This is a genomic window from Wenzhouxiangella sp. XN79A (assembly GCF_012272825.1).
Taxonomy (GTDB): domain Bacteria; phylum Pseudomonadota; class Gammaproteobacteria; order Xanthomonadales; family Wenzhouxiangellaceae.
Window position 1 is genome coordinate 1 of the sequence record NZ_JAAWWS010000162.1, and the last position, 56921, is coordinate 56921.

Below are 56921 nucleotides of genomic sequence, written 5' to 3' on the forward strand. Positions count from 1 at the left end.
TAGGCGCTCAGATCATCCAGCGGCGTGGCGAAGACGAAGCTGCCGTTGGCGTTGATCTGGAGATCGTCGCTGCCGTTGTTCTGCAGCACCAGGCCGCTGCCGGCCAGGCCGGAGACCGTGCCGCCGACGGTGAACGTGTCGGTCACGCAGTCGACCGTCACGTTGGTGACGTTGGCGCCGGCCAGGTTGCCGCTGCCGTTGCTCACCGAGCAGGTCTGGCTGGGGCCCGTGGGCGGGGTCAGCACGGTCACCGCGTAGGCGCTCAGATCATCCAGCGGCGTGGCGAAGACGAAGCTGCCGTTGGCGCTGATCTGGAGATCGTCGCTGCCGTTGTTCTGCAGCACCAGGCCGCTGCCGGCCAGGCCGGAGACCGTGCCGCCGACGGTGAAGACGGAATCGAATACGTAGGCCGCGCCGGCAAAGCTCGCCGCGTTGCTGGCCGGATCGCCATCGACGCCGGTGGCATCGCTGTCCTCGCCTGGCGCACCGACCACCACGGTGTCGCCGGAGACCGCGACCGATTCACCGAACAGATCCCCGGCATCGGTATTGGAGGCCTTGAGGTAGGCCTGCTGCGACCAGCCGGTGCCCGCGCGCACGAACACGTAGGCCGCGCCGGCCTCGGGCGCCGCGTTGCTGGCTTGATCGCCGTCGACGCCGGTGGCATCGCTGTCCTCGAATAGCGCACCGACCACCACGGTGTCGCCGGAGACCGCGACCGATTCACCGAACCGATCCCCGGCATCGGTATTGGAGGCCTTGAGGTAGGCCTGCTGCGACCAGCCGGTGCCCGTGCGCACGAACACGTAGGCCGCGCCGGCACTGATCGCCGCGTTGCTGGCTTGATCGCCATCGACGCCGGTGGCATCGCTGTCCTCGTCTGGCGCACCGACCACCACGGTGTCGCCGGAGATCGCGACCGAGAAGCCGAACTGATCGAAGGCATCGGTGCTGGAGGCCTTGAGGTAGGCCTGCTGCGACCAGCCGGTGCCGGCGCGCACGAACACGTAGGCCGCGCCGGCCTCGGGCGCCGCGTTGCTGGCTTGATCGCCGTCGACGCCGGTGGCATCGCTGTCCTCGTTTCGCGCACCGACCACCACGGTGTCGCCGGAGACCGCGACCGATTCGCCGAACCGATCCCCGGCCCCGGTATTGGAGGCCTTGAGGTAGGCCTGCTGCGACCAGCTGGTGCCGGCGCGCACGAACACGTAGGCCGCGCCGGCCTCGAGCGCCGCGTTGCTGGCTTGATCGCCATCGACGCCGGTGGCACTGCTGTCCTCCCGGAATGCACCGACCACCACGGTGTCGCCGGAGACCGCGACCGATTCGCCGAACTCATCTTCGGCACCGGTATTGGAGGCCTTGAGGTAGGCCTGCTGCGACCAGCCGGTGCCGGCGCGCACGAACACGTAGGCCGCGCCGGCCCGGGTCGCCGCGTTGCTGGCTTGATCGCCGTCGACGCCGGTGGCATTGCTGGACTCGCCCGGCGCACCGACCACCACGGTGTCGCCGGAGACCGCGACCGATCGGCCGAACCGATCCACGACCCCGGTATTGGAGGCCTTGAGGTAGGCCTGCTGCGACCAGCCGGTGCCCGCGCGCACGAACACGTAGGCCGCGCCGGCATTGTCCGCCGCGTTGCTGGCTTGATCGCCGTCGACGCCGGTGGCATCGCTGTCCTCGCCCGGCGCTCCGACCACCACGGTGTCGCCGGAGACCGCGACCGAGAAGCCGAACTCATCCCCGGCCTCGGTATTGGAGGCCTTGAGGTAGGCCTGCTGGGCCAGCGGATCGATGGTGATCGGGTAGCGCGCGGTGTCTGCCTGCACGCGCAGTTCCAGTCGATCGCCGCCGGCCAGGAAGCGCGCCGGCAGCACAACGCCGTCGGCATCCCAGACCTTCAGTCCGGCGTAGGTCAGTCGGGTCTGGCCGTGGCCGTCGACAAAGGCGACGTCGCGGCCGCTGGCCTCGATGCGCGCGCGCAGATCGCCGATCACGTCCAGCGCGAACGCCAGTTCGTCGGTGCCGTCGGAGCTTGCACCGGGCGGCGGCGCATGCACCGTGAAGCCATGCTCCAGGCCGCGCCGGTCGTTGATGAACCATTCTTCCAGGCCGTCACCATAGCGGTAGACGGCGCGAGTGCCCTCGGCGCGCACCTGCTCGGGTGTGGCCACCGGCGCCAGTGCCCCGGCACGGCCCCAGCCGGCCAGGGCCAGTCCCCAGCGCCACTGGCCGTGGTCGGGCTCGACCACGAAGCCCTCGCCCTCGAAGCGGCTGTGCCATTGCTGGCCCGGATTGCGGGCGCGCAGGCGCCCCGGACGATCCTCGACCATCGCGTGCCGGCCGGCCTCGTAGGCGGCGCGAATGCCCTGCCAGTCGGAGGCACTCAGGCCCTCGGGCAGATGCTCGGCGCTGCCGCGACCCGGGGCCGGATCCAGCGAGCCCGGCGGCCCGGTCCACGCCGGATCGGACGACACCGCCGCGGCCGCCAGCGGCAGCAGGGCCGCGAGCAGGAAGGCGGCGCCGGAGCGGACGGAACGGCGCGCTCGCGCCTCGGAATGGATTCTCTGCATGGGGTTCCCCTGACCTTGGTGTCGACAACCCGATCGGTTGCGGTTGACGCGCCTCGACGTCGCCGGCAAACGAACCGACCTCCCTTCAAGCCTTCGATGAGCTTGCTGTCGATCTGCTCTGCTCCGCTGGCAGGCCGCGGTGCACGAAGCCCGCGGCGGCACCGGGAACATAAGCTCGACTCGTTCCAGCATCGGCGCGACCAGGGACCTTGCCCTGCCGATCAGCGCGATGAGGTGCGGGCTGGACGCGGATCGACAGGAAGTATAAGCAGCGCATTTCCCGGATTCCATAGGAATCGGCCATCGGTATCGGACGCTGCGCCGAGCCGGGATTCACCGGTGCGGGCCAGGCGGGGAGCGCAGACACCGCCCGCATCAGGATCGTGAACCGGCGACGCAGGGCGGGGAAGGCATCGATGGCTTCTCCTTTTCTTCGGCCGTGTCTCGTTGGATGAACGGGGCGAACCCATCGTCTCGGCACGAGCGCTCGATTCGGCGGAGGACGGCATGCTCATGACTCGAATCCGCGAGATGCGCTTTGCCCGTGCCACAGCCGGTACGCCGCCGGCAGCACCACCAGCGCCGATAGCCAGACCGCGAACACGCCGCCGATCATCGGCGCGGCGATCCGCTGCATGACTTCCGAGCCGATGCCGGTGGTCAGCATGACCGGCAGCAGGCCGAGGAAAACCGTGGCCTGGGTCATGGTGATCGGACGGACGCGCCGCACGGCGCCCTCGATGATGGCCTGGTCCAGCCCGTTGCCGTCGAGTGCGACGCCAGTGCCGCGGTGCTCGTCCACGGCCTGGTTCAGGTAGACCACCATCAGCACGCAGACCTCGGCGGCCAGCCCGGCCAGCGCGATGAAGCCGACCGCCACGCCGACCGACAGGTTGTAGCCCAGCAGCCACATCAGCCACAGCCCGCCGGCGATCGACAGTGGTGCGACCACCAGCACGAGGGCCACGTCGGAGGCGCGGTGGAAGGTCAGCATCAGCAGCACCACGATGATCGCCAGGGTCACCGGGATCATCAGCTGCAGTCGTTCCGAGGCGCGTTCGAGGTACTCGTACTGGCCCTTGATCGCGAACGCGTAACCGGGCGGGAAGTCGACCTCGGCGGTCAGCACCTCGCGGGCCCGATCGACCCAGTCGCCCAGGTCCTGACCGTCGACCTCGACCAGCACCAGGCCGGCCGGCCGGGTGTTCTCGGTGCGGATTCGCGGCGGCCCGTCGTCGATGGCCACTTCGGCAACCTGGCCCAGCGTGATCGTGCCCCCGTTCGGGGTCGTGAACGGCAGATCGACGAGCTTCTGCGGCGAATCGCGCCAGTCGGCCGGCAGCCGGAGCGTGACCGGGAAGCGTTCCAGGCCTTCGACGGTCTCGGTGACCGTCGCGCCACCGAGACCGAAGCGGACCAGCTCGTGGACGTCGGCCACCGACAGCCCGTAGCGAGCCAGCGCGGGGCGGTCCAGCGACAGCGTCACGTAGCGCCCGCCGGCCGGTCGTTCGGCGAACGCGCTGGCCGTGCCGGGCAGCGATTCGACGCGCTCGGCGATGCCGGTGGTCAGCTGCTGGATGGTGGCCAGGTCCGGGCCGGTGACGAGGATTCCGACGTCGGTCTGGATGCCGGTCTGGAGCATGTCGATCCGGGTCTGGATCGGGAACACGAAGGCGTTGGTCAGGCCCGGGATGTCGACCATCTCGTCGAGCTCGCGCTGGATGTCGGCGGTGGTCGTGCCGGGCCTCCATTGATCGCGGGGCTTCAGCGTGATGAAGGTCTCGATCATCGTCAGCGGCGCCGGATCGGTGGCTGTTTCGGCGCGGCCGATCTTGCCCATCACGCGCTCGACCTCCGGGTGCGAAGCGATGATCCGATCGGTCTGCTGCAGCAGCTCGCGGGCCTCGCCGGGGCTCAGGCCGGGCAGCGTGGTCGGCATGTACATCAGGCTGCCTTCGTCCAGCGTGGGCATGAACTCGCTGCCGATCCGCGAGTACGGAAACAGCGCCGAGGCGCCCAGCGCAAGGCCGACCAGCACGACCAGCAGCGGGCGCTTCACGGCCAGCGCGATCACCGGGCGGTAGACGGTCTGCAGGCCGCGCGCGACCGGGTTGGCGCTGCGCCCGCGCAGCCGGCCGCGGATGAAGTACCCGGCCAGCACCGGCACCAGCGTCACCGCCAGCCCGGCCGCGGCCGCCATCGCGTAGGTCTTGGTGAAGGCCAGCGGCGCGAACAGCCGGCCTTCCTGGGCCTGCAGCGCGAACACCGGCAGGAACGACAGCGCGACCAGCAAGAGCGTGAAGAAGATCGGCCGCCCGACCTCGAGCGCGGCGCGCTCGACCACGGCCCAGCGGCGCGACTCGTCGAGATTCTCGCCCTCGCGCTCGAAGTGACGGTGGACGTTCTCGATCAGCACGATCGCCGCATCGACCATCACGCCGATCGAGATCGCGATCCCGCCCAGCGACATGATGTTGGCGTTGATGCCCTGCAGCTGCATGATCACGAACGCCGCCATCACGCCCAGCGGCAGCGACACCAGCACCACCAGCGACGATCGGAAGTGCCACAGGAACAGTCCGATGATCAGCACCACGACGACGAACTCGCCGACGAGCTTGGTCCACAGCGTCGATACCGCCGCATCGATCAGGCCGGAGCGATCGTAGGTCTCGACGATCTCGACGCCCTCGGGCAGGCTGCCGGCCAGCTCATCGAGCCGGGCCTTGACCCGCTCGATCACCGCGCGGGCGTTTTCGCCGTGGCGCATCACGACGATGCCGCCGACCACTTCTCCTTCACCGTCGAGTTCGACCATGCCGCGCCGGGCGACGGGGCCGCGACGGATCTCGGCGACGTCGCCGAGCAGCACCGGCGTGCCGTCGGCAACCAGCCCGGTGGGAACCGCGCGCAGGTCGGCCAGCGACTGCAGGTAGCCGTCGGCCCGGACCATGTACTCGGCCTCGGCCAGTTCGATCAGCGAGCCGCCGGTTTCGGCGTTGTTGGCTTCGATGGCCTGGCGCAGCTGGCGCAGGTCCAGCCCCAGCGCGCGCAGCCGGTTCGGGTCGGGTATGACCTGATAGCCACGCACCTGACCGCCCATCGTGGCCACTTCGGACACGCCCGAAACGGCCTGCAGCTCGAACTTCAGGAACCAGTCCTGCAGCGCGCGCAGTTCGGCCAGGTCGGTGGTGCCGGATCGATCGACGAGCACGTACTTGTAGATCCAGCCGACCCCGGTGGCGTCCGGCCCGAGCTCGGCGCGCACGCCGTCGGGCAGCCGTCCGGATACCTGGCTGAGGTACTCGAGCACGCGTGCGCGGGCCCAGTACGGGTCGGTGCCTTCCTCGAACAGGATGGTGATGAACGCGTCGCCGAACATCGAGAAGCCGCGCACCGTGTGGGCCCCGGGCACGGCCATCAGCGCGGTGGTCAGCGGGTAGGTGACCTGGTTCTCGACCACCTGCGGCGCCTGGCCCGGATACGGGGCGCGGACGATCACCTGGGGGTCGGACAGGTCGGGAATGGCGTCGACCGGCGTTTCCCGCAGCGCGTACAGCCCCGCGCCGAACAGCACCAGGGCCAGCACAACGACCAGGCCCCGGTGGGCGATCGAGGCGCGGATGATGGCATCGATCATGGCCGACCTCCGTGGTGGGCGACGGACTCAGTGGTGCGCATGCCCGCCTCCTTCCATCCGCGCGCCGTCGGCGGCGACATTGGCCTCGGAGTCGAGCAGGAACTGCCCCGAGGTCACGACCGTCTCGCCGGGGCGCAGGCCCGCCAGGATCGCGACGAACTCGCCGGACTCCATGCCCGAGGTCACGTCGCGGACTTCGAACGACTCGGCGTCGGTGCGCACGATCACCCGCTCGTTCTGCCCGGTGCGGATCAGCGCTTCGCGCGGAACGAACAGGTTGCCGTCGACCGGGCCGGCGAAGATCCGGACATCCACCCACATGCCGGGCTTGAGCAGCGGCACCTCGAGGGCCACCGGCAGGCGGACGCGCTGGGTGCGCGTGACCGGGTCCAGTTCCGGATACAGGTAGTCGATGCGCGCACGGAAGGTCGTCCCCGGCCGGTAGTCGGTGGTGATTTCGGCGACCTGGCCCTCGGCCAGCCAGTCGACCTGGCGGCCGGCCACGTCGGCGATCACCCAGATCGACGTTTCGGCCGCGATCTCGAACAGCTCGAGGTCCGGGGTGACCCGCATGCCGTCGCGGGCGCCGAGCATGCTGACCACGCCGGAGCGCTCGGCATACCAGGGCAGATACTCCAGCGCCCGGCCGTCCCGCTCGATCCGCTCGATGACCGCGTCCTGAACGCCGAGCGTGCGCAGTCGGGCGCGGGCCGAAGACAGCAGGCCGGCGCCGCCGTTGCGCGCGCGCAGCAGCTCGTCCTGGGCGTTGGCGAGCTCGGGCGAGTACAGGGTGTAGAGCAGCGAGCCGGCTTCGATCCGGTCGCCGACGGCGTCGACGGCCAGTTCACCGATCCAGCCCGACACGCGCGAATGGACGTGGCTGAGCCGCTCGGCGTCCCAGGTCACCCGTCCGACCGTGTCGATGCGCCGCCACAGCCGGCCCTCGCGGACGCGCGCGGTGCGCAGGTTCATCTGTTGCTGCACCGCCTCGCCGACCCGCACGGTGCCCGGCGGCGCGAGTTCATCGACGTAGACCGGCACCAGGTCCATGCCCATCGGTGATTTCCCGGGCCGGTCGCGACGGAAGTTCGGATCCATCGGCGCGACCCAGTAGGCGATCTCGCGCTCGCCGGCAGCGGCGGGCTGCGGGTCGGCGTCCGGAGCCATGGCCGACTGATCCATCGAGGAATGGTCCATCGAGGAATGGTCCATCGAGGAATGATCCATCGAGGAATGGTCCATCGAGGAATGGTCCATCGAGGAATGGTCCATCGAGGAATGGTCCATCGAGGAATGGTCCATCGAGGAATGATCCATCGAGGAATGGTCCATCGAGGCGTGGTCCATCGAGGAGGACTCCGTCCCGGTCGACGGGACATCGTGCCGGTCGTCCTGGGCGGTCAGTGCGCCGGCGGCGGTCAGCGACAGCGCCAGCAGCGCGGCGCTCGGGAATCGTTGCTTGGTCATCAGCGGCCTCCCAGGTAGGCGAGTTCGACGCGGGCCAGGTCATGGTCCAGCTGCGCCTCGGTGCGTTCGTGCTCGACGTCGAGTACTTCGAGCTCGGCGGCCAGCACATCTTCGAGCGGAATCGAGCCGTTGCGGTACTTGTCGCGCGCGGCGTCGGCGGCGGCCTGCGAGGCCGGCAGGACCTGTTCGCCGTACAGCGTGACCAGCTCGCCGAATGCCCCAGCGGCATCCCGGGCGCCGGCCCGGCGGGCTTCGAGCGCGCGGCGGACCTGGACCGGCCCGGTCGCCGCGGCCCGGTGCCGGGCGCGGGCGGCTTCGAGCCGCTTCGACTGCCGTCGCTCGGTGAACAGCGGCAGGTCGATCGCCAGCCGGGCGTTGAGCAGCGTGTCCGACGGTGCGCCCAGCGGCGTATCGCCGACCCGGCGACCGACCCCGACCGACCACGACCAGCCCGGGTCGAAGGCCGCTTCGGCCGCGGCGATCTCGGCCTCGGTGCCGAGCAGGTCGGCCGCGGCGGCACGAACCTCGGGGTGGTCGTCCAGGTCGGTCGCGACGATTTCGGGCAGCGAGGCCGGAGACAGGGGAGCAGGCAGCACCACGCCCGGGACCCGCTCGCCGAGCCGGGCCCGCTGCTCGGCCAGGCGGGTGCGCAACCCGGCCAGCTCGCGCTGCACGCGGATCGCCCGGCTGCGCCCCTCGAGCAGGGTCTGCTGGCTGACCCGGCCGCTCTGCAGGCCGTCGTCGAGCGCTTCTGAATAGCGCTGCAGCAGTGCGGCGCGCTGCTCGGTCAGCTCGATCAGGTCCTGCAGGCGAACGGTGGTCACCCAGGCCGTCCGGACCTCGGCCCGGACCTTCAGCGCACGGGCCCGGGCCTCGAGGGCCAGCCCTTCGGCGTCGGCGGTGGCGCGACGGGCCCGGGCCTCGCGCAGCGAACGGGCCGGCACGCGCTGCTCGATGCCGAGCTGCAGCTGGGTCATCGGCTCATCGATGATGTCGAAGTCCGGCAGCGGCACGCTCTGGGCACCGAGCTGCAGTTTCGGGTCCGGCAGCTGGGCGTCGGCGACCGCGTCGAGGACGCGCGCATCGCCGCGCGCGGCCAGCGCCTGCAGCGTCGGGTCGGCTTCGATCGCGAGGCGTTCGGCCTCGCTCAGTTCGAGGGCGCCGGCCGGTTGAACGGCAAGCGCCAGGAGCACTACAACAACGGTACGCATGGTCGATCTCCAGTCACGACAACAGCACGCACGGGCCGGCGGCCCGTACGAACGACGGTGAATCGGGGATCGACTATTCGTCGAAGCGGACGTGGACCAGGTGCGGTCGGGGCCCGGCGCGGGCCAGCGCCGAGAGCGGCGGCGGGCCGTCGCGCTGGAGTGACCCGCGCGGCACGGCGTCGGCCGAAGCGGACGGCAGCACCATGACGAACTGGCCCGGATCGACGCTGCGCGCGCGATCGGCGGGCTCGGCCTCGTCGCAGTCCGGCGGCCCGGCCTGGTCATGGCAGGGCTGCGGCGGGCAGTGCGGGCAGTCGTGGGTCGCCATCGGCGGCGGCTCGGACTGCATCGCCATCACGCACGGCGTGGCCACCACCGTGGCCCACAGCACGACGAACAGCACCGCATGGAAGCGGGCCAGTCGGGGCAGGAGGCGGCGGATGCGATGCAGGACCATGGCGATAGGATACCGCAGCGCCTGCAGGGTTCCCGATCACACGACGATTCAGGCCGGATGCATCAGCCTGTCAGCGCCGCTATCCGCCGTCGTGCGTCGTCGAGGTAGGCGCCTCCGAACAGCAGTGCGTGGTTCAGTACGTGGTAGAGCTGGTAGAACGCCCGGCGGCGTTGCCAGCCGGGTTCGAGCGGCCAGGTCGCGTCGTAGGCCTGGAAGAACGCCGCGCCGAACCCGCCGAACAGGGCGGCCATGGCCAGGTCGCACTCGCGGTCGCCATGGTGGACGGCCGGGTCGAAGACCACCGGCGTGCCGTCGGCCAGCATCCCGGCGTTGCCGCCCCACAGGTCGCCGTGCAGCAGCGACGGCACGGGGCGGTGGTCGGCGAAGTCGCGCTGCCAGGCCTCGCGCAACCGGTCCGTGGTGCCGGGGTCGAACCCCGTTCCCGCCTCGGCCAGCCGCTCGATCAGCGCACCGATCCGGTGCCGGAACAGGAACTCGGTCCAGTCCTCGGTCGGCGTGTTGACCTGCGGCGTGGCGCCGATCCGGTTGTCGCGCTCCAGGCCGTGCCGTTCGGCGACGGCCGAGCGGTGGTGCTCGGCCAGCGTCCGCCCCAGCGATCGGGCGGCAGCGGTCGTCAGTGGCCGCAGGTCCAGCCATTCGAGGACCAGCCAGGTCTCGCCGCCGGTTTCCAGCAGGTCATGAAAGCGGGGGATGCGAAGGCAGGCGGGCTCGGCAAGGCGCTGAAGACCGTCGGCCTCCGAGACCAGCGGGTCGTCGAACTCCCTGCGGGCACCCTTGACGAAGCGTGCCCCATCGGGGCCGTCGAGCCGGAAGGTGGAGGTGGCTCCGGCGCCGCCGAGCGGGCGGAGTCGAACGGCGTTTGCGGGGAGGCCGAGCGCCCGGGCCAGCGTTTCGGTCTGCTCGGTGCGCATCGGGCCGGATGAACGGAGCCGGTCCGTGGCGGACCGGCTCCGAAAGCAGTCTCGGTTCAGGCGCTCGCGCGCTGCCGCATGACCAGCGTGCCGACCACGGCCATGGTCAGCAGCAGCACCGCAAGCCCTGCCGCAGACAGCGTCGGCACCGTGGTGGCCTGCGGCGCGCCGGCCGGGCGGAAGCTGGTCAGCAGCATGGCTTCGCCTGCGCCGCCGTTGGCGGAGATTTCGAAGAAGAACGTGCCTTCCGGCGGCAGCCCGCCGAAGCCCTGGGGCGCCGGTGGGTTGGCGTAGCGGTCGTCGCTGGCCTCGCCGCCGCCGCCGCCGCCGCCGGTGAAGATGTTGAAGTCGCCGCCGGCTCCGGCGCTCGGCGTGCCCCAGGGGTCGCCGTCGGTCGGCTGGCCGACGAGCTCGGCGTCGAGATCGAGCGCGCCCCCGTTGGTGTCGAAGATGATCGTGCCGTAATCCGCGATGGTAAAGGTGCCGTCGCCGCTGGTCGAGCCGCTGACCGTGATCTCGAAATCGAGCACCGCCGGGTCGGGCAGGTTCCAGACGAAGTCGCCCGGCGTGGCCACGAGATCGCGGTCCAGCACGATGAAGCCGCTGGCCGTGGTGCTGCCGGTGGCGTCGGACCACTCGAGCGTGTACTCGACCGGGGTCTGAGCGCCGGCGTGGGCGGCGGCGAAGGTGGCGACGAGCGCGAGGCTGGCGAGCAGGCGTGATTTCATGATTGAAGTCCTTGAAGTGTCGGGTCAGGGCCGAGAGGATACCTGCTCGGCGGTCGGCTCACGAGCCCCGCGTGCCTGGCCGAGCTGCGAACGTCAACCGGTGACGTAGCGCTCGAGCTGCTCGATCAGGTGATGCTGGTCGTCGATCACTGCGTTGACCAGGTCGCCGATCGAGACCACGCCCTTCAGGTCCTTGCCGTCCATGACCGGCAAGTGACGGATGCGCTTGCGGGTCATCAGGGCCAGGCCGGCATCGGCGGCAGCGCCGGGATCGATGGTGATCAGCGGCGCGGACATGATGTCGGCGACCTTCGTCTCGCGTGAACTGCGGCCTTCCAGGATGACCTTGCGGGCGTAGTCGCGCTCCGACATCATGCCGATCGGCATCCCGTCGTCGGTGACCAGCAGCGCGCCGATGCCGAGTTCGGCCATGCGTCGGACCGCGTCGAACACGCTGCTGCCCGGATCGATCCAGTGGATGTCGTGGCCCTTGCGATCGAGAATCTGCTGAATCGTGTGCACGGCCGCTCTCCTTTGGCTGGACTCGATTCCAGTATAGGCCGTCGATGGCCGATCGGACAATCGCCCGGGCGGCGTGGCCGGGATCAGTCTCCGGTTCCCGGTTGTTCGAGGCTTCGTCCGGCCGCCTGCCAGGCCTCGGCCACCATCGCGCGGACCTCGGCGCGCAGCGCCGCGGCGTCGAACACGATGCCGTCGCGGACCGTCCACTTCACGCCGCCGGCGCGCACCGTGCGGTTGTCCTCGGTGACCCGGATCGCGCCGGTGCCGAGCAGCACCTGCCAGTCGGCCAGCGGGTTGGCGTCGACCACCAGCAGGTCGGCGCGCTTGCCGACCTCGATCGAGCCGGTCTCGTCGTCCAGGCCGAGCGTCTCGGCGCCATGCAGGGTGGCCGCGCGCAGCACTTCCAGCGGGTGGAAGCCGGCTTCCTGCAGCAGCATCAGTTCTTCGATGGTGCCGAAGCCGTAGAGCTTGTAGATGTAGCCGGAGTCCGAGCCCACGGTGACCCGGCCGCCGTGGTTCTTGTAGTCGTTCAGGAAGCTCATCCAGCGGCGGAAGTTGTCCCGCCAGGCGATCTCGTCGGCGGTGGTCCAGGCGAACCAGTAGCTGCCGTGGGCGTTGCGATCGGGGGCGAAGAAGTCCCACAGCGAGGGCAGGGTGTAGTCGGCGTGCCACTCGGCGGTGCGCGCGGCCATGAAGTCGCGATTGGCCTCGTAGATGGTCAGCGTCGGGTTGAGGGTGAAGCCGAGCTCGATCAGCTCGTCGCGCACGGCGTCCCATTCCGGGTCGCCGGGCCCGGCGGCCTGGGCCCAGAGCCGGCCGGCTTCGGCGAAGCGGTGCTGCTCGTCGGCGTAGTTGTAGTCGGCCGGGTAGTGCTGGAGGGTCCTGTCGTGGAACATCGCTTCGGGCAGACCGTACCAGTGCTCCATCGTGGTCAGGCCGGCCCGCGCGGTGTCGAGCACGTCGGCCCGGGCCACGTCCATCTGCGCGTGGTGCATCGCGCTGCCGATGCCCTGCTCGCGGCACTCGTCGATCGCGGCCAGCAGGATGTCGGGCCGGGCGCCGAAGAACTTCACGCCCTTCGCCCCGCGCTCGGCGACCTCGCGGACCCAGCGCCGGGCCTGCTCCGGTGAGGTGATCGGCTCGTCGCGGCCCATGCCGAAGGCCACGTACGGCACCAGCTTCGGCGCGGCGATCTCGCCGGCGGCGCTGCGCTTCGCTTCCGAAAGCGTCCAGTCCAGTCCGTTGAACGAGCCCGGGTCACGCACCGTGGTGATGCCGTGGCCCAGCCACAGCTTGTAGACGTACTCCGCCGGGGTGCCCTGGGCGGCGCCGCCGATGTGGCCGTGCAGGTCGACGAGGCCGGGCAGGATGTAGTGGCCGGACACGTCCAGCTCGCGCCCGCCCTCGCTCAGTTCGGGCCGGTCCGCCGCTGCGATCGGCAGGCCCGGTGCGCCGAGCGTCACGATCCGGCGGATCCGGTCGTTCTCGATGACGATATCGACCGGGCCGACCGGCGGCGCGCCGGTGCCGTCGACCAGGATGCCGCCGCGCAGGATCAGCTGCTCGAACGGACCGTCGCCGGCCTGCCGGTCCGGGGCCGGTTCGATGCGGGCCGTCGCCGGCGTTGTCAGGGCGAGCGCCAGGATCAGCGCGAGGAAGCGGGGCAGGGAGGCGTGCAGGGGCATTCGGGTCTCCAGTCGATGGGCCGGAACGAAACGCGCCCGGCGGGGCCGGGCGCGGAGTGCGGTGCGTTCGGCCGACGCTCAGCGCGCGGCGGAACTGTTCATCACCGAGTTGCGGCTCGCGTCGCGCACCTGCGGCGGATCGCGCATGCCCTCGGTGTGGCACCAGCCGGTCTTGTGGCCCCGATTGTACGCTCCGGACAGCTGGCCTCGGGCGCGCTCGGTGGTGCCGTCCTCGGGGTCGCTCAGCAGCAGGTCGGAACCGATGTTGCAGTAGTCCCATCGCCACCAGGCCGTCGCGAACGAGGTGGTGTAGTAGTTCACCCGCGAGCGGGCCCACGACGGGATGCCGGCCAGCCAGCTCGATGCGCCGGAGTAGGTCAGGTCGGTGTTGGTGCCGCAGCCGACGCCGAACACGTCGCCGATCGCGGCCAGGTTGCCGGCCAGCGAGGTGCCCTGGTAGGGCGTGCCGACCGACTGGATCAGGCGGCTGCCGGAGGCATCGTCGAGGCCCGACCAGTAATAGGTGTACAGGTGGGTGGCGGCCGCACCGCCCTGGCTGTGGGCGACGATGCCGAACGAATCGAACTGGTCACCGAAGGCGCGGATGCGCAGCGCGAAGTCGTTGTGCGAACGGTTCTGGTTGAAGTCCTGGAACTTCACGCTCGACGTGAACTGGCTCTGCACCGGGCCCCAGGCGTCGCCGGAGCAGTAGCCGTGGACCAGCATCAGCCGTGCGCCGGCACGCTGGCCGCTGCTGCGGGCCGGACGCGGACCCATCCGCATGGCCTCGTCGATCTCGTGCGGAAGCTCGCTCGCCGAGCGCGGCAGCTCGCCAAGATCGAGCGGCATCCGGGCGTGCTGGACCAGCGGCACGAAGTGGTCGGCGTTCTCGATCCGTACGTTGCGCAGCTCGAACGGCGCGCTGGCGCCGGACAGGGCGATCCAGCGTGCGTCGAGGTGCAGCCGCGGCTGGCCGGCCGGGACCATGCCGCCGATCCAGGCGACCGGGACGTCGGCCTTGCCGATCGTGCCCCAGACCTCGGCATAGGCCCGGTAGAAGCCGTCGGCGCGGCGCGAGCTGACGCCGAGATCGATCGCCAGCCGGGTGTCGTCGACCGCCTCGGCCACGCCCAGCGGTTCGCGCGTGGCGACCAGGTCGTTGTCGACGACGACCAGTGCATGCTGGGTGCTGCGCACGAACGGTGTGCCTTCGGGCGTGGCGCCACGAACGGTGATCCGGACCGTGTACGGACCGGCCCGATCGGCGGTGAAGGCGCCCGACAGCGTGTTGCCGTCGAAGCGCTGTGCGCTGAGCGCGTCTTCGGCCTGGCCGGCCAGGTTGAACGTGCGGGTCGCGCCGCCGGGGCCGGTCACGGCCATCGAGGCCTCGCGGATGCGGGCGCGGGCGTCGGCGTCGGTGGCATGGCGAAGCTCGGTGACGAAGGCCAGCGTCTCGCCGACCCGGTGATTGCGCGCGGCCGGCCAGCTGGCCTGCGTCCAGGGGCTGTCGCTGCCGACCAGCAGCAGGCCTTCGGTGTGGACCGGGTTGTCGGCCTGCACCCGGACCGACCATTCGCCGGCCGGGGCGCCCTCGAAGCGGAAGCCGGCCCCGGCGTGGCGTTCGTTGTTCAGGCCCAGGGTGCCGTCGGCCAGCTCGCTGGCGGCGACCGAGGCGTCGGCCAGCTGGGCACGGCCGGGTGCGGCGGTCTGCAGGTGCCAGGCGTCGTCACCGCCGGTGAACAGCACCATGCGCGGGTCGGCGCCGTCGATGGCGACCCGGCCCTGCCAGGACCAGCCGTCCCGGCCGGGGGAAAGCTTGACCGGTAGTAGTGCGCTGGTCGAAAGGACCGCGGCGTCTTCCGGTGCCGGCAGCTGCATCTCGCGGAACTCCGACGGCGGACCGGCCAGTTGTTTCGGGACCGGCGCGGAACCCTGCGCGACGGCCAGGCCGCACGAAATCAGCGCGGCCAGCGGCAACGCCGCGATGGACGTGATTCGATTCATTCTTGTGTACTCCCTGTCTACCCGATGCCCGGGAGGCCGGTGACCCGGGCAGGTCGTCGTCCGATCCCCTCAGATCGGACCGGGCTGCGAGGCGTGTCGAGCCCGACCGGCGCAGGGACTATACCGCCGGGACCGCGGCGATGCCAATTCGACCGGCTGTCGGTCAGCGTGCGGGGTCGCTCGGCCCGGTCGGCTCGGTCAGCGAGAAGCGGTCGCCGTCGAGGCTCAGTGCGCCGCGCTCGGCGGCCCGTTCGAACTGCAGCCGCAGTTCGTCGCGCAGCTGCGCCGCGGGTTCGGCGCGGACCAGCCCCAGGATGGGCACCAGCCAGTGCTCCACCGCCGTGATGCGGCCGCCGCCGGTCCACGCCGGCGCGCCGGCAGCCGGTTGCCAGCGGCCCTCGATCCGGGCCTCGCCGTCGAGCGCCAGCGGGTCCACGGTCAGCGACAGGCCGGCCCGGGCCAGCTGTTCCCACGCGCTGGCCACGCCCAGCCAGGCGATCGATGCGCCGGCGCTGCCCGGCCGGGTGGCCAGCGCCGCGGACACGGCCTCGATCACGGCGCCGGCCCGTTCGCGATCGATGCCGTCGGCGGCAACACGCAGTCGACTGGCGGGCTGGCCGGGACGGCGTGCGTCCAGGTCGATCGACAGGCGGCCGGGGTCCGCGCCGTCGTCGGTCACGCGAAGCGACGGGTCACGAACGCTCAGGCGCGCATCGGGCGGGCCGGTCAGCGAAAGTTCCGCAGCGCCGAGTTGAAGGTCCACGGCCCCGTGCCGACGTCGAAACAACGCAAGCGTCGGCCGTTCGGCGGTCCAGCCGACGCCGGTGTCGGCCTGCTGCAATCGTGCGGCTTCGGCGTCGAGACCGAGGTGCAGCGGCCAGTGCAGCGTGGCATCCAGCGCGATCCGGCCCTGCGGCGCGGCCAGCGTCAGGGTGCCGTCGGCGGCCAGCGGGCCGGCCAGGTCGGTCGGCGGATGGGCCAGGCGCAGCACCAGGTGGGTCCGACCGTCGGCGGCCTCGAGCCGGCTCGAGAACCAGCCGCGCTGCCAGCGCACCGTGGCGTCGGGCCAGCTCTCGGCCAGCCAGGCCTCGGTGCGCTGGTGCACCAGCAGGCCGAGCAGACCCGGCGTCAGCAGCGTCAGCGCGACGACCAGCGCGACGGTCAGCGCGAGCAGCAGCCGGGGCCAGCGTCTTCGGCGGTGAGCGGTCATGCCCGGAAGACTACCCGACCGGACGTCCGATGGCGTGTCCGGCACCGGAAACGCGTAACCAGTAACGACAAGACGCATGCCGGTGCGGGTGCGTCATCGAGTCGTCGACACCGTCCAAGCGGCATCCGGCCGCGCGCGGTTCCGGCGGCGGGAGGGAGTGGTCATGGATCATCGAATCAACCGACTGGCGGCCCTGGTGGCCGGCCTCGGCCTGTGCCTTCCGGCGCTGGCCGCGATCGACCCGTTCACCGTTGCCCAGGGTCCGCTGACCGCGGGACCGGGCGAGGAAATCGCCCCGGAACTCGGCGTGATCGACGCGCCGGGCGTGCTCGGCGGGTTCCGCATCATGGCGCCGGCCATGGGCGATGAGGCGCCGGCCGGCTCGTTTTCGACCGTCGCTGCCGGCGGCGGTCAGTGGGATTGCGTGATCGACGTCGCGCAGGTCGATCCGGTAACCGCCAACGGCGGCTGTTCGACCGGCTGGGATCGATCCGAGGGTGCCTTGTTCGATTTTTCGATGGTCGATACCTTCGATCTTGACGTGCTCGAGGTCACCGGTGTCGCGACGCTGGCGCTGCAGGTCGTCGACGGCGACGAGACGCTGGCCTCCGCCTTCGTCGAGAACCTTGCCGCCGGCCCGCTGCAGATCCCGCGCAGCGCGTTCTTCCCGCTGACCTTCGGCGAGATCGACTGGGCCGCCATCGACAGCCTGTCGCTGGTCGTCATCAACGGCGAAGGCGCCGACGCCCGGGTGCGGATCGGTGCGCTGGGCGCGACCGGTGTGATCCCCGGCGCGCAGGACCCGCCGCCGGGGCCCTCCGACGCCGAGCTGAGCGATACCGTGTCCGGCAACTGGTTCAGCCCGTCCCGCTCCGGCGAAGGCTGCCAGTTGACCCGCGAGGCGGACGCTTCGACGTTCATCCTGACCTGCTACGTCTACCGCGCCGGCGGCCAGGTCTGGATGATCGGCACCGGCGCGTTGGTCGACGGCCGCATCGTCAGCGACAACATGGTGATCACCCGGGGCGCGCAGTACGGTGCGCTGTTCGATCCCGACGAGGTCGAGCGTTTGCCGTTCGGCACCGTCAGCATCGATTTCGCCGACTGCAACAGCGGCTCGGTTTCGATGAGCCCGACCATCGATGGCTTCGCGCCGGTGCTGCTGCCGATGCAGCGGATCGTGCCGGTGGCCTGCGACCAGGGCGTGCCGGACCCGGTCAACGCGGTTCGCGCCGGCAACTGGTTCGACCCGCAGCGTTCCGGTGAGGGTTTCCAGCTGGCGCCTGAAGGCAGCAGCGGCCTGCACGTGATCACCTACTACACCTACCTCGACGGTGAACCGGCCTGGCTGATCGGGACCGGCACCATCGCCGGCAATCGGATCGAATTCGCCGATGTCGTGGTCACTTCGGGCACCGGCTTCGGTGCCGACTTCGAGCCCGACGAGGTGGTCCGTACGCCGTTCGGCCGGCTGATTGTCGAGTTCGACGACTGCAACAACGCGTCGATGCTGGTCGACGCCGACCTGCCGGCATTCGCCGATCAGAACCTCGACCTGACCCGGATCGTCCAGGGGACCTGTCCCTGAAGGACAGCGGCGCTGCGGGATCGACCGCGCAGCCCGGCTCTGCCGGTCCCGCTTCTATAATCGGCGCCTGCCCGGAACCGATGCCCGCATGCCGCCCTCATCCCGAACGCCCGCCTTCGACCGCGACGCGGTAGAGGCCCGACTGCAGGACGGGCTCCAGGCACTTGGCCAGGACCTGCCGCCGAGGACCCGTGAGGCCCTGGTCGACTACCTGGCCGAGCTGGCCCGCTGGAACGCGGCCTACAACCTGACCGCCCTGAAGGATCCGCTGGCCATGGTCGACCGCCACCTGGTCGACAGCCTCAGCCTGCGCCCGCATCTCGAAGGCCGGCGGATTCTCGACGCCGGCACCGGTGCCGGGCTGCCCGGCCTGGTGCTGGCGATCTGCGAGCCCGGGCGACGGTTCGTGCTGGTCGACGGCAACGGCAAGAAGGTGCGCTTTCTTCGCCACGTGCAGCGCGTCCTGGGGCTGGACAACATCGAGCCGATCCAGGCCCGGCTGGAAGCGCTGGACCTCGAATCGCCGCCCGATGCGCTGGTCGCACGGGCCCTGGCGCCGCTACCGAGGCTGGTCGACTGGCTGGCCCCGTGGCTCGATCGCGGGGCGCCGCTGCTGGCGATGAAGGCCGGGCTCGAGGCCGACGAGGTCGGCGGCGTGGCGGCCGGGTACTCGGTCGAGGTCCGGTCGCTGGACTGGCCCGGCCAGGAGGCACCGCGTTCGCTGGCGGTGGTCCGCCGCGACGCGGGCTGACGCGCCGGCCCGGCCTGCTTACAATGGTCGGCCCGCATCGTGCGGCGACGGACCGGTCAGGAGAGGCCCCAACGTGACGAAATCGACTCGCATTCTCGCGATCGCCAACCAGAAGGGCGGCGTGGGCAAGACCACGACTGCGCTCAACCTGGCAGTCGGCCTGTCCGCGCTGCAGCGCCGGGTCCTGCTGCTGGACCTCGATCCGCAGGGCAACTGCACGACCGGTCTGGGCGTCGAGCTCGATCCGGACCAGCCGACCATGGGTGACGTGCTGGTCGGTAGCCATTCGCTCGAAGCGGTGATCGTCCGTCCCGCTTCGGCCGAGCTCGACCTGGGCCCGGCCAACGGCGACCTGACCGCCGCCGAAGTCGCCCTGATGGAGCGCGAGGACCGGGCCGGTGCACTGTCGGCGGCGCTGCAAGCGGTCGCCGGGCGGTACCACGACGTGATCATCGACTGCCCGCCGGCGCTCAACGTGTTGACGCTCAACGCGCTTACCGCCGCCCACCGCGTGATGATCCCGATGCAGTGCGAGTACTATGCGCTGGAGGGCCTCAGCGCGCTGGTCGACACCATCGAGCAGATCCAGGCCTCGGTGAATCCGGGGCTGGAAATCGAAGGCCTGGTCCGGACCATGTACGACATCCGCAACAACCTGTCGGGCGCGGTCGCCCGCCAGCTCGCCGACAACTTCGGCGACAAGCTCTACAACACCATCGTGCCGCGCAATGTCCGGGTGGCCGAATCGCCGAGCTACGGCGAATCGGTGCTGACCTACGATCCCGAGTCGCGCGGCGCCCTGGCCTACCGGGGGCTGGCCGGGGAATACGTCCGACGCATGGGAGCCTGATCCGATGGCCACGCGCAAGAAGGCCCCGCTGGGCAAGAACCTCAACGCACTGCTGGGCAAGTCGCGCAGCGGACACGCCGCAGCGACCCGCGACGCTCCGCCCGATGCCGCCGACGGCACGCTGAGAAACCTGCCGATCGAGCAGATCCGACCGGGCGAATACCAGCCGCGCACCGGCATGGACCCCGACCGGCTCGACGAGCTCGCCGAGTCGATCAAGGCCCAGGGCGTGGTCCAGCCGGTCGTCGTGCGTTCGCTCGGCGCCGGCAAGGGCTATGAACTGATCGCCGGCGAGCGCCGCTGGCGGGCCTCGCAGAAGGCGGGCCTCAGCGAGATTCCGGCGGTCATCCGCGACGTGCCGGACGAGGTCACGCTGGCGATGGCGTTGATCGAGAACATCCAGCGCGAGAACCTCAACCCGATCGAGGAGGCCGGTGCGCTGGCCCGCCTGATCGAGGAGTTCGAACTGACCCACGAACAGGCCGCCGCCAATGTCGGCCGGTCGCGCGCCGCGGTCAGCAACCTGCTGCGGCTGCTCGACCTCGAGCCGAAGGTGCGAGCCCTGGTCGATGCGAAGAAGATCGACATGGGGCACGCCCGCGCGCTGCTGGCGCTGAGTGGTCCGGCCCAGCTCGACGCTGCGCGCCAGGTCGTCAACCTGGATCTTTCCGTGCGCCAGACCGAGGCGCTGGTCAAGCGGATCAAGGACGGTGGTGGTGTCGGAACGAAGAAGCCGCCCCGGCCCGATCCCGACATCCAGCGCCTGGAGCAGGAACTGACCGAAACCCTGTGCGCGCCGGTCAGCCTTCGCCACTCGGCATCGGGCAAGGGCCAGGTGACCATCCGCTACACCAGCCTCGACGAACTCGACGGCCTGCTCGAGCGCTTCCGGGGCGGTGGCTGAGCGACCGCCCATCGAGGCCCGGGGGGGTGGGCCGTCCGGCGACGCGGTCGATACCCCGGGCGCCCGGTCCCGCGACCGCGATCACGCCGCCGAGGTCCGGCGTGCGTTGCTGGCCGGTGACGATGCTCCGCGGCGTTCGTTCGACGACGGCGCGACCGTTCGTCCTGCCGGACAGCCGCGCAATGCGGTCTTCGTCATCGAGGCCGGCTGGCTGTATTCGGCGCGCATCCTGCCGGATGGCCGGCGCCAGCTGCTCGAGGTCTGGCTTCCCGGTCAGATCGTCGGGCTCGGTGAGCACGGCCTGCAGCGACCATTGTCGGCGCTGTATGCACTGGGGCCGACCGAGCTGCACGAGATCAGCTGGGAGCGCCTTCGGGAACGGATGTGCGCATCGGGCGAACTCAGCGACCAGGTCGCCATGCTGATTGCGCACGAGCGATTGATGTTCGAAGAGCGCCTCACCTCGCTGGGTCGACGCGATGCCGCCGAGCGGCTGGGCCATTTCCTGCTCGAGATGCACCATCGTCTGCGGCCGTCGGCAAACCGATTTCGTCTGCCGGTCACCCAGGCCTTTCTGGCTGACATGCTCGGCCTGACCTCGGTCCACGTCAGCCGGATGCTCAGCCAGCTTCGCGATGAAGGCCTGGTCGACATGAACGATCAGGGCGTGCACCTGCTCGATATCGACACGCTGAGACGGGCCTGCGATTTCGATCCGGGGTATCTCGCAGTGGACCCGGTCTGCAACGACGCGGATTGACCGCACCGTTGCCGCATTTTTTCCGGCGACTGTGCAGAGCCACTGACTCCTTAGCCGTTCGGGGGCGTGCCTGATGCGACTTGCGAGGCCGGACGACCGGGCCAACGGCAGGGGTTGTGTTCGAGAACCGCAGTGTTACTTCATCGATTCCGAATCGTCGATTCCCACGCGCTCTGTACGTCACACAAGGAGTGGCGGGCTAGTGGGCCATGCGGCAAATCAGGTGACACTCGGCCGTCGCACCCGCTTCGTATGCAAGGCGCGCAAGTGCAGGCGTCCTTGCCGGGCCGTCAAGCGAGCGGAACGCAGCATACGGTGCGGGTGCGACGGCCCTTCGGGAGTCACTGTGCCGACACGACCCGGCGTTGCGTTTCCTGGCAAGGGAGAGGCAATCCCCTGCGAAACGCGCCTTGATTCGCGCCGGCACAGTGGCTCTGAGCGTTACCTGATCTGTCGCATGGCCCACTAGACCCGAGGTCTGCGCCCGACGACCGCGAAGATGATCGCCAGCACGATACCGACGACGAACAGGATCCAGGCAATCTGCGTGGCAGCACCGGCGATGCCGCTGAAACCGAGAACGCCGGCGATCAGGCCGACGACGAGAAAGACAAGCGCCCAACCCAGCATGGTGAGCTCCTTTCGGTTCGAATGAAGTTGTAGCCTAGGCGTCGGACCGTCCCGGCTCGTTAATCTGAATCAAGGCACTGCACGCTGCAGCCGCCTAGCGTGAAGCTCACATCGACGAAACCGGAGGAAAACACCGATGAAGGAGCTTCAGAAATCGATACGAGGCCTTTTGCCTGCGATCGGCATTGCCATGGCGCTGGCCGGGACGGCGCTGCTGACGAGTGGTTGCGTCGTCGATGACGACGGTCCGGCCGAAGAAGCCGAAGACGCGGTCGAAGAAAGCGTCGACGCCACCGAGGACGCGATCGAGGATGCGGCCGACGACACCGAAGATGCCGTCGACGAGATCGAGGACGACATCGACGGCGGCATGCGCGGCGCCTGAGGCGCGGTCCGGACGCGGCCGGCGACGTCAACGGCGACGGCATCGACGATCTCATCGTCGGGGCGTTCGGCGCCGACCCCGACGGCAACGGGAGCGCCGGCCGCAGCTACGTCATCTTCGGCCGGGCCGCCCGCGACCTGGCCGTGACCAAGACCAACGGCTCGGCCTTCGTCGACACCGGCCTGCCGACGACCTGGTTCATCGAGGTTTCCAACTCCAGCCCGGTCGCCATCTCGGGCGCGACCTTGAGCGATCCCGAGCCTGTGGGCGTGACCGGGGCGAGCTGGACCTGCTCCGGCTTCGGCGGTGCGGTCTGCGCCAACGCCGGCGGCAGCGGCGGCATCGACGAGCCGGTCGACCTGCCGGCCGGCGCCGGCCTGCTCTACGAACTCACCGCCACGGTCACGGCCACCGAAGGCCAGATCGTGACCAACACCGCCACGGTCACCCTGGCCGCCGGCCAGACCGACATCGATCCGGGCAACAACAGCGCGACCGATGCCGATCCGGTCGGCCTGTTCGCCGACGGGTTCGAAATCGAATAGTCCGGCCGCGCCGTTCCGACCTCGATGGCCGTCGCGCTGGTCGACCGGGGCGCCTGTTCAGCAGCCCGGAGGCCCCGATGACCGACACCGCACCCGCCCCGCCGAGCGCCGGAACGTTCATGCTCGACGTCTCGCGCCAGTTCGAGTCCTGGCTGGACGGCTCCAACGCAAGCATCGCGTTTTCGACCGACCAGGCCGGCAAGGTGGTCTTCATTGGTCACGGCGCGCAGGTCAACAGCATTGCCGAGCGCACCTTCGCCGGCTGCATGGGCCTGGCCGCGCGCGACCAGCGCAGGTACCTGGCCAGCCTCCACGCGCTGTGGCGGTTCAACAACGTGTTCGATCCGGTCGCTTTAGAAGCTCACGTTCCGCCGATTCCAGGACGATCTTCGGGGCCACACGCATGATTTATCCCGAGGTTGGAAGAGGCCTCATATTTTTCAGGATTTGCGGCGGGGCGCACTAGGGCGTCTCGAAGCCGTCGGCGAAGGGCACATCGCTGCGGCCGCGCAAGCTTGTGATCGTCGGACCGCCCGGCGCGTTGCTTTCCAGGCGTAGGCTGGCGTTGCGCAGCCCCGGTGCAGTGGGCTCGAAGCCGATCGCGATGGTGCAGGTTTCGCCGCTGGCGAGCGGCACGCCGGAGCAGGCGTTCAGCTCGATGCTGAAGTCGGCTGCCTGTGGTCCGGTGATCGAAACGGCTCCCGGCTGCAGCGAGCTGCCGCCGATGTTTTCGACTGTCAGCAGCTCGATCGCCTGCATTCCGGCATCGACCTCACCGAAGTCCAGCGGATCGGGCGCCAGCGCCGGCACCGGCGCCGGCAGGCCGGTGCCCTGGAGGTCGAGGTTGTCCGGGCTGGTCGTGGAGCTGCCGCTGAAGCTGATCGATGCCTGGACCGGGCCCTCCGCGGTCGGCGCGAAGGCCAGCTCGACGATGCAGGTGGCACCGACCGCAATCCGGATCGGCAGCGCGCCGCAGCTGCCGTTGCCGGCCAGCAGGAACGGTGCCTGCACGTCGATGGCGTCGATCTGCACCAGGCCGGTGCCCGGATTGCGCACGGTGAGCGGCTGCGGAGCGGTCGATGCCCCGACAAATGCCGAGCCCAGGTCGAACAGGGCGAGGCCGTTGAAGTCGAGCGCCGGCGTGCCGGTGATCCGGCCGAACAGCACGTGGCTGCGGCCGGCACTCAGGATGCCTCCCGGACCCGCGCGCGGCGCGCCTACGACCAGGTCGGCGACCCCGTCGCCGTCGAGATCGCCGGCCGAAGCCACGGCCTGGCCGGCATTGTCTCCGGCGGTCTGGCCGGTCAGCGCGAAGCCGTCGCTGCCGTCCAGTCCGGACAGCGGCAGCGGCGAGCTGAAGGCGCCCTGGCTGGCCGCGTCGCGACCGAACACCACGTAGCTGCGGCCGGAGTCGCTGCCGTTGGCGTCGGCGAACACCGCACCGATGATCAGATCGTCGACGCCGTCGGCATTGACGTCGCCGGCGCCGGCCACCGCGCTGCCCGAGCGCTCGCCGGGCTGACCGTCGAGCTTGAAGCCGTCGCTGCCGTCCAGATCGGCCAAGGCCAGCGGCGAGACGAATCCGCCCTGGCCCGCGACATTGCGACCGAAGACCACGTAGCTGCGGCCGGACTGGCTGCCGTTGACGCTCGCGGCATAGGCGCCGATCACCAGATCGTCGATGCCGTCGCCGTTGACGTCGCCGGCCCCGGCCAGCCGGTTGCCGGAAAAGCTGTAGCTGGCCTCGCCGTCGATCCTGAAGCCGTCGCTGCCGCTCAGACCGGCCAGCGCCAGCGGTGAGGAAAAGTCGCCCTGGGCGGCCGTGTCGCGGCCGAACACCACGTAGCTGCGACCGGCAGATCCGTTGCCGTTCGGATCGGCGAAGCGCGCGCCGAGGATCAGGTCGTCGATGCCGTCGCCGTTGACGTCGCCAGCGATGCCGACCGCGGTGCCGGACTGGTCGCCGACGGCTTCACCGTCGATCTTGAAGCCCTGCTGTCCGTCCAGCCCGGACAGAAGGATCAGCGCAGCGAAGGAGCCCTGGGTGGCGACATCGCGACCGAACACCACGTAGCTACGCCCCGATTCGACGCCGTTGGGCTCGGCGCGCGGCGCGCCGATGATGATGTCGTCGATGCCGTCGCCGTTGACATCGCCGCCGCCGCCGACCGTGAACCCGGAAAAATCGCCGGCGGCCTCGCCGTCGATCGCGAAACCGTCGCTGCCGTCGAGATCGGACAGCAGCAGCGGTGAGGCGAAGGCGCCCTGGAGGTCGGTATTGCGCCCGAACACCACGTAGCTGCGGCCGGCGTTGGCCCCGGCATCGTCGGCACCCCAGGCACCGACGATCAGGTCGTCGATGCCGTCGCCGTTGACGTCGCCGGCCGCGCTCACCGCCGCGCCGGCGTAATTGACCGCGCCCTGGCCGTTGATCGCGAAGCCGTTGCTGCCGTCGAGGTCGGCCAACGAGAGCGACGACGGGAATCCACCCGGGGTGGCGGGGTCGCGACCGAACACCACGTAGGCGCGACCGACCGGGAAGAAGCCGTTGAAGTTCACGCTCGGCGCGCCGACGATCAGGTCGCCGATGCCGTCGCCGTTGATGTCGCCGGCAGGCGACACCGCGTACCCGGAGCGACCGTCGATGCCTTCGCCATCGATCGCGAAGCCGATCGACCCGTCCAGCGTGCCCAGATCGATGACTGGTGGAAAGTCCTGGGCGGTGGCCGTGCCGTGAAGCGCGCCGCTCAGAAGCAGTGAAGAGATCGCCAGGCTCAGCGGGCTCGGGGGGGTGTGGGCTGTTTCCCGACGAGACGGGAACGAAGCGTGCAGGGCCATGGGCATGTCAGCGCACTCCTGATCGAGGGTGCAAAGACGCGCCGAGTGGTCGCGTGACTGATCGCACCCGCTCGGAGCGTAGCACGCGGATCGCTGTTGCTGCGACTGGAGCTGCGCCGGGCGCGCCGCTCCAGCGGCGAAATGGATGTCAGCCGGACGGCTTCGGCGGTGCGGTCTGCGCCAACGCCGGCGGCAGCGGCGGCATCGACGAGCCGGTCGACCTGCCGGCCGGCGCCGGCCTGCTCTACGAACTCACCGCCACGGTCACGGCCACCGAAGGCCAGATCGTGACCAACACCGCCACGGTCACCCTGGCCGCCGGCCAGACCGACATCGATCCGGGCAACAACAGCGCGACCGATGCCGATCCGGTCGGCCTGTTCGCCGACGGGTTCGAAATCGAATAGTCCGGCCGCGCCGTTCCGACCTCGATGGCCGCTGCGCTGGTCGACCGGGGCGCCTGTTCAGCAGCCCGGATGCCCCGATGACCGACACCGCACCCGCCCCGCCGAGCGCCGGGACGTTCATGCTCGACGTCTCGCGCCAGTTCGAGTCCTGGCTGGACGGCTTCAACGATGCTGTGCTTCTCGGGCGACTGATTCGCCGGATTCGATTTCCTGTCTACGGCGTCTCGAAGTCGTCGGCGAACAGCACACCGCTGCTGCCGCCGAGGCGTGCGACGTGGGGCCCCGCCGGCGCATTGGAGGCCAGCGTCAGAATGGCGCCTCGGATGCCGGGCGCGGTGGGCGAGAAGCCGATGTCGATGCCGCAGGTCTCACCCGGGTCGAGCACGGCGCCGGTGCAGTCGTTCGACATGATCGTGAACTCGGCTGCATGGAGCCCGTCGATCGTCGCGGCCCCCGGCGCAAGCGCGCCGGCTCCGGTGCTCTCCACCAGCAGCATCTCGATCGCGAGGTCACCCTCGGCAACGTCGCCGAACCGAAGCGGGTCCGGTCGCAGCTCCGCCTCCGGCATCGGCACGCCGCGGCCCTGCACGAAGATCGAGTCGGGGCTGGTCGTCGAGGTGCCTTCGAGCGTCAGCTGGGCCTGGGCCAACCCGACGGCCTCGGGCGCGAAACCGATCTCCAGCGTGCATGCGTCGCCGACAGGGATGCGGATGGGCAGTGAACCGCAGCTTCCGCCGGCGATCGAAAAGGCCGGATCGCCGACCGCGATGACGTCGATCGAGACCATGCCGGAGCCGGGATTGCCGAGCGTGACCGTGCGCGGGGCGGCGTCGGTGCCGAGGAATACATCACCGAAGTCCAGGAACTCGGTGCCGCCGAAATCCAGTGCCGGGGTGCCGGTAACGCGGCCGTAGACAACGAAGCCGCGGCCCGACGAGGTGCTGTTGTAGGACGCGAACGGTGCACCCACGGCCAGGTCGTCGACACCGTCGCCATCGAGATCGCCGGCTGCGGCCACGGAGTCGCCGACGCTGTCGAAGTTCGCTTCGCCGTTCAGCCGGAAACCGCTGCGGCCGTCCAGCGCCGACAGCTGCAACGGGGAGATGAATCCCTCGGTCCGGCCGAAGATCACGTAGGCGCGCCCCGCGTTCACGGCGTTGCCGTCGGCGTTGCCGGCACCCACCGCCACGTCGTCGATGCCGTCGGCATCCAGGTCGCCTGCCCGGGCCACGGACAGGCCCGATTGGTCGAACGGTGTCTCGCCGTCGATCCGGATGCCTTCTGTGGCGTCCATCGTGGACAGATCCAGGGTCGCGGGGAAGCCCGTACTGCGTCCGAACAGCAGGTAGCTGCGGCCCGATTCCGTTCCGTTGGGCGAGGCCAGTGGCGCGCCCAGGAGCAGGTCGTCGAGGCCATCGCCGTTGACGTCGCCGGCACCGGCCACGGCCCAACCGAGACGATCCGGACTCGCTTCGCCATCGATGCTGAACCCGTCGCTGCCGTTCAGCGACCCGAGATCGAGCAGGGCCGGAAAGCCCGTGGTGCGCCCGAACACAACGTAGCCGCGCCCGGACTCGGCACCGCTGGGGGCAGCCCACGGAGCGCCGATGACCACATCGTCGATGCCGTCCCCATTGACATCGCCGGCCGCGGACACGGAGCGCCCCGCGATTTCGCCTTCCGAAACTCCTGCCAGGACCGAGCCTTCGCTGCCGTCCAGTGTGGCGAGATCCAGCCGGGCGGGAAACGGCGCGGAGCGGCCGAAGACCAGGTACGCGGCACCGGTCCACAGTCCTGTCGGTTCGGCGTTGAGCGAACCCAGGATGATGTCGTCGATGCCGTCGCCGTTGACGTCGCCGGCACCGGCGACGGAGAAGCCGGTCCAGTCGTCCGTATCCGCGCCGTCGATCGAGAAGCCGTGCGTGCCGTCCAGCGACGAAAGCTCCAGGGTCGCCGGAAAGCCCGAACTGCGCCCGTAGACCACGTAACTGCGCCCGGACCGCGGTCCATTGACGGAGTTCGCGAAGTACGCGCCGATGAGCAGGTCGTCGATACCATCGGCGTTGATGTCGCCGGCGCCCGCGACCGACCAGCCTGACGCGTTGTCGCTGCGTTCGCCGTTCAGCACGAAGCCGTCGCTGCCGTCCAGCGATGCGGGATCGATCTGTGCCGGGAAGCCGTCGGCGCGCCCGAACACCACGTAGCTGCGCCCGGTATTGCCCCTGCCCGGCAGGTCGAAACCATCGGCGCCGATGACCAGGTCGTCGAAGCCATCTGCGTTGATATCGCCGATGCCGGCCATCGACCGGGCGAACGTGTCGCTGGGGCTCTCGCCGTCGGCGAACCAGCCGTTCGAGCCATCGAGCGAACCGAGATCGATCGCCGGCGGAAAGTCCTGCGCGGCCGCCGGGGCGGGAACTGCTGTGGCGGCCATCGTCGCCGCAACGGTCCAGACGCCCAGCGCAAGCAGCGCGGACCAGGACCTGCGGACTCGGCATCCGCTGTCGTGAATAAAGCGGTGTGGCATCGGCATCTTCCCCTGTGTCCGGACCTGCAAGCCTGCACCCCACCCGGTTGAACGGCGGCGCAGCGATTGTCTGCCTTGCTTCTATCTGCAGCAAAAGCGTCGCGAGAGTCTCAGCCGATTGCGAGACCCGGGGGCCGGACTGGCCTGCGGCGGCCGTTTTCCGACGCGGCCGGCAATCGGCGGGATTGTCGTGACCGGACCCGTGACGGGTGTCAGCGATCCGGAGTGACAGGCGTCACTGTTTCGTGACATGCCGACCGGCTATATTCGAGGTCGAGGTTCACCGAAGTCGCGCGCGATGGCCGAGTCCGACCCGCTGATCGACCGCTTGAAGATCTCCGACGCCCAGCGCCACGCCGACGTGGGGCGCCCGGTGTGGCCGTGGGTCGCGGGCCTGCTCGTGATCGCGGTGCTGGCCATCGGGGCCTGGCGCCTGCTGGGCGGCCCGTCGGCGGTCGAGGTCGAGCTCGTCCAGCCGGTCCGCGAGTCATCGGACGCAGGCTCGACCGCCGCCAGCGTGCTCGATGCATCGGGCTACGTGGTCGCGCGGCGCCAGGCCACGGTGGCCGCCGAGGTCACCGGCAAGCTGGCCGAGGTGCTGATCGAGGAAGGCATGCGGGTCGAGCAGGGCCAGGTGCTGGCGCGGATGGACGACGCGACCGAGCGCGCCCAGCTGGCGCTGACCGAGGCGCGGCTGCGCGCGGCGGAGACGGCGCTGCAGGAAATCCGGGTCCAGCTCGAAGATGCTCAGCGCACGCTCGAGCGCCAGCGCGAGCTGCGCGACCGCGAGCTGGCCAGCCAGTCCGACCTGGACCGGGCCGAGACGCAGGTCCGCGCCCTGGAGGCGCGCCTGGCGAATGGACGCGAGCAGATCGAGGTCGCGCGCAGCGAAATGGCGCTGCAGGCCCAGCTGCTCGAAGAACTGACCGTCCGCGCGCCGTTCTCCGGCGTGATCATCGCCCGTGCCGCGCAGGCCGGCGAGATGGTCTCGCCGATCTCGGCCGGCGGCGGTTTCACCCGAACCGGCATCGGCACCATCGTCGACATGGATTCGCTGGAAATCGAGGTCGACGTCAACGAGAGCTTCATCGATCGGGTCCGGCCCGGACAGCGCGTCACGGCCGTTCTCGATGCCTACCCCGACTGGGCCATTCCGGCCGAAGTCAACACCGTGGTGCCGGCCGCCGATCGGCAGAAGGCCACCGTGCGGGTGCGGGTGTCGATCCTCGAGCGCGATCCGCGCATCCTTCCCGAGATGGGCATCAGCGTCCGCTTTCTCGACGAGGAAACGGTAGCGCCGACCGGGGCGGACACAGCACCGGCGCTGACCGTGCCGGCCTCGGCGGTGTTCGATGTCGAGACCCGCCGCTACGTCTGGCGCGTCGAAGACGGCCGGCTCGAGCGGCGCGCGGTGAGCACCGGCGCTCGGCGCGGCGACCGGGTGGTGATCCTGGCCGGCTTGACCGAGCGCGATCGGATCGTCGAGAACGCCGGGCGCGATGCGCTGGCCGCAGGCGTTGCGGTCCGCGAGGGTGGCTGACCCACGAGGGCGGCCTGAAGCACGAGGAAACCTGGACATGAACGAAGTGATCGTCGACATCGAGCAGGTCGTGAAGACCTATCGCAAGGGCCGCGAGAAGGTCGAGGTGCTGCACGGTCTCGACCTGCAGATCCGGCGCGGCGAGTTCTGCGCGCTGATGGGGCCATCGGGTTCGGGCAAGACCACGCTGTTGAACCTGATCGGCGGGCTGGACCAGCCGAGCTCGGGTCGGATCCGGGTCAACGACCAGCAGATCGAACGACTGGGCTCGCGCGACCTGGCCCGCTGGCGGGCCGGCCACGTCGGCTTCATCTTCCAGTTCTACAACCTGATGCCGATGCTGAGCGCGCAGCGCAACGTGGAGCTGCCGCTGCTGTTGAAGAAAATGTCGGGCAAGGAGCGCCGCGAACGGGCGCTGACCGCGCTGGAGATCGTCGGCCTGTCCGACCGCGCCCGCCACCTGCCGCGCGAGCTGTCCGGCGGCCAGGAGCAGCGCGTCGCGATCGCCCGGGCGATCGTGTCGGACCCGGACCTGCTGCTGGCCGACGAGCCGACCGGCGACCTCGATCGGGCCACTGCCGACGACATTCTCGACCTGCTGCACACGCTCAACGAACGCCACGGCAAGACGATCCTGATGGTCACCCACGATCCGGCCGCCGCCGAGCGCGCCGGCCGGATCGTCCAGATGGACAAGGGTACGCTGGCGGAGGCCGCTTGATGGGCATGCTGCTGCTGGTCGGCAAGAACCTGACGCGGTCCCGGCTGCGGACACTGTTCACGCTGGCCTCGGTGATCATCGCCTTCATGCTGTTCGCGCTGCTCGGCGGGCTCAATCGAGCGTTCACCGCCGGCGTCGAGCTGGCCGGGGCCGACCGGCTGATCACGCTGCACCGGGTCTCGTTCATCCAGCCGCTGCCGCTGAGCTATGTCCAGCGGGTCCGCCAGATCGACGGTGTGGTCGAGGCCACCCACCAGACCTGGTTCGGTGCGTACTTCCAGGATCCGCGCTCGCAGTTCGGGCTGTTTCCGACCGAGGTCGAGGAACTGCGACGGATCTACCCCGAGTTCGACGTGCCCGACGACCAGTGGCAGGCGATGCTGGACAACCGGACCGGGCTGATGGTCGGCCGGGCGATGGCCGAGTCGTTCGGCTGGGAGGTCGGCGACCGGGTGCCGCTGTTTTCCAGCATCTTTCCGCGCCAGGACGGCAACTTCTCCTGGCCGTTCGTGGTCGAGGCGATCTTCACCGGGTCGGGCAATGCGGCCGATGAGCAGCAGGCCTACATGCACTACGACTACTTCAACGAATCGCGCCAGTTCGGTCGCGACACGGTCGGCTGGATGATTGCCCAGATCGATGACCCGGACCGCGCCGATGCGGTGGCCGAGGCGATCGACCGGCGCTTCGCGAACTCACCGACCGAGACCAAGACCTCGACCGAGGCCGGCTTCGCCGCCGGCTTCGCCAACCAGTTCGGCAACATCGGCCTGATCGTCCAGCTGATCATGGGCTGCGTATTCTTCACGCTGCTCCTGATCACCGGCAACACCATGGCCCAGGCGGTGCGCGAGCGGACCGGCGAGCTGGCCGTGCTCAAGACCATCGGCTTCAGCGACCGGCGCATTCTCGGCCTGGTCCTGGCCGAGAGCCTGGCCGTGGCGATCATCGGCGGGGCGATCGGGCTGGCGCTGGGTTCGCTGGCCGTGCAGGGCGCAGCGTCGGTCATGGCCCAGTTCTTCCCCGGCCTGGCGCCCAGCGTCGGTGCCTTGGGCTGGGGCCTGGCGCTGGCCGTGGTGCTCGGCCTGGTCACCGGCGCGCTGCCGGCCTGGCAGGCCGCCAGGCTGAAGGTCGTCGACGCGATGGGGCGGCGCTGATGATCGGCCAGGCCGCCGCGATCACGGCCGCCAGCCTGCGGGCGATTCCCGGTCGGCTCGGGCCGTCACTGGTCGCGATCGTCGGCGTGGCCGGGGTGGTGGCCGTGCTGGTCGCGGTGCTTTCGATGGCGCGCGGCTTCGAGAAATCGCTGGAAGGGGGCGCATCGCCCGAGAACGTGGTCGTGATGCGTTCCGGCGCCGGCTCGGAGCTGGAATCCGGGCTGGAAGGCGAGCAGGTCCGGCTGATCGCCCAGGCGCCGCAGCTGAGGCTGGTTTCGCCGGAGGTCTACGTCATCATCGATCTGACCAAGGCCACGACCGGCACGTCGGCCAACGTTCCGCTGCGCGGCGTGGCACCCGAGGCGGTCGAAATCCGGTCCGATCTCGAGCTGGTCGAGGGCCGGATGTTCGAGCCGGGCCGGCGCGAGCTGATCGTCGGCGAAGGCGCGGCCGGCCAGTTCGTCGGGCTGGAGGTCGGCAACACGCTCGAGTTCGGCACCGAGCGCTGGGCGGTGGTCGGTCGTTTCGTCGGCGGCGGTCCGGCCAGTTCCGAACTGTGGACCGACAGCGCGGTGCTCCAGGGCGCCTACCGGCGCGGCAACAACTTCTCGTCGGTCTACGGTCGCCTGGTCGATGCCGGCGCATTCGGCGATTTCAAGGATGCCTTGACCGCCGATCCGCGCCTTTCGCTCTCGGTCCAGCGCGAAACCGACTACCTGGCCGAGCAGTCGCAGGCCTTGTCGACCTTCATCCGGGTGGCCGGCTACGGCATCGCTGCGCTGATGGCGCTGGGTGCGCTGTTCGGGGCCCTGAACACCATGTACAACGTGGTCGCGCAGCGCGCCCGCGAGATCGGCACGCTGCGCGCGCTGGGTTTCTCGCCGGGCGCGGTGGTGGTCTCGGTGCTGGTCGAGGCGATGCTGCTGGCCCTGCTCGGTGGGCTGCTCGGCGCCGCGCTGGCCTGGCTGCTGTTCAACGGCGTGACGGTCTCGACCCTGAACTTCGCCAGCTTCACCCAGGTGGTGTTCGATTTCGCGATCACGCCGGAACTGCTCGTCCAGGGCCTGTTGCTGGCGCTGGTGATCGGCCTGGTCGGTGGTCTGGGTCCTGCCCTCCGCGCCGCGCGGATGCCGATCGTCGCGGCGCTGCGCGAGTAGCGATCGGCTCAGCCGCCGCGCTCGCGCTTCAACCGGTCCTTGGTCTTGCGGCCTTTCTTTTCCAGCATCGGCCGCAGCGCGCGGCCGACCCTCGGGAACAGGTAGGAAACGGTGGTCAGGACACCGCTGATCCGCGGCATCGGACGGTCCAGCGTCGCGTCGTCGACCAGCGCGACGATCGCCTCGGCCACCTGCTCGGCGGTGACGATGGGCTGCGAAAAGGTCAGGTCGGTGACCCGGTCGATGTCGTCCATGATGAACCCGGTGTCGATCGGGCCCGGCGAGACGCTGGCCACCTTGATGCCTTCGCCTCGGAGCTCCTCGTGCAGCGCCAGGCCGAATGCGCGAAGGCCGAACTTGCTTGCCGAGTAGGTCGCCGAGCCCGGCACCGGGGTGCGGCCGGCCAGCGAGGCAACGTTGATCACCGCCGGCCGCCGGGCCCGCCGCAGGTACGGCAGCGCCAGCCGGGTGGCCATGATCGGCGCCTTCAGGTTGACGTCGATCATCCGGCCGAGCTCGTCGGCATCCACGCTCTCGACCGGGCCGCGCGCGTGGTAGCCGGCGTTGTTGACCAGCACGTCGACCGAGCCGAAGCGCTGCTCGGTCTCGGCCAGCAGCGCGGCGAAGGCGTCGAGGTCGGTGACGTCCATCGCCGCGACATGAACCCGATCGCCGAGGTCGAGCGCCTTGTCGAGCGCGCGTAGCCTGTCTTCGCCCCGGGCGATCAGCACCAGATTCGCGCCGCGTGCGGCGAAGGCCCGCGCGGCGGCCGCGCCGACGCCCATCGAGGCGCCGGTGATCAGGACGGTGACGTTTTCGAAGGATCGATCCATGGGGCAGGGCCTGTGCTCGATTGTCGACTGCGCCGACTATACCCAAGCCCGGTCGGCCCGGTCCGCCGTCGGCGGCCAACCGGAACAGGGCGTCGATGAGCTGTCCGAAGGCGCGCGATCTGCCGCGCGACGGATTCTTCACCGATGCGAAAAGCAGGCCGCGGGCACTCTTCTCATTGAAGGCCGGATCGGACAGGGCGGGGATCCCGCCGTCGAAGGGTCCGAAACGGAGGTAGAGCAGGCCTGGCTGCTACCGGGCGCGGAACCGTGCGGGCGCAGCGGCGCCATGATCGTGCGACCCCTGTCTCCGGAGATCGCAGCATGCCCCGTCGAACGCGTTCTCGACGCTCCCCGGCACTGGTCCCACCGGCACGGCTGGTCGCCATGCAGCTTTTGCCCGCGCCGATGCCGGCCGCCGGGGTCGGCTCGGCGCCGCTGCCGCGGTTCCCCATCCTGACCACCGAGCCGGGCGTTCATCGACTGTCGTTCGAGGCGCTGCGCGATCACGGGCTGGCGGGCGACGCTCCCGGCGCGCATCTGTCGCTCGAGCACGCCGGCGACCCGGTGCCCGTTCACCTCGAGGATGGGGGCGACGGGCGCTTCGGCCCCGGCGACGCGCTGCTCTTCCTGGCCCGGCCCGCGCCCAGCGGAGCGCCCCGCCTGCGTCCCGGCGCGACCGGATCGGCGGCGGCGCAGCCGGTCAGCAGCCGGAACTGTGCCAGCAGCGCGGCCTGCCGGCGCATGAGGCGTGCGGCGCGACCGCCGGGCCGTGGGTCCGTGGGCCAGGTGGCGGGACGCACCGCGTCGGGCTCCCGTTCGATGGGGTGATGCGAAAGGATCGTCGACCAGGGCGGACCCCGGATCGGAGGCGGGTATCGAAAACGGTCTCGATCCATCGGCCCGGCCGATCGATCCGCTCCGTCGGTTCCGGCCCCGTCGCGAGCGGCGAATCGTCCCACCGCAAGAACGAAACTGCTATACTCCTCTGGCTCTGGAGCGCGCGATTTACGTTGCGAGCGCCGGCGGATCCAACGATGCACGGCGCGACGAGCGACGGAGATGTGCCAGGGACGTGGCGACCGAATCCGGACAGCCGAAACACAGCCAGATCGAAGAAACGCAGGCCGGGTTTGCCCGGATGGCGGTCTGGTTGTTGCGCACGCAGGCGGTGCTCGTCGTCGTCGGCGCCATCGCCGCGGTGCTCCTGGCGGGCACCGGCTCGGGGCTGGCGCTGCTGGCCGGCGGCGGGATCGGGATCCTGCTGACCGCGGTGGCAGCGCTGCGCACGGGCGTCGTGTCGGCGCGCGCCGGTGCCGCGACCATGGTCGCCGCGTTCTATCGCGCGATGGCCATGAAGCTGGTCGTCGCGGTGGCGTTGTTCGCCGCCGTCGCGTACTGGTTTCCCGGCTTTTTCGGGCCGGTGTTGATCGGATACATCGCCACGGTCGTGGCGTACTGGCTGGCCATGTGGCGACTCGGTCGCATGCAACCGGCATCGAACCAGCAGGACGACTGACTGCAAGGGACCTGGAACTGAATCATGGCTAGCGGCACCCCGTCACCGAGCGAATACGTCAAGCACCACATCACGAACCTGAGCTACGGCGAAGGTCTGTGGACGATCCATGCCGACACGATCGTCGTTTCGATCGCGCTGGGTCTGTTCTTCCTGTTCTTCTTCATCCTGGCCGCTCGCCGGGCCACCGCCGGCGTGCCGGGCAAGCTGCAGAACTTCGTCGAGATGCTGGTCGATTTCGTCGACAACGCGGTCAAGGACAGCTTCCACGGTCCGCGCCAGTTCGTCGCGCCGCTGGCGCTGACGATCTTCGTCTGGGTGTTCCTGTGGAACCTCATGGACATCATCCCGGTCGACTACCTGCCGCTGCTGTCCTACAAGCTGTTCGGGCTGGAGTACACCCGCGTGGTGCCCTCGGCCGACATCAACGGGCCGTTCGGGCTGTCGATCGTGGTCTTCGCGCTGATCCTGATCTACTCGGTCAAGGGCAAGGGTGTCGGTGGCTATGCCAAGGAACTGCTGTTCCACCCCTTCGGCAAGAACCCGGTCCTGTGGCCGGCCAACCTGCTGCTGAACGTGGTCGAGCTGATCGCCAAGCCGGTTTCGCTGGCGCTGCGACTGTTCGGCAACCTGTACGCCGCGGAAATGATCTTCATCCTGATCGCGCTGCTGCCCTGGTGGATCCAGTTCGTGCCGGGCGGCGCCTGGGCCGCGTTCCATATCCTGGTCATTCCGCTCCAGGCCTTCATTTTCATGACGCTGACGATCGTGTATCTGTCGCTGGCGTATGAAGAACACTGAGTGAACCTCATCAATCCCAACCACCCAAGCACAACACCGTCAGGAGACTTCAAGTGGAAACCATCGCTCTGATCCAGGCCAACACCGCCATTGCTGTCGGCCTCATCTTCGCTTTCGCGGCCCTCGGTACCGGCATCGGCTTCGGCCTGCTGGGCGGCAAGTTCCTGGAAGGCGCCAGCCGCCAGCCCGAACTGGCCGGCATGCTGCAGGTCCGCATGTTCATCATCGCCGGCCTGCTCGACGCCCTGTCGATCATCGGCGTGGCCTTCGCGGCCCTGCTGCTGTTCGCCAACCCGCTGCTGGCCGCCGTCACCGGCGGTTGATCCTGCGGACGTCACCGTTCCAAAACCAACTGATCTGTAGGTTGCAGCTATGGACTTGAGTCTAGGCACCATCATCGGGCAGGCCGGCACGTTCCTGGTCTTCATCCTGGTCACCATGAAATTCGTCTGGCCGCCGCTGACCCGGGCCATGGAAGAACGCCGGCAGAAGATCGCCGAGGGTCTTGCCCAGTCCGACGAAGCCGAAAAGGCGCTGGAAAAGGCCGAAGCCGAAGCCGAGCAGATCATCCGGCAGGCTCGGGCCAGGTCCAGCGAGATCATCGACCAGGCCGGCAAGCGCGGCAACGAGATCGTCGAGCAGGCCAAGCAGGATGCCATCGCCGAGCGCGATCGTCAGGTCGCGGCTGCCGAGGCCGAGATCAAGCTGGCCACCAACCAGGCCCGCGAAGCGCTGCGTGAGAAGCTCGCCGAACTGACCGTCACCGGCGCCTCGCGCGTGCTCGAACAGGAGCTCGATGCGGGTCGTCACAAGGTCATGCTCGACAAGCTGGCCGAGGAGCTCTGACGCGCCATGCTCGCCGAAACCACGCTTGCCCGACCCTACGCCCGTGCGGCGTTCGAGCTGGCCGACAAGGCCGGCACGGTCGATCACTGGAGCCGGGCCCTGGGGCTGGCGGCGAAGGTCGCCGCCGATCCCGATGCCGCAGCGCTGATCGGAAATCCGCGCATGGATGCCGAGCGGCTGCTGGCGCTGTTCGGCGACGTGCTCGGCGACAACATGGACGGCCCCGTGCGCGGCTTCCTGGACGTGCTGATGCACTATCGCCGGCTGCCGCTGCTGCCGGAGATCGCCGCGCAGTACGAGACGCTGCGTCGGGCCAGCGAGGACCGCATCAAGGTGCGGGTGACCTCGGCGGTCGAAATGGACGATGCCCAGCGGGCCAAGCTGGCGGATCGTCTGAAACAGCGTTTCGGCAGCGACATCGACATGGAAACCGAAGTCGACGCCGATCTGATCGGCGGCCTGATCGTCCGGGCCGGCGACAAGGTCATCGATGCCAGCGTGCGTGGCCGACTGCAGCAGCTCGGGCGCCAGCTGGTCCGCTGAGCATTCGAGCCGACAATCCGCGGTATTTCACCGAATCTGAACGAGTAAACAAGCTATGCAGCAGACTCTCAACCCGACCGAAATCAGCGAACTGATCCGCAAGCGCGTCGAACAGTTCGACGTGGTCAGCGAGGCCCGGAACGAGGGCACCATCGTCAGCGTGTCCGACGGCATCTGCCGGATTCACGGTCTTGCCGACGCCATGCAGGGCGAAATGATCGAGTTCCCCGGCGACACCTACGGGCTGGCGCTGAACCTGGAGCGTGACTCGGTCGGCGTCGTGATCATCGGTGACTACGAGCACCTGAGCGAGGGCGACACGGCACGCTGCACCGGCAAGATCCTGCAGGTGCCGGTCGGCGAAGGGCTGCTCGGCCGCGTGGTCGACGCTCTCGGCAACCCGATCGACGGCGCCGGCCCGATCGAGGCCCAGGGCAACGAGCCGATCGAAAAGATCGCGCCGGGCGTGATCACCCGCCAGTCGGTCGACCAGCCGGTCCAGACCGGCCTGAAGGCGATCGACGCGATGGTCCCGGTCGGCCGCGGTCAGCGTGAGCTGATCATCGGCGACCGCCAGACCGGCAAGACCGCGGTGGCGATCGACGCGATCATCAACCAGAAGGGCACCGGCATCAAGTGCATCTACGTCGCCGTCGGCCAGAAGACCTCTTCGGTGGCCAACGTCGTGGCCAAGCTCGAAGAGCACGGCGCGATGGAGCACACGATCATCGTGGCGGCCAACGCGGCCGACTCGGCGGCCATGCAGTACATCGCGCCGTATGCCGGCTGCGCCATGGGCGAGTACTTCCGCGATCGTGGTGAAGACGCGCTGATCGTCTACGACGATCTGACCAAGCAGGCCTGGGCCTACCGCCAGGTTTCGCTGCTGCTGAAGCGCCCGCCGGGCCGCGAAGCCTATCCCGGCGACGTGTTCTACCTGCACTCGCGCCTGCTCGAACGCGCCGCGCGCGTCAACGCCGACTACGTCGAGAAGGCGACCAACGGCGAGGTCAAGGGCAAGACCGGCTCGCTGACCGCGCTGCCGATCATCGAAACCCAGGCCGGCGACGTCTCCGCGTTCGTTCCGACCAACGTGATCTCGATCACCGACGGCCAGATCTTCCTGGAAACCGACCTGTTCAACGCAGGCATCCGTCCGGCCATCAACGCCGGCCTGTCGGTGTCGCGCGTCGGTGGGGCGGCCCAGACCAAGGTCATCAAGAAGCTTGGCGGCGGCGTTCGACTGGCGCTGGCGCAGTATCGAGAGCTGGCGGCCTTCTCGCAGTTCGCATCCGACCTCGACGAGGCGACCCGCAAGCAGCTCGAGCGCGGCCAGCGGATCACCGAGCTGATGAAGCAGAAGCAGTACTCGCCGCTGTCGGTGGCCGAAATGGCCGTGTCGCTGTTCGCCGGCAACGAAGGCTTCCTCGACGACCTCCCGTTGAACCAGGTGGTGCCGTTCGAAAGCGCGCTGCTCGACTTCATGGCCAACTCGCATGGCGAGCTGATGAAGAAGATCAATGACACCGGCGATTGGAACGACGACCTGGCCGCGGAAATGAAGAAGGCCGTCGATGAGTTCAAGTCCACGGGCTCCTGGTGAGCCCCGTGGTCCGTCGATCGAGCGCCCGCGACCCCGATTCGCATCGCGTGCACTGAAGAACCCGAGACCGAGGCCGGGACTGAACCCTCCGCCTCCCGAGGAACGACATGAGTGGATCCAAGGAAATCGTCGGCCAGATCAAGAGCGTAAAGAACACCCGCAAGGTGACGCGCGCGCTCGAGATGGTTTCGGCCTCGAAGATTCGCAAGGCGCAGGACCGCATGCAGGCCTCCCGGCCGTATGCGCGATTGGTCCGCCAGGCGGTCGGCCACCTGGCCCATGCCAATCCGGAGTACAAGCATCCGTTCACGCAGGCCCACGACCAGGTCAAGCGGGTCGGGTACATCATCGTCTCCAGTGACCGGGGCCTGTGCGGCGGCCTGAACAACAACCTGTTCCGCAAGCTGCTGGCCCGGTTCCGTGAGCACCAGGAAAACGGCCAGGAAATCCGGCTGGTGCTGGTCGGACGCAAGGCCGCGCAGTTCTTCAAGCGGATCCGGGTCGACATTGCCGCGGCCACCCAGGATCTCGGTGAGCAGCCGCAGCTCGAGGACCTGATCGGCGCGATCAAGATCATGCTCGACGGCTATCGCGAAGGCGAGCTCGATGAACTGCATGTCTGCTACAACCGGTTCATCAACACGATGACCCAGCAGATCACGGTCGACCAGGTGTTGCCGCTGCCGCCGACCGAAGACGAGCCGATGCTGCAGTACTGGGATTATCTCTACGAGCCGGACCCGGAGTCGCTGCTCGATGATCTGCTGGTGCGCTACATCGAGACCCTGATCTACCACGCCACGCTGGAGAACCTGGCCAGCGAGCACGCTGCGCGAATGGTCGCGATGAAGAGCGCGTCGGATAACGCGAACAACCTGATCGAGGAGTTGAACCTGGCCTACAACAAGGCCCGTCAGGCCGCGATCACGCAGGAAATTTCGGAAATCGTCAGTGGTGCGGCGGCGGTCTGACGACCGCGCGACGCCGGAAGAATCGAAAATCGGCTCGGCGACGGATGCTCCGGACGCCGGACCACGAACCAGAAACGAGGTTTGAGTGATGAGCAACGGGAAGATTGTCCAGATCATTGGCGCCGTGGTCGACGTGGAATTTCCGCGTGACGAGGTTCCGCACGTCTACGACGCCCTGATCGTCGAACAGGACGAAATCATGCTCGAGGTCCAGCAGCAGCTGGGTGACGGCGTTGTCCGTTCGATCGCGCTGGGCTCGACCGACGGCCTGAAACGCGGCGTCGCGGTGAAGAACACCGGCGAGCCGATTTCCGTGCCCGTCGGCAAGGAAACCCTGGGCCGCATCATGGACGTCATGGGCAATCCGATCGACGAGGCCGGTCCGATCGGCGAACAGGAGCGCATGCCGATTCACCGCAAGGCGCCGAGCTTCGAAGAGCAGGCCTCGAGCAACGAGCTGCTCGAAACCGGCATCAAGGTCATCGACCTGGTCTGTCCGTTCGCCAAGGGCGGCAAGGTCGGCCTGTTCGGCGGCGCCGGCGTGGGCAAGACCGTCAACATGATGGAGCTCATCCGGAACATCGCCATCGAGCACGAAGGCTACTCGGTGTTCGCCGGCGTCGGCGAGCGGACCCGTGAGGGCAACGACTTCTACCACGAGATGAAGGATTCCAACGTCCTCGACAAGGTCTCGCTGGTCTACGGTCAGATGAACGAGCCGCCGGGCAACCGCCTGCGCGTGGCCCTGACCGGGCTGACGATCGCGGAAAAGTTCCGCGACGAAGGCCGCGACGTGCTGATGTTCATCGACAACATCTACCGCTACACCCTGGCGGGTACCGAAGTGTCGGCGCTGCTGGGCCGGATGCCGTCGGCGGTGGGCTACCAGCCGACCCTGGCCGCTGAAATGGGTGCGCTGCAGGAGCGGATCACCTCGACCAAGACCGGCTCGATCACCTCGATCCAGGCCGTCTACGTCCCGGCCGATGACCTCACCGACCCGTCGCCCGCCACCACCTTCGCTCACCTCGACGCCACCGTCGTTCTGTCGCGGCAGATCGCCGAGCTGGGTATCTATCCCGCCGTGGATCCGCTGGATTCGACCTCCCGCCAGCTCGATCCGCTGGTCGTCGGCCAGGAGCACTACGACGTCGCCCGCAAGGTCCAGGGCACGCTGCAGCGCTACAAGGAGCTCAAGGACATCATCGCCATCCTCGGCATGGACGAGCTGTCCGAGGAAGACAAGCAGACCGTCGCCCGCGCGCGCAAGGTCGAGCGATTCTTTTCGCAGCCGTTCTTCGTCGCCGAAGTCTTCACCGGCTCCCCGGGCGTCTACGTGTCGCTGAAAGACACCATCCGCGGTTTCAAGGGCATCGTCGACGGTGAGTACGACCACCTGCCCGAGCAGGCCTTCTACATGGTCGGCACCATCGAAGAGGCCGTGGAGAAGGGCGAGAAGATGGCCGAAAAAGCCGCCTGAGAGGACGCGCTTCGCGAACGCTGACGGCGTTTTCGGCGCCGTCGGAATGCTCACGTACTGATGTACGCTCCGCTTCCGACGCCGCCTCAAGCCTTGTCAGCCTCCGCGAATCACGCCCTCTCCCCGAAGAGAGGGCGTCAAGTAGACGCAGGAGTAACTGAACAATGGCATCAACGATTCACGTCGACATCGTCAGCGCCGAGGCGGAAATCTTTTCCGGTGAGGCCAGCATGGTCGTGGTCACCGGCCAGGAAGGCGAGCTGGGAATCGCGCCGCGTCACGCGCCGCTGCTGACCCGCATCAAGCCCGGCCAGGTTCGGGTCATGCTCCCGGAAGGTGGCGAGGAGTTCTACTATGTCTCCGGCGGCATGCTCGAAGTCCAGCCGCACGTCGTGACCGTGCTGGCCGATACCGCTGCGCGGGCCCACGACCTCGACGAGGCCGCGGCCCTGCGGGCCAAGGAAGAGGCCGAGCGGGCGCTGTCGGACCGCACCGCCGACATGGAAATGGCCGAAGCCCAGGCGAAGCTGGCCGAAGCCGTGGCCCAGCTGGCTGCCCTCGAGCGCTTGCGCCGCAACCTGAAGCGCTGACCTATCCCCCGCGAGCGGTGCGGCCTCGGGCCCACCGCCCTGCGCCGGCGCGTCGATGGTCTCGTGGATCGCGGCCGGACCGGCGAGCTTCACCCCCGCCTCACCAGAACCGCGCACGATCGAACCTCGAGCCGGGACCTTTGTCCCATATGCGAAGCTGTTCGAATCTGCTACGCTTGGAAACAACAAAGTAACGGGGTGACATCATGCGGACGTTTTCGCAGGTTCTGATCGTTTCGTTCTGCTTTGTGCTCGGGGGCTGCGGCGAAGGGGAAGCGCCAATCAGCAACGATCGTCTGATCGAGACTTTCGAGTCCGGTCGGACAGGTATCTGGGTCAGCGGTACCGGTCCGGTGAGCCAGATTCTCGGCGACACCGACATCGGGGGCGAGACCCAGCGATTCATCGTCAAGCCGAATGACCTGATCCAGGTCGAAATCCGGCATTCGCTGGACAACGCCGACCGGATTCCGGTCGAGCGCGGAGACCTCGTCAGGTTCCAGGGCTATTACGACTGGGAAGCGCGGGGCGGCATCGTTTCGCTGACCTACTTCGACCCCGAGCAGCCCGGTTCCGGGGGGTGGGTCGAACACGAAGGCACGCGCTACGACTGAGCCGCTCGAGACGAGCAGGAGCGCCTGGCGCTCCTGGCTCGGGGCTGGTTCAGTCGTTGTAGTATTCCGGTTCGGCGCCCTGGATCTCGCCGAGACGGGCAGTTTCGTGCACCCGCAGGGTGACCGGGCGCTCGAAGACCAGTGGTCCGGCCACCGTGACGTCCGACCGGATGTCGATCGATACCGGCTCGTCGTCGCCGCCGCGCGGCTTGCGGACACGCAGTTCGCCGTTCACGACGCTGCCTGGCTCCAGCACCATCCCGCCGTTGACGTTGACCAGGCTTCCGACCTCGGCGCCGCGCAGCAGCAGCTGGCCGTTGACGGCTGCGACCCGGCCTTCGACGACCGTGTCCTCACCCAGCGTCACCCGCCCGTTGACCGTCTCGACGTCGCCCGAAATGGCCGCCTGCCCGGCGATCTGGATCGCGCCGTTCACGGTTTCCACCGACCCGGCCACGACGTCCGGACCGAGCTCGATCTTGCCGTTGACGGTTGCCACGTCGCCGGCCTGGCTGCCGCGCGCCATCGCGATCGAGCCGTTGACGGTGCTGATGTCACCGTCCACGATCGCCCCGATTCCTACGTCGACCGAGCCGTTGACGGTGGAAATCGAGTTCGAGGTCTGGCCGTCCTCGACGACCACATCGCTGTTGATCGAAATGCACCCGGCCAGCGCCAGTGCTCCGAGCAAGGTCAGTACGTGCTTCATCCTGGACTCCGGTTTCGGCATGGGTAGATGCGGATTGTCGCTTGGCGTCGGAGGCATTGCCAGCGCCAGAGGTCACGCTCCGGCGGGGTGACGATCAGCCCGTTGCCGGGCGGGTTCCGGGTATCAGCCAGTCCAGCGCGCCCGGTCCGCCTGCGTCGAGTGACTGGAAATCGAACAGTCCCGTGTCGCACAGCTGCGACGGCGCCACGTTGCACAGCGCGCGAAAGATGGTTTCGGTGCGTCCCGGTTGTTTGCGGTCCCAGCTGGCCAGCATCTGCTTGACGACCTGGCGCTGCAGGTTGGGCTGCGAACCGCAGAGGTTGCATGGAATGATCGGGTACCCGCGCAAACCGGCCAGCGTCTCGAGGTCGGACTCGCGGCAGTAGGCCAGCGGCCGGATCACGACGTTGTCGCCGTCGTCGCTCTTCAACTTCGGCGGCATCGCTTTCAATGTTCCCCCGTAGAGCAGGTTCAGGAAGAAGGTCTCGACGATATCGTCCAGGTGGTGGCCCAGCGCGATCTTGGTGAAGCCGTTTTCGCGGGCGTAGGTGTAGAGATTGCCGCGGCGCAGCCGGGAACACAGGCCGCAGGTGGTCTTGCCCTCGGGAATGATGTCCTTGACGATCGAGTAGGTGTCGCGCTCGAGCACGTCGAACGGCACGCCCAGCCCGGTCAGGTACTCCGGCAGCACGTGTTCCGGGAAGCCGGGCTGTTTCTGGTCCAGGTTCAGCGCGAACAGCTCGAAGTCGACCGGTGCGCGGCGCTGCAAGCTCATCAGAAGGTCCAGCATCGCGTAGCTGTCCTTGCCGCCGGACAGGCAGACCATCACGCGGTCGCCGTCGCGGATCATGCCGTAGTCGCCGATCGCCTTGCCGACGTTCTTGCGCAGCCGCTTGTAGAGTTTGTCGGCGTTGTATTTCTGCGTGGTTCCGGCCGGCGGCGCAGCCGCGGCGGATCGAGGCCCGGTTTCCATGCTCCGCCTCCGCGGGGTTGGATATGTGTCGCCGCCAAGGATACCCGTTCCGGGGTTTCGGGCGGCGGGCAGCCTGCGCTACACTGGGCGGCCCGGAGCCGTTCCGGAATCGCACGGAACCGCTTGATGAACGATTCGCCGTCCGATATCGCCGAGTTCCTCGCCGAGCTCAAGGTCCAGCACCGCGATCTCGACGATGCGATCCACCGGCTTGGCGAGGCGCCCGCACCGGACCAGCTGCAACTGACCCGGTTGAAGAAGCGGAAACTGCGCCTGAAGGACCAGATCGCGTACTGGGAATCGAAGCTGATTCCCGACCTGGACGCCTGAAACCGGGATCCGGACCGGGCGCCTCGCGGCACCGCCGCCGACCCCGGAACTCCATTGACGACGGGGATTCATGCCCCCATACTGTGCCGTATGGAAGCAATACGAAGCCTCAACACGCACGAGATCCGGCGTCGCCAGATCTGGACCGACGACGGCGTGCGGCTGGACGTCCGCTACCTCGGGCACGATCGCGCCCCCTGCGTGCTGCTGGCCCACGGATTCGGCCAGACCCAGCACGCCTGGGAGACCACGGCCCGGTACCTGGCCGCCAGCGGCTGGCAGGCGGTCAGTTACGACGCACGCGGCCACGGCAATTCCGACCGCGCACCGCACAACCGCTACGACTTCGAAATGTTCGTCGAGGATTTCCGCCGGGTCTGTTCCTCGCTGCCGCACCCGCCGCTGCTGGTCGGTGCATCGATGGGCGGCCTGACCGCGCTCCTGGCCCATTCCGAGAAGCCGATCGCCGAGCTCAAGGCGCTGGTGCTGGTCGATATCGCGCCGCGCTGGGACGACAAGGGTGTCGAGGCGATGCTGGCCTTCATGCGCCAGCACCCGAACGGGTTCGAATCCCTCGACGAGGCCCGTCAGGCGGTCAGGAACTTCCTCCCGCACCGCCGCAGCGCGGCCACCGACGAGGGCCTGCGCCGCAATCTTCGTGAAGGCAAGGATGGCCGCTGGTACTGGCATTGGGACCCGGCGATGCTGGCCCTGGCCGAGAAGAGCCGGAACCTCCAGAGCCGCCTGAAATCGGCCAGTCGCAAGCTCAAGAAGCCCACGCTGCTGGTGTCGGGCGGAAAGAGCGAGTTGATCTTCGACGAGCACGTCGAGGAATTCCTGAAGCTTGCGCCCCACGCCGAACACGTCGAGGTGCCGAACGCGACCCACATGGTCGCCGGCGACGTCAACGATCGATTCCTCCAGGTCGTGATTCCGTTCCTGAAGAAGCACACCGGCCAAGGAGACACGAAATGATGATGCTGCTGTTCCTGCTGGCGCTGCTCGCCGTGACCGTGGCCTGCAGTTTCCTGAAGACCTCACTGACGGTGGGGACTGCCGCGTTCGGCGCGACGCTGCTGGCCTTTACCCTGGCCGGTGAGCCCGGCTGGCTGTCGCTGACCCTGGTCTGGCTGCTGTTCGCCGCAGCCGCGACCCTGCTGAACTACCTTCCCTGGCGGCGTGCCTTCATCACCCAGCCGATCCTGAAGACCTTCCGCAAGATGGTCCCGCAGATTTCGGAGACCGAGCAGGTGGCGCTGGATGCCGGCACGGTCGGCTTCGAGGGCGAGTTGTTCACCGGCCGGCCCAACTGGCGCAAGCTGATCGACCAGCCGCTGCCCGAGCTCAGCATGGAAGAGCAGGCCTTCCTCGACGGGCCGGTCGAGGAACTGTGCGACATGATCGACGAGTGGGAATTCACCCACTACCGCGCCGACCTGTCGCCGCAGGTCTGGGATCACCTGAAGAAGCACAAGTTCTTCGGCATGATCATCCCGAAGTCCTACGGTGGCCTGGAGTTTTCGGCGATCGCCCACCGGGCGGTGCTCGAGAAGGTCGGCGGTATGAGCGCCACCGCCGGTTCGGTGGTCGCCGTGCCCAATTCGCTGGGACCGGCCGAGCTGCTGCTGCACTACGGAACCGACGAGCAGAAGAACCACTACCTTCCGCGCCTGGCCGCTGGCGAGGACATTCCGTGCTTCGCGCTGACTTCGACGACGGCCGGCTCGGATGCGACCTCGATCGCCGATTACGGCGTGGTCTGCGAAGGCGAGTGGGAAGGCAGGAAGACGCTCGGCATCCGGCTGACCTTCGAAAAGCGCTACATCACGCTGGCGCCCGTCGCCACCGTGATCGGCCTGGCGTTCCGGCTGTACGACCCCGACGGCCTGCTCGGCGAGACCGAGGACATCGGCATCTCGGTGGCGCTGCTGCCGCGTTCGACGCCCGGCCTCGACGTCGGCCGCCGTCATTTCCCGCTGAACAACCCGTTCCCGAACGGCCCGGTGCGCGGCAAGGACGTGTTCGTGCCGCTGGACTTCCTGCTCGGCGGCACCGAGTACGCCGGTCAGGGCTGGAAGATGCTGGTCGAGTCGCTGTCGGTCGGCCGCGCGATTTCGCTGCCGTCATCGACCACCGGCGGTGCCAAGCTGGCCTGCCTGGCCACCGGCGCCTACGCCCGGATCCGCAAGCAGTTCAACCTGCCGATCGGCCGCTTCGAAGGCGTCGAGGAAGCGCTGGCCCGGATCGCCTCCTACACCTACGCGACCAGCGCGCTGTCGCGCCAGACCGCCTCGGCCGTCGATGCCGGCGAGAAGCCGGCGGTTCCGGGTGCGATCGGCAAGTACCACGCCACCGAACTGTCGCGCGAAGTGCTCAAGGACGCCATGGACATCCACGGCGGCAAGGGCATCATCCTCGGGCCGCGCAACTACCTCGGCCGCGGCTGGCAGGGGGCGCCGATCTGGATCACCGTCGAGGGCGCCAATATCCTGACCCGGTCGATGATGATCTTCGGCCAGGGCGCGATCCGCTGCCATCCGTACGTGCTCAAGGAACTCGAGGCGCTGTCCATCGAGGACGAGGACGAGCAGCTGAAGGAATTCGACCGGCTGCTGTTCAGCCACATCGGTCACAGCATGTCCTGTGCGTCGCGCTCGTTCGTGCTGGGCATGAGCCTGGCCCGCTTCGCCGCGGTGCCCGGTGATCGTCAGACCCGGAGGTACTACCGCAAGCTCAGCCGCTACGCGGCGTCGTTCGCGCTGATGGCCGATGTGGCCATGCTGACCTACGGCGGCAAGCTGAAGATGAAGGAGAAGATCTCCGGACGTCTCGGCGATGCCCTGAGCTGGCTCTACATCTCCGCGTCCATGCTGCGCCGCTTCGAGTACGAAGGCCGCCCGGCCGCTGACCAGCCGATCATGGCCTGGGCCTTCCACGACGCGATCTACCGCATCCAGGAGGCATTGAAGGGCGTGATCGACAATTATCCGATCGCCTTCGCCCGGCCGATCCTGCGCCGCATCGTGTTCCCGCTGGGCGCCAACGAGCGTCGGCCGAACGACCGCCTCGGCCACAAGGTCGCAGCGCTGATGCTGTCGCCCTCGGAAACCCGTGAGCGCCTGACCCGCGGCTGCTACACCAAGGACCGGGAGGGCTGGGTCATCGGCAACATGGAAGCGCTGCTGCCCGACGTCATTGCCGCCGAGCCGCTGGAACGGCGAATGCTGAAGGCCCTGCGGGCCGGGAAGATTTCCGGCTATACCTTCGAAGAACAGCTCGACTCCGCGGTCGAGGCCAAGATTCTGTCGGTCGACGAGAAGAAATTCCTCGAGGGCGTGCGCGAGCGCGTGCTCGAAATCGTCGCGGTCGACGACTTCGACATCCGCGAGCTGCAGGCCGGGCTGTCCGACAAGGGCGAGGCCATCCGCGACGCGGCGTAGAGGTCGGCGCACCAATCGAGTCGTGCGGCCGATTCTCCAGGGCGCCCGCGCAAAGGCGCGAAGAGAACAGGCGAGAACGCCGGGTAGAACCGGTTCGAGAACCGACGCCCCCGGAGCGCTACCCGTGCTCCGGGGGCGTTGTCGTTGGAGCACGGTGCCTTCGCTCCCTTGGAGGGTGCGCGCAACGACGCAAAGGTGCGAAGAAAACAGCAGCCGATCGGGATGGCTCGTTGCTGGTTGCCGGTCGCGGAAAGTGGGCTGCGCAGACGGTGGGTCGGAGATAAGGCGGGTTGCGGAAACCCGAAACCGTAAACCGAGTTTCCATTTTCCCGTGTTCCCCTTCGCGCCTTCGCGCGCATCATCCGGAAAGAACCGGCCCCAACGCCGACCGGAGCCCGGCCTTCACGTTCTGTATACTTCGCTGCGTCCGGGGAGGATTCCGGGCAAGTCATCAAGGTTCCAGGTGTCCCGTCCGGCGTTTGCGCGTCCGGCGGGGTGAAACGGGAAGCCGGTGGAAATCCGGCGCTGCCCCCGCAACTGTGAACCGGCGCCGTGCATCCCCTGCGATGTGCGGGCGAACCGATCGGCAACCACTGGCGCGCTGCGCCGGGAAGGGATCGGCTCCGTGGGCCAGGGCCCCGCCGGAAGCCAGGAGACCGGCCTCGAACCCATCGTCAACCCGCCGCGGAGGGTGGTCGGGATCGTGGATGCGTTCGGGGTTCCCGACGCGGATCCGTGGTCTCCATGCACCGATGCGGCGCCGAAGGCGCGGGCGTGCGCCGGGAGACCGTTTCCATGCTGAAGTTCGAATGTTTCACGGGCCGTCGGGCCCTGTCCGTTGTTTCTGCCCTTTCCCTTTGCCTGCTGATGGCCTCCGGCTCCTCCGGCGCAGCGCCCGATGCCGGCGCGGTGGTCGAGATCGATCCGCTGGTCGTGACCGCGAACCGCACCGAGCAGCGTGAGGCCGACGTGCCGGCGCGCGTCAGCGTGATCACGCGCGAACGCATCGAGGCCTCGCAGGCCCCGGACCTGGCCGAGCTGCTGCGGCTGGAAGCCGGCATCGACGTGGCCCGGCCGGGTGGGCCGGGCGGTCAGACCAGCGTGTTCCTGCGCGGAACCAACTCCAACCACGTCCTGGTGCTGATCGACGGCGTTCGGGTCAGCGCCAGCGGCACCGGGGCCTTCACCTGGGAGATCCTCGATCCGGCGCTGATCGAGCGGATCGAGATCGTGCGCGGCCCGCGCGCGGCGCGCTGGGGGTCGGACGCGATCGGCGGCGTGATCCAGATCTTCACCCGGCGGGCCGAAGGCGCATCGGCGCGGGTTGCGTACGGATCCGATCGGGACCGCTCGGCCAGCGTCTCGGTGGGCGGGGGCAGCGAAGACCACGCCCTGGACCTGACCGCCGCCTGGCGCAAGGTCGACGGGTTCTCGGCGCAGAACGAGAGCGGATTTGCCTTCGACCCCGATGACGACGGGTTCGAGAACCTCTCCGCTGCGATCGGCGGCCGCCACGCGGTCGGCGGTGGCCGGCTCGACTGGCGTGGCCGCTTCGCCCGCGGCGAAACCGAGTTCGACCAGGGCGTCAGCGAGTTCGACAACGGGTCGCTGCGGATCGACTTCTCGCGGCGGCACGGTGACTGGCGGCTGCGCCTCGGAGGCGGCCTGCTGTCGGATGAACTCGAGACCGAGACCGGCTTCGGCCGCAGCCGGGTCGAAACCCGGCGGCTGCAGCTCGACCTGCAGGCCGAGCGGACGCTTGGCGCGGCGACCTGGCTGATCGGCGCCGATGCCTGGCAGGAAGACGGCGAATCGGCCGATCAGTGGAACGAGGACCGATTCAATCTCGGCCTGTTCACCGGGCTGGAAGGCGCACGCGGCGCGCTGGACTGGGAAGCCGCCGTGCGGGCCGACCGCGACAGCGAATTCGGCACCGAACTGACCGGCAACGCGGCGGTCGGCTATCGATTCGGCGAGCGCTGGCGGGCCTTCGGATCGATCGGTCGTGCATTCCGGGCGCCGAACTTCAGCCAGCTGTATTCGCCGGGCTTCGGCGGCCTGTTCGCCGGCAACCCGGACCTCGATCCCGAGCGGTCCTGGTCAGTCGAAGCCGGCCTGGACTGGCGGCCCACCGAACGCCAGGCGTTGACGCTCAGCGTGTATCGGAACCGCATCGATGATCTGATCGACTTCTCCGGCGTCGACTTCCAGGCCATCAACATCAACGAGGCGCGGATCCGCGGCGTCGAACTGACCCATCGATACTCCGCCGAGCGCTGGTACAGCGAAGCCAGCGCCACCTGGCAGGATCCGCAGGACCTCGCCGCCGATCGCGACCTTTTGCGCCGTGCCGAGGCCCGCTATGCCTGGTCCGGCGGCTGGCGGCTCGACGGCGGGCACCGCCTCGGCGCGGAACTGCTTCATGTCGGCACGCGCCTGGACGTCGGCGGCCTGTCGCTGGATTCGTATACCCTCGTCAACCTGCGCGGCGCGATTGCGCTGGGCCGGGACTGGACTGCGGAGGTGCGCGTTGACAACCTCGCCGACGAGGACTACGAACCGCTGGCCGGCTTCAATGCGCCGGACCGACGGGTGTTCCTGGCGCTGGCCTGGCGCCGGTAGGCGTTCGCTCGCGCCCTCGAGCCGAACACGCGGCGGCCCGGCCGCCGCAGTGATCCTGGCCTCGATTCTGCTGGCCGCTTGCATGCCGCCGGAAGGCGACCACGATGCGACCTTCTTCGTGTTCGGCACCGAGGTCGAAGTCCGCCTGCGCGGCGTCACCGAAGCCCACGCGGCGAACGCCTTCCGCTTGCTGGGACCGGAATTCCAGCGCATGCACCGCGAGTGGCATCCGTGGGAACCCGGCGCCTTGACCGAGTTGAACGCCGAACTGGCCCGTGGCGGTCGCCATCGCACCACGCCGGATCTGGCCGAACTGATCGAAGTCGGCACAAGGCTGGAAACCGAATCGATGGGCCGGTTCAATCCGGCGATCGGGGCGCTGGTGGCGCTCTGGGGCTTCCACACCTCCGCCTACCCGATCACCGATCCGCCGCCGAGCGATGCGGCGGTTGCCGAGCGCCTGGCCTGGCAGCCGTCGATGCGCTCGCTGGTCCTCGATGGGCGCACCGTTCGGGCGCGAGCTCGCGGTGTGCAGCTGGATTTTTCCGGCCTCGCCAAGGGCCTGGCGGTGCGGCGCGCTTGCGAACTGCTCGCCGGGGTCGAAATCACCGACGCGCTGGTCAATGCCGGCGGTGACGTCGCGGTCTGCGGGCCGGGCGCTCGTGCGTGGCGCGTCGGCCTTCGCGACCCGGCCGGAGGCGTGTTGACCACGCTGGAGATCCGGGAACCGGTGGCCGTATTCACCTCCGGCAACGACTACCGATTCGGAGAATTCGACGGCGAGCGCTACGCGCACATCCTGAGCCCGTTCACCGGTCGCCCGGTCGATGCGGTGATGCAGGCCACCGTGATCCACGCCGATCCGCTCCGCGCCGACGCCGGCGCGACGGCGCTGGTCGTGGCCGGACCCGACGCCTGGCGGATGGTGGCCGACGCCATGGGATTGGATCGCGCACTGGTCGTCGACGCCGACGGTCGGGTCGAAGCGACCGAAGGGCTGATCGGCCTCGCCGATTCTCCGTAGAATGAAGCCGAACGTGCCGGCGGTCGGCGCGGGGATGAAGAGGGTTGTGGACCATGAATATCCAGGAACTGCTGAAGATCGGCGCGCAGGCCTTTCAATCCGGCGTGGCCGACCAGATCACCGGCTCGCTGTCGCTGGACACGATCATGGATGCGCTGGCCGGGCTCCTGCCGGGCAAGGGCAGGAACGTCGACCTGGCCTCGCTGGTCGGCAGGATGCAGGGAGGGGGCCTGGCTGCAATGGCCGAGACCTGGCTCGGCGACGGCGGCAACGCCGGCATCGATGCCGGTCAGCTGGTCGAACTGTTCGGTCGTGACTCCATCCGCAGCTTTGCCGGCAAGCTCGGGCTGGACGAGGGTACAGCGCTGTCGGGCTTGCAGGAGGCCGTGCCGACGATGGTCGACCGGGCATCCAGCGGCGGTTCGCTGGAGTCGATCGGCGGCCTGTCGGGCGCGATCGGTCTGGCAGGGAAATTGTTCGGGCGTTGAACGCTTCCTGAAGACGGGTCTCGCAGAGGCGCAGAGACGCGAACGGACAGGCAGAAATCCGGGTTCCGGATTCCGCCAGCGCAAACAACCGACACGACCAACTGACAACCAGGCAACGCTTGTTCGCGTTTCGCCGTTCTCTTGGCGTCTTCGCGCGCACTTTCTGCTTTGCGGCCTTTCTCGTCAGGCGCCCCGTGCCCAGCGGGCGTTGACCGCCTCGAGACGGGCCTGCAGGGCGTCGGGCACGTCGCCGGCGTTCAGTTCGGCCAACCAGTCGGCGGCCAGCGCGCGCCCGGGGTGCTCGGGCCGATCGGCGAGCAGTTCGCAGGCCCGCAGTCTGACGCTCGTGGCTTTGGCCGAGTTGGCGAACACCGCCAGGAAATTCTCCGCGAAGCGCATCGCGAGATCGGGGTGGTCCTGGTCGGCAGCCGCCACGACGAGTGCGCGCATGACCTCGGCGTCCGACAGGCAGAAACCCGGGTCCAGGTCCAGCATCGCTGCACTACGATCCACGGCCTCGACCGGGTCCTCGAAGGCCAGCAGCAGCGCCTCGATATGCATTCGGCCGTGGGTCAGCCGCCGGTCGGGTGGTCCGTCGACGACCAGGTGGCGGGCCAGCTCGGCGTGCATCGCGCGCGAACCGCCGCGGCTGCGGATTTCTTCCCACAGTGCGTCCGGGTCGCGGGTGAAGCGTTCGGGTTCCGGTTCGACCTCGGTGTCGGGATCGGTCAGGTTGAGGTCCTCACGGTGAACGGCCACGGCGCGCCCGGCCAGGTGGAACCAGCCAAGGACGCCGGCGCTCCAGACCGTGAACTGCGCGATCGGGCCGAGCCAGCCGTCGGGCTGGACGATGCGGCCGACGCCCGCGGTCAGTGCATAGATCGCTCCGATTCCCAGCAGTGCGCCGCACAGCAGGCCGTAGTCGCGCCGGCCCAGGCGGGCGGCCAGGCGAAGCCAGGACGGCGGCCAGAGGGCGGTCAGCAGGCTGCGGCCGAGGGTCAGGAGAATCGTCGCGGCGGGCAGGACCAGCAGCAGGGCGAGCGCGCCGAGGGCCGTGCCGAACGGTCCGGCCCAGAGCGTGAGCGCGACCAGCGCCAGTGTGCCGATCAGCCAGAGCGCCACGTGTCGCCAGGCCAGGCCGTCGCCGCCTTCGATCCGGCGCGGCAGGCCGGGGGTGTCGTCGGCCGCTTCCAGCAGGGTCTCCGAGGCGATCCGGTAGAGCATGAACCAGGCGATGAAGCGCAGTACGAACGCGGCCAGACCGCCGAGCGGAATCGGTGCGCGCGCCAGCGCTTCGATGAACACGATGGCGAACCAGAAGCCGGCTACCCAGCGAATGCCCTCGGGCGAGCCGAGGTAGTCGAAGGCATCGGCGAGGCGCAGCGGCTGCGCGCAGGAATCCCGTTCCAGGCCGGTGCGCGCCACCGGTTCAGAACATGCCGGTATCGAGGCGCGCGGATTCCGACATCATTTCCTGGTTCCACGGCGGGTCGAAGGTCAGCGCCACGTCCACGGATTCGACCGTCGGGATGATCATCAGCCGTGAGCGCACATCGTCGACCAGGAAGTCGCCCATGCCGCAGCCGGGCGCGGTCAGCGTCATCGCGATCCGGATGTCGCGGTTGCCTTCATCGTTGCGCTGGATGTCGACCTCGTAGACCAGGCCGAGATCGACGATGTTGATCGGGATCTCGGGGTCGTAGCAGGTCTTGAGCTGGTGGACCACCAGCGCCTCGAAGTCCTCGTCCGACGCGTTCTCCGGCAGCTCGGGCCGCGCCGGCGGCTCGCGGCCGATCGCGTCGGCATCATCGCCGCCGAGCCGGAACAGGCGGCCGTCGACGTAGATCGTGAAGCTGCCGCCCAGCGACTGGGTCAGGTACCCGGTTGTCCCGGCCGGCAGCTCGAGCACCTGGCCATCGGGAATCAGCACGACCTCGGCGTCGCGCTCGAACTTCACCGGCGTGTAGGACTGGGAAAACATCGTCGTCGGGCAGGGCGTTGAATTCAGGACCGATATTGTACGCTTTCGGCGGCCGATTTTGCGTGGCCGAGGGGTGTGCCCTCTTTCTGGGTCGTGCTCGCTGCCTTGGAGGATGGACGCGAAGGCCGCAACGATCGCGAAGAGCACGTCCTCGACCGTCGATGCCCAGCGCTCGCTGGGTGGCCGGTGCGAGCGCGGGTGCCGGGGTGGGTAGACTGGGGCGAGGTGGGCCGATGGAGGATCGTGATGAACGGAAGGGTTCGATTCGTCCTGTTGGTGCCGGTCATCGCCGGCGCGTACTGGCTGGGACTGCATCACGGCGCCTCGCCCGTCGAGGAGGGTGCGCCGCAGACTGCAGCGGTACCGGATGCCGCGCCGCCTGCGTTTCGTACTCCCACCGCCGACCGTTTTCGAGCCGAGACTGCGGAGGCCGCGGCTCGGCTGCGCACCCCGTCCGATCGTCCGGCCTTTCAACCGGCGCAGGACGACCCGGGCGCGGAGCCGCGCCCCGGCTCGGGCCGCGCCTGGATGCGCGAGCACGGATTTCCGCTGGACGACCTGGAAGTGCAGCGGTATTCGAACATGAGCGACGCCGAACTGGCCCGGCGCGCCGGCGAGGACAAGCTCGCGGCCTACGAGCAGTGCTACCGGCAGCTCTTTCGAGACAACAGGGGGGAAGTCGCGCTGGACTGCTTCGTCGAACTGGCTGCGCGCGGCTCGCACTACGCGATGCAGATGCTGGCCTTCTCCTATCTGGGAACCGGCGCCGAAGGCGTGGTCGTGGATCCGCTGCTGGCCCAGGCCTGGTTCCGGGCCTCGTACCGGCTCGGCGACTGGACCGCGCTGATGGTCGCGCATCGTTTGAACGCCAACGAGCCGATGCAGCCGGATGAACTGCTGCTGGCCGACGCGCTGGCTGCGCAGATCGTCGCCGACCTCGACCGCCGCCACCGCGCACGCACCGGCGAGCCGCTGCCCATCACCCCGCTACCGGGCCACGACCAGGCCATCGCCCACTACCTCGAACACGGCCTCGACGACCCCACGGCCTCGCCGCCTGATCCGTGACTGTGCCCGGTTCGAGCGTGCCGGAATCGTCGTTGGAGGACGCGCGCGAAGGCGCGAAGGGAAAGGCAAAATCCGGTTTCCGGGTTCGGCAGTCGGCGCTCCTTCGACGGACCGCTCTTGCCACCCACCACCAACCAACAACCAACAACCAACAACCAACAACCAACAACAAAAATAACGCCTGTTCGCGTTTCGCCTTTCTCTCCGCGTCTTTGCGTCTTTGCGCGAATCAGCTAGCGGATCGAAGCCAGCCCACCCGAATCCTCGACACCGCCCGCTGGATCGTCGACGCACAGGGAATCGCCCAAGAACATTCTCTTCGCGTTCTTCACCCCTTCGCCCGGTTCGCGTCCATCCTCCAGAAAATCAAGGCGCAACGACCGCGAAGAGCCGCCCTCAACCGTCGATGCCCAGCGCGCGTTCGGCGGCGGCGCGGGTCATCGGGTGGTAGCGCGGGCGGGCACGCTGGTAGATCTCGATGGCCCGGTCGCGGCCCCAGTCGGTGGCGGCCAGTTCTTCGTAGAGCGGACGGGTGAACTTGTTGCGGCCGACGTCGACCAGGAAACTTTCCAGCCGCTCCAGGCCCGGTTCGTAGCGGGTTTCGATGGCGCGCACCAGCCACAGGTACAGGATCTCGACGTTGCCGCTTCCGGTCAGGTCGTAGGCCGCGTCGAGTTCGGCCATCTGCTCGAGCGTCAGGACATCGCCCAGCCCGAGCAGGAACCGGCGCCACTCGCTGACCGTCCAGTCGGCGGTCGGGATGTCGGCCAGCTCGATCTCGCCGGCCAGCCACTGCCGGCGGTAGTCGTTGACGATCTCGAAGGCATCGGACTGCGGGATCACCGCGTCGTCGGGTAGGCCGGGCGCGTAGATCCATTCCTCGAGCTCGGCCTTCGTGACCCGTTCGCCGTGCTCGGCCAGCAGCGTGGTGTCGAGATAGGCGAGGAAGTCTTCGGTGTCGATGGATTCGAACGCGAAGTGATCGAAGTAGTCGGTCAGGAAGGCATCGAAGGCCTCGCGACCGACCCGGGCTTCGAGCCACTGCAGGAACAGCCGGCCCTTGTCGTAGGGGATGCCGGTGAAGGAGGCTTCCGGGTCCTGGCCGACCAGGTCGCGGGCCAGGACCTGCTCGGCGTCGCTCAGTTCCTCGAGCTGGGCCTTGAGGTTCTCGAAGTCCAGCGTGCCTTCCATGTCCTTGCGGCGCGTGCCGTAGAGGTTCTCGACGATCCGCGATTCGAAGTAGGTGGTGAAGCCCTCGTTCAGCCACAGATCGCGCCAGGCGGCGTTGGTGACCAGGTTG

51 protein-coding genes, 1 pseudogene and 1 riboswitch (1 of these 53 running past the window's edge) are annotated in these 56921 nt (G+C 68.8%); of the genes and pseudogenes, 32 read left to right on the forward strand and 20 right to left on the reverse strand.

Features of this window, described 5'->3' with window-relative positions; all coding sequences use genetic code 11:
* The 11 genes from HFP89_RS13525 to HFP89_RS13575 all read right to left on the reverse strand — a co-directional run.
* Positions 1-2573 (reverse strand): FG-GAP repeat protein (locus tag HFP89_RS13525; RefSeq protein ID WP_206212380.1); only part of this gene is annotated, 2573 nt, incomplete at its 3' end.
* A 511-nt stretch (positions 2574-3084) separates the two neighbouring features.
* Positions 3085-6213: a CusA/CzcA family heavy metal efflux RND transporter gene (locus HFP89_RS13530; RefSeq protein WP_168718204.1), complete on the reverse strand. Its 3129-nt coding sequence runs from the start codon at positions 6211-6213 to the stop codon at positions 3085-3087.
* A 27-nt stretch (positions 6214-6240) separates the two neighbouring features.
* The gene (locus HFP89_RS13535; protein WP_168718205.1) at positions 6241-7680 is read right to left on the reverse strand and encodes an efflux RND transporter periplasmic adaptor subunit; all 1440 of its coding nucleotides are present in this window, start codon (positions 7678-7680) and stop codon (positions 6241-6243) included.
* Positions 7680-8891, reverse strand: coding sequence for a TolC family protein (locus tag HFP89_RS13540; RefSeq protein ID WP_168718206.1), 1212 nt, complete (start codon positions 8889-8891; stop codon positions 7680-7682). Before HFP89_RS13540 ends, HFP89_RS13535 begins: the two co-directional genes overlap by 1 nt.
* Before the next feature lie 73 nt (positions 8892-8964).
* The gene (locus tag HFP89_RS13545; RefSeq protein WP_168718207.1) at positions 8965-9348 is read right to left on the reverse strand and encodes a hypothetical protein; all 384 of its coding nucleotides are present in this window, start codon (positions 9346-9348) and stop codon (positions 8965-8967) included.
* A 62-nt stretch (positions 9349-9410) separates the two neighbouring features.
* Positions 9411-10280 carry a fructosamine kinase family protein gene (locus HFP89_RS13550; RefSeq protein WP_168718208.1) on the reverse strand — a complete coding sequence of 290 codons (870 nt, stop codon included), beginning with the start codon at positions 10278-10280 and terminating at the stop codon, positions 9411-9413.
* Between the two features lie 56 nt (positions 10281-10336).
* On the reverse strand, positions 10337-11008 hold the full coding sequence (locus HFP89_RS13555; RefSeq protein WP_168718209.1) for a hypothetical protein: 672 nt from the start codon (positions 11006-11008) through the stop codon (positions 10337-10339).
* A 93-nt stretch (positions 11009-11101) separates the two neighbouring features.
* Positions 11102-11530, reverse strand: a complete 429-nt coding sequence (locus tag HFP89_RS13560; protein ID WP_168718210.1) for a CBS domain-containing protein — start codon at positions 11528-11530, stop codon at positions 11102-11104.
* 83 nt (positions 11531-11613) lie between these two features.
* On the reverse strand, positions 11614-13215 hold the full coding sequence (locus HFP89_RS13565; protein WP_168718211.1) for an amidohydrolase family protein: 1602 nt from the start codon (positions 13213-13215) through the stop codon (positions 11614-11616).
* Positions 13216-13293: 78 nt separating this feature from the next.
* A complete protein-coding gene (locus HFP89_RS13570; RefSeq protein WP_206212381.1) occupies positions 13294-15219 on the reverse strand; it encodes a hypothetical protein in 1926 nt (641 codons plus the stop codon).
* A gap of 163 nt (positions 15220-15382) precedes the next feature.
* Entirely contained in the window at positions 15383-16429 is a 1047-nt protein-coding gene (locus HFP89_RS13575) for a hypothetical protein (RefSeq protein WP_168718212.1), read from the reverse strand.
* A 163-nt stretch (positions 16430-16592) separates the two neighbouring features.
* Here HFP89_RS13575 and HFP89_RS13580 point away from each other — a divergent pair, with 163 nt between their 5' ends.
* The 5 genes from HFP89_RS13580 (at position 16593) to HFP89_RS16360 (ending at position 21282) form a co-directional block, all read left to right on the forward strand.
* On the forward strand, positions 16593-18017 hold the full coding sequence (locus tag HFP89_RS13580; protein WP_168718213.1) for a hypothetical protein: 1425 nt from the start codon (positions 16593-16595) through the stop codon (positions 18015-18017).
* 88 nt (positions 18018-18105) lie between these two features.
* Positions 18106-18768 (forward strand): 16S rRNA (guanine(527)-N(7))-methyltransferase RsmG, encoded by a 663-nt coding sequence (gene rsmG, locus HFP89_RS13585; RefSeq protein ID WP_168718214.1) that lies wholly within the window; start codon positions 18106-18108, stop codon positions 18766-18768.
* A gap of 73 nt (positions 18769-18841) precedes the next feature.
* Positions 18842-19618 (forward strand): ParA family protein, encoded by a 777-nt coding sequence (locus tag HFP89_RS13590; protein ID WP_168718215.1) that lies wholly within the window; start codon positions 18842-18844, stop codon positions 19616-19618.
* Positions 19619-19622: 4 nt separating this feature from the next.
* A complete protein-coding gene (locus HFP89_RS13595) occupies positions 19623-20522 on the forward strand; it encodes a ParB/RepB/Spo0J family partition protein (RefSeq protein ID WP_168718216.1) in 900 nt (299 codons plus the stop codon).
* Complete coding sequence (locus tag HFP89_RS16360; protein ID WP_168718217.1) at positions 20515-21282, forward strand: Crp/Fnr family transcriptional regulator; 768 nt, start codon at positions 20515-20517, stop codon at positions 21280-21282. Before HFP89_RS13595 ends, HFP89_RS16360 begins: the two co-directional genes overlap by 8 nt.
* A gap of 465 nt (positions 21283-21747) precedes the next feature.
* On the opposite strand, the gene HFP89_RS13605 is transcribed toward HFP89_RS16360, so the two are convergent.
* Positions 21748-21912: a DUF1328 domain-containing protein gene (locus tag HFP89_RS13605; RefSeq protein WP_168718218.1), complete on the reverse strand. Its 165-nt coding sequence runs from the start codon at positions 21910-21912 to the stop codon at positions 21748-21750.
* Between the two features lie 136 nt (positions 21913-22048).
* Here HFP89_RS13605 and HFP89_RS13610 point away from each other — a divergent pair, with 136 nt between their 5' ends.
* The 4 genes and pseudogenes from HFP89_RS13610 (at position 22049) to HFP89_RS13625 (ending at position 23249) form a co-directional block, all read left to right on the forward strand.
* The gene (locus HFP89_RS13610) at positions 22049-22297 is read left to right on the forward strand and encodes a hypothetical protein (protein WP_168718219.1); all 249 of its coding nucleotides are present in this window, start codon (positions 22049-22051) and stop codon (positions 22295-22297) included.
* A pseudogene (locus HFP89_RS16365) lies at positions 22294-22401 on the forward strand (hypothetical protein); the annotation flags it as partial. The gene HFP89_RS13610 and the pseudogene HFP89_RS16365, both read left to right, overlap by 4 nt.
* A 39-nt stretch (positions 22402-22440) precedes the next feature.
* A complete protein-coding gene (locus tag HFP89_RS13620; RefSeq protein WP_168718220.1) occupies positions 22441-22842 on the forward strand; it encodes a DUF11 domain-containing protein in 402 nt (133 codons plus the stop codon).
* Between the two features lie 77 nt (positions 22843-22919).
* Positions 22920-23249, forward strand: coding sequence for a DUF4915 domain-containing protein (locus tag HFP89_RS13625; protein ID WP_168718221.1), 330 nt, complete (start codon positions 22920-22922; stop codon positions 23247-23249).
* Between the two features lie 55 nt (positions 23250-23304).
* On the opposite strand, the gene HFP89_RS13630 is transcribed toward HFP89_RS13625, so the two are convergent.
* Positions 23305-25686, reverse strand: a complete 2382-nt coding sequence (locus HFP89_RS13630; protein WP_168718222.1) for a choice-of-anchor D domain-containing protein — start codon at positions 25684-25686, stop codon at positions 23305-23307.
* Between the two features lie 47 nt (positions 25687-25733).
* Between HFP89_RS13630 and HFP89_RS13635 the strand changes: the two genes are divergently transcribed.
* Entirely contained in the window at positions 25734-26087 is a 354-nt protein-coding gene (locus tag HFP89_RS13635) for a DUF11 domain-containing protein (protein WP_168718223.1), read from the forward strand.
* Between the two features lie 214 nt (positions 26088-26301).
* Here HFP89_RS13635 and HFP89_RS13640 read toward each other — a convergent pair whose 3' ends face one another.
* Positions 26302-28614 carry a choice-of-anchor D domain-containing protein gene (locus HFP89_RS13640; protein ID WP_168718224.1) on the reverse strand — a complete coding sequence of 771 codons (2313 nt, stop codon included), beginning with the start codon at positions 28612-28614 and terminating at the stop codon, positions 26302-26304.
* A 298-nt stretch (positions 28615-28912) separates the two neighbouring features.
* Here HFP89_RS13640 and HFP89_RS13645 point away from each other — a divergent pair, with 298 nt between their 5' ends.
* The 4 genes from HFP89_RS13645 to HFP89_RS13660 are packed head-to-tail and all read left to right on the forward strand — an operon-like array spanning position 28913 to position 33189.
* Positions 28913-30154, forward strand: a complete 1242-nt coding sequence (locus HFP89_RS13645; protein ID WP_168718225.1) for an efflux RND transporter periplasmic adaptor subunit — start codon at positions 28913-28915, stop codon at positions 30152-30154.
* 37 nt (positions 30155-30191) lie between these two features.
* Positions 30192-30875, forward strand: a complete 684-nt coding sequence (locus HFP89_RS13650) for an ABC transporter ATP-binding protein (protein WP_168718226.1) — start codon at positions 30192-30194, stop codon at positions 30873-30875.
* Complete coding sequence (locus HFP89_RS13655) at positions 30875-32032, forward strand: FtsX-like permease family protein (protein ID WP_168718227.1); 1158 nt, start codon at positions 30875-30877, stop codon at positions 32030-32032. The genes HFP89_RS13650 and HFP89_RS13655 overlap by 1 nt, the downstream gene beginning before the upstream one ends.
* A complete protein-coding gene (locus HFP89_RS13660; RefSeq protein ID WP_168718228.1) occupies positions 32032-33189 on the forward strand; it encodes an ABC transporter permease in 1158 nt (385 codons plus the stop codon). The genes HFP89_RS13655 and HFP89_RS13660 overlap by 1 nt, the downstream gene beginning before the upstream one ends.
* An 8-nt stretch (positions 33190-33197) precedes the next feature.
* Here HFP89_RS13660 and HFP89_RS13665 read toward each other — a convergent pair whose 3' ends face one another.
* Complete coding sequence (locus HFP89_RS13665; RefSeq protein WP_168718229.1) at positions 33198-34022, reverse strand: SDR family NAD(P)-dependent oxidoreductase; 825 nt, start codon at positions 34020-34022, stop codon at positions 33198-33200.
* 384 nt (positions 34023-34406) lie between these two features.
* Here HFP89_RS13665 and HFP89_RS13670 point away from each other — a divergent pair, with 384 nt between their 5' ends.
* From HFP89_RS13670 to HFP89_RS13720, 11 genes are all read left to right on the forward strand, one after another.
* Positions 34407-34850 (forward strand): hypothetical protein, encoded by a 444-nt coding sequence (locus tag HFP89_RS13670; protein ID WP_168718230.1) that lies wholly within the window; start codon positions 34407-34409, stop codon positions 34848-34850.
* A 244-nt stretch (positions 34851-35094) separates the two neighbouring features.
* Entirely contained in the window at positions 35095-35538 is a 444-nt protein-coding gene (locus HFP89_RS13675; protein ID WP_168718231.1) for an ATP synthase subunit I, read from the forward strand.
* Positions 35539-35562: 24 nt separating this feature from the next.
* The gene (atpB, locus tag HFP89_RS13680) at positions 35563-36339 is read left to right on the forward strand and encodes a F0F1 ATP synthase subunit A (RefSeq protein WP_168718232.1); all 777 of its coding nucleotides are present in this window, start codon (positions 35563-35565) and stop codon (positions 36337-36339) included.
* 53 nt (positions 36340-36392) lie between these two features.
* Positions 36393-36662, forward strand: coding sequence for a F0F1 ATP synthase subunit C (gene atpE / locus HFP89_RS13685; RefSeq protein WP_168718233.1), 270 nt, complete (start codon positions 36393-36395; stop codon positions 36660-36662).
* Between the two features lie 49 nt (positions 36663-36711).
* A complete protein-coding gene (locus tag HFP89_RS13690) occupies positions 36712-37185 on the forward strand; it encodes a F0F1 ATP synthase subunit B (protein WP_168718234.1) in 474 nt (157 codons plus the stop codon).
* A gap of 6 nt (positions 37186-37191) precedes the next feature.
* Positions 37192-37728 (forward strand): F0F1 ATP synthase subunit delta, encoded by a 537-nt coding sequence (locus HFP89_RS13695; protein ID WP_168718235.1) that lies wholly within the window; start codon positions 37192-37194, stop codon positions 37726-37728.
* 55 nt (positions 37729-37783) lie between these two features.
* Positions 37784-39331, forward strand: a complete 1548-nt coding sequence (gene atpA, locus HFP89_RS13700; RefSeq protein WP_168718236.1) for a F0F1 ATP synthase subunit alpha — start codon at positions 37784-37786, stop codon at positions 39329-39331.
* A 107-nt stretch (positions 39332-39438) separates the two neighbouring features.
* Complete coding sequence (atpG, locus tag HFP89_RS13705; RefSeq protein WP_168718237.1) at positions 39439-40302, forward strand: F0F1 ATP synthase subunit gamma; 864 nt, start codon at positions 39439-39441, stop codon at positions 40300-40302.
* 88 nt (positions 40303-40390) lie between these two features.
* Positions 40391-41782: a F0F1 ATP synthase subunit beta gene (gene atpD, locus HFP89_RS13710; RefSeq protein ID WP_168718238.1), complete on the forward strand. Its 1392-nt coding sequence runs from the start codon at positions 40391-40393 to the stop codon at positions 41780-41782.
* 164 nt (positions 41783-41946) lie between these two features.
* The gene (locus HFP89_RS13715) at positions 41947-42372 is read left to right on the forward strand and encodes a F0F1 ATP synthase subunit epsilon (RefSeq protein WP_168718239.1); all 426 of its coding nucleotides are present in this window, start codon (positions 41947-41949) and stop codon (positions 42370-42372) included.
* A gap of 206 nt (positions 42373-42578) precedes the next feature.
* Positions 42579-42986, forward strand: a complete 408-nt coding sequence (locus HFP89_RS13720; protein WP_168718240.1) for a DUF3465 domain-containing protein — start codon at positions 42579-42581, stop codon at positions 42984-42986.
* 49 nt (positions 42987-43035) lie between these two features.
* Here the strand turns inward: HFP89_RS13720 and HFP89_RS13725 are convergent, their stop codons facing one another.
* Together HFP89_RS13725 and ttcA are read right to left on the reverse strand one after the other, a co-directional pair.
* Entirely contained in the window at positions 43036-43695 is a 660-nt protein-coding gene (locus tag HFP89_RS13725) for a hypothetical protein (RefSeq protein ID WP_168718241.1), read from the reverse strand.
* Positions 43696-43789: 94 nt separating this feature from the next.
* Positions 43790-44668: a tRNA 2-thiocytidine(32) synthetase TtcA gene (gene ttcA, locus HFP89_RS13730; protein WP_168718242.1), complete on the reverse strand. Its 879-nt coding sequence runs from the start codon at positions 44666-44668 to the stop codon at positions 43790-43792.
* Positions 44669-44794: 126 nt separating this feature from the next.
* Here ttcA and HFP89_RS13735 point away from each other — a divergent pair, with 126 nt between their 5' ends.
* The 6 genes from HFP89_RS13735 to HFP89_RS13760 all read left to right on the forward strand — a co-directional run bounded on the left by HFP89_RS13735 (position 44795) and on the right by HFP89_RS13760 (position 52572).
* The gene (locus tag HFP89_RS13735) at positions 44795-44998 is read left to right on the forward strand and encodes a DUF465 domain-containing protein (protein WP_168718243.1); all 204 of its coding nucleotides are present in this window, start codon (positions 44795-44797) and stop codon (positions 44996-44998) included.
* 90 nt (positions 44999-45088) lie between these two features.
* Complete coding sequence (locus tag HFP89_RS13740; RefSeq protein WP_168718244.1) at positions 45089-45973, forward strand: alpha/beta hydrolase; 885 nt, start codon at positions 45089-45091, stop codon at positions 45971-45973.
* Positions 45970-48438 carry an acyl-CoA dehydrogenase gene (locus HFP89_RS13745; protein ID WP_168718245.1) on the forward strand — a complete coding sequence of 823 codons (2469 nt, stop codon included), beginning with the start codon at positions 45970-45972 and terminating at the stop codon, positions 48436-48438. Before HFP89_RS13740 ends, HFP89_RS13745 begins: the two co-directional genes overlap by 4 nt.
* A 444-nt stretch (positions 48439-48882) precedes the next feature.
* A riboswitch (cobalamin riboswitch) is annotated at positions 48883-49118 on the forward strand.
* A gap of 115 nt (positions 49119-49233) precedes the next feature.
* Positions 49234-51060 (forward strand): TonB-dependent receptor, encoded by a 1827-nt coding sequence (locus HFP89_RS13750; RefSeq protein WP_168718246.1) that lies wholly within the window; start codon positions 49234-49236, stop codon positions 51058-51060.
* Positions 51061-51109: 49 nt separating this feature from the next.
* Entirely contained in the window at positions 51110-52084 is a 975-nt protein-coding gene (locus HFP89_RS13755) for an FAD:protein FMN transferase (RefSeq protein ID WP_168718247.1), read from the forward strand.
* A 53-nt stretch (positions 52085-52137) separates the two neighbouring features.
* On the forward strand, positions 52138-52572 hold the full coding sequence (locus HFP89_RS13760) for a YidB family protein (protein ID WP_168718248.1): 435 nt from the start codon (positions 52138-52140) through the stop codon (positions 52570-52572).
* A gap of 183 nt (positions 52573-52755) precedes the next feature.
* On the opposite strand, the gene HFP89_RS13765 is transcribed toward HFP89_RS13760, so the two are convergent.
* Both HFP89_RS13765 and sufT read right to left on the reverse strand, forming a co-directional pair.
* On the reverse strand, positions 52756-53997 hold the full coding sequence (locus HFP89_RS13765) for a hypothetical protein (RefSeq protein WP_168718249.1): 1242 nt from the start codon (positions 53995-53997) through the stop codon (positions 52756-52758).
* Between the two features lie 4 nt (positions 53998-54001).
* The gene (sufT, locus tag HFP89_RS13770; RefSeq protein ID WP_168718250.1) at positions 54002-54553 is read right to left on the reverse strand and encodes a putative Fe-S cluster assembly protein SufT; all 552 of its coding nucleotides are present in this window, start codon (positions 54551-54553) and stop codon (positions 54002-54004) included.
* Between the two features lie 246 nt (positions 54554-54799).
* Between sufT and HFP89_RS13775 the strand changes: the two genes are divergently transcribed.
* The gene (locus HFP89_RS13775) at positions 54800-55621 is read left to right on the forward strand and encodes a hypothetical protein (RefSeq protein WP_168718251.1); all 822 of its coding nucleotides are present in this window, start codon (positions 54800-54802) and stop codon (positions 55619-55621) included.
* Positions 55622-56017: 396 nt separating this feature from the next.
* On the opposite strand, the gene HFP89_RS13780 is transcribed toward HFP89_RS13775, so the two are convergent.
* Positions 56018-56921: the final stretch of a M1 family metallopeptidase gene (locus HFP89_RS13780; protein WP_168718252.1), read on the reverse strand. The gene runs 1019 nt beyond the window's last position; the window shows 904 of its 1923 coding nt (coding positions 1020-1923); its start codon lies off the right edge, out of view; it ends in the stop codon at positions 56018-56020.

Excerpts from the sequence above, each read along its gene's own strand:
- HFP89_RS13530 (WP_168718204.1), bottom strand. The coding sequence starts at position 6,213 with ATGATCGATGCCATCATCCGCGCCTCGATCGCCCACCGGGGCCTGGTC.
- HFP89_RS13535 (WP_168718205.1), bottom strand. The coding sequence starts at position 7,680 with ATGACCAAGCAACGATTCCCGAGCGCCGCGCTGCTGGCGCTGTCGCTG.
- HFP89_RS13540 (WP_168718206.1), bottom strand. The coding sequence starts at position 8,891 with ATGCGTACCGTTGTTGTAGTGCTCCTGGCGCTTGCCGTTCAACCGGCC.
- HFP89_RS13545 (WP_168718207.1), bottom strand. The coding sequence starts at position 9,348 with ATGGTCCTGCATCGCATCCGCCGCCTCCTGCCCCGACTGGCCCGCTTC.
- HFP89_RS13550 (WP_168718208.1), bottom strand. The coding sequence starts at position 10,280 with ATGCGCACCGAGCAGACCGAAACGCTGGCCCGGGCGCTCGGCCTCCCC.
- HFP89_RS13555 (WP_168718209.1), bottom strand. The coding sequence starts at position 11,008 with ATGAAATCACGCCTGCTCGCCAGCCTCGCGCTCGTCGCCACCTTCGCC.
- HFP89_RS13565 (WP_168718211.1), bottom strand. The coding sequence starts at position 13,215 with ATGCCCCTGCACGCCTCCCTGCCCCGCTTCCTCGCGCTGATCCTGGCG.
- HFP89_RS13570 (WP_206212381.1), bottom strand. The coding sequence starts at position 15,219 with ATGAATCGAATCACGTCCATCGCGGCGTTGCCGCTGGCCGCGCTGATT.
- HFP89_RS13575 (WP_168718212.1), bottom strand. The coding sequence starts at position 16,429 with ATGACCGCTCACCGCCGAAGACGCTGGCCCCGGCTGCTGCTCGCGCTG.
- HFP89_RS13580 (WP_168718213.1), top strand. The coding sequence starts at position 16,593 with ATGGATCATCGAATCAACCGACTGGCGGCCCTGGTGGCCGGCCTCGGC.
- rsmG (WP_168718214.1), top strand. The coding sequence starts at position 18,106 with ATGCCGCCCTCATCCCGAACGCCCGCCTTCGACCGCGACGCGGTAGAG.
- HFP89_RS13595 (WP_168718216.1), top strand. The coding sequence starts at position 19,623 with ATGGCCACGCGCAAGAAGGCCCCGCTGGGCAAGAACCTCAACGCACTG.
- HFP89_RS13605 (WP_168718218.1), bottom strand. The coding sequence starts at position 21,912 with ATGCTGGGTTGGGCGCTTGTCTTTCTCGTCGTCGGCCTGATCGCCGGC.
- HFP89_RS13610 (WP_168718219.1), top strand. The coding sequence starts at position 22,049 with ATGAAGGAGCTTCAGAAATCGATACGAGGCCTTTTGCCTGCGATCGGC.
- HFP89_RS13625 (WP_168718221.1), top strand. The coding sequence starts at position 22,920 with ATGACCGACACCGCACCCGCCCCGCCGAGCGCCGGAACGTTCATGCTC.
- HFP89_RS13630 (WP_168718222.1), bottom strand. The coding sequence starts at position 25,686 with ATGCCCATGGCCCTGCACGCTTCGTTCCCGTCTCGTCGGGAAACAGCC.
- HFP89_RS13640 (WP_168718224.1), bottom strand. The coding sequence starts at position 28,614 with ATGCCACACCGCTTTATTCACGACAGCGGATGCCGAGTCCGCAGGTCC.
- HFP89_RS13645 (WP_168718225.1), top strand. The coding sequence starts at position 28,913 with ATGGCCGAGTCCGACCCGCTGATCGACCGCTTGAAGATCTCCGACGCC.
- HFP89_RS13650 (WP_168718226.1), top strand. The coding sequence starts at position 30,192 with ATGAACGAAGTGATCGTCGACATCGAGCAGGTCGTGAAGACCTATCGC.
- HFP89_RS13655 (WP_168718227.1), top strand. The coding sequence starts at position 30,875 with ATGGGCATGCTGCTGCTGGTCGGCAAGAACCTGACGCGGTCCCGGCTG.
- HFP89_RS13660 (WP_168718228.1), top strand. The coding sequence starts at position 32,032 with ATGATCGGCCAGGCCGCCGCGATCACGGCCGCCAGCCTGCGGGCGATT.
- HFP89_RS13665 (WP_168718229.1), bottom strand. The coding sequence starts at position 34,022 with ATGGATCGATCCTTCGAAAACGTCACCGTCCTGATCACCGGCGCCTCG.
- HFP89_RS13670 (WP_168718230.1), top strand. The coding sequence starts at position 34,407 with ATGCAGCTTTTGCCCGCGCCGATGCCGGCCGCCGGGGTCGGCTCGGCG.
- atpB (WP_168718232.1), top strand. The coding sequence starts at position 35,563 with ATGGCTAGCGGCACCCCGTCACCGAGCGAATACGTCAAGCACCACATC.
- HFP89_RS13690 (WP_168718234.1), top strand. The coding sequence starts at position 36,712 with ATGGACTTGAGTCTAGGCACCATCATCGGGCAGGCCGGCACGTTCCTG.
- HFP89_RS13695 (WP_168718235.1), top strand. The coding sequence starts at position 37,192 with ATGCTCGCCGAAACCACGCTTGCCCGACCCTACGCCCGTGCGGCGTTC.
- atpA (WP_168718236.1), top strand. The coding sequence starts at position 37,784 with ATGCAGCAGACTCTCAACCCGACCGAAATCAGCGAACTGATCCGCAAG.
- atpG (WP_168718237.1), top strand. The coding sequence starts at position 39,439 with ATGAGTGGATCCAAGGAAATCGTCGGCCAGATCAAGAGCGTAAAGAAC.
- atpD (WP_168718238.1), top strand. The coding sequence starts at position 40,391 with ATGAGCAACGGGAAGATTGTCCAGATCATTGGCGCCGTGGTCGACGTG.
- HFP89_RS13715 (WP_168718239.1), top strand. The coding sequence starts at position 41,947 with ATGGCATCAACGATTCACGTCGACATCGTCAGCGCCGAGGCGGAAATC.
- HFP89_RS13720 (WP_168718240.1), top strand. The coding sequence starts at position 42,579 with ATGCGGACGTTTTCGCAGGTTCTGATCGTTTCGTTCTGCTTTGTGCTC.
- HFP89_RS13725 (WP_168718241.1), bottom strand. The coding sequence starts at position 43,695 with ATGAAGCACGTACTGACCTTGCTCGGAGCACTGGCGCTGGCCGGGTGC.
- ttcA (WP_168718242.1), bottom strand. The coding sequence starts at position 44,668 with ATGGAAACCGGGCCTCGATCCGCCGCGGCTGCGCCGCCGGCCGGAACC.
- HFP89_RS13735 (WP_168718243.1), top strand. The coding sequence starts at position 44,795 with ATGAACGATTCGCCGTCCGATATCGCCGAGTTCCTCGCCGAGCTCAAG.
- HFP89_RS13740 (WP_168718244.1), top strand. The coding sequence starts at position 45,089 with ATGGAAGCAATACGAAGCCTCAACACGCACGAGATCCGGCGTCGCCAG.
- HFP89_RS13745 (WP_168718245.1), top strand. The coding sequence starts at position 45,970 with ATGATGATGCTGCTGTTCCTGCTGGCGCTGCTCGCCGTGACCGTGGCC.
- HFP89_RS13750 (WP_168718246.1), top strand. The coding sequence starts at position 49,234 with ATGCTGAAGTTCGAATGTTTCACGGGCCGTCGGGCCCTGTCCGTTGTT.
- HFP89_RS13760 (WP_168718248.1), top strand. The coding sequence starts at position 52,138 with ATGAATATCCAGGAACTGCTGAAGATCGGCGCGCAGGCCTTTCAATCC.
- sufT (WP_168718250.1), bottom strand. The coding sequence starts at position 54,553 with ATGTTTTCCCAGTCCTACACGCCGGTGAAGTTCGAGCGCGACGCCGAG.
- HFP89_RS13775 (WP_168718251.1), top strand. The coding sequence starts at position 54,800 with ATGAACGGAAGGGTTCGATTCGTCCTGTTGGTGCCGGTCATCGCCGGC.